Source organism: Paraburkholderia sp. MM6662-R1, from assembly GCF_050436245.1.
In the GTDB taxonomy this organism is placed as follows: Bacteria; Pseudomonadota; Gammaproteobacteria; order Burkholderiales; family Burkholderiaceae; genus Paraburkholderia; species Paraburkholderia tuberum.
Map to the genome: position 1 here is coordinate 1,143,543 of NZ_JBNDLV010000001.1, position 56,930 is coordinate 1,200,472.

48 protein-coding genes, 1 tRNA gene and 9 pseudogenes (2 of these 58 cut by a window edge) are annotated in these 56,930 nt (G+C 63.9%); 30 read left to right on the forward strand and 28 right to left on the reverse strand.

Annotated features, from left to right (window positions below; genetic code table 11):
- The 3 genes from OKW39_RS05380 to OKW39_RS05390 form a co-directional block, all read right to left on the reverse strand.
- Window positions 1-184: the 5' end (the start) of an AAA family ATPase gene (locus tag OKW39_RS05380; RefSeq protein ID WP_429562239.1), read on the reverse strand. It extends 1,088 nt beyond the left edge of the window; the window shows 184 of its 1,272 coding nt (coding positions 1-184); the start codon lies at window positions 182-184; its stop codon lies beyond the left edge, outside the window.
- A gap of 713 nt (window positions 185-897) precedes the next feature.
- Entirely contained in the window at window positions 898-2,412 is a 1,515-nt protein-coding gene (locus OKW39_RS05385) for an amino acid racemase (protein WP_429562240.1), read from the reverse strand.
- Window positions 2,413-2,549: 137 nt separating this feature from the next.
- Window positions 2,550-3,440: a LysR family transcriptional regulator gene (locus OKW39_RS05390; RefSeq protein WP_184032672.1), complete on the reverse strand. Its 891-nt coding sequence runs from the start codon at window positions 3,438-3,440 to the stop codon at window positions 2,550-2,552.
- A 118-nt stretch (window positions 3,441-3,558) separates the two neighbouring features.
- Here OKW39_RS05390 and OKW39_RS05395 point away from each other — a divergent pair, with 118 nt between their 5' ends.
- Complete coding sequence (locus OKW39_RS05395; RefSeq protein ID WP_429361773.1) at window positions 3,559-4,302, forward strand: SDR family oxidoreductase; 744 nt, start codon at window positions 3,559-3,561, stop codon at window positions 4,300-4,302.
- An 84-nt stretch (window positions 4,303-4,386) separates the two neighbouring features.
- Here OKW39_RS05395 and OKW39_RS05400 read toward each other — a convergent pair whose 3' ends face one another.
- The 3 genes from OKW39_RS05400 to OKW39_RS05410 all read right to left on the reverse strand — a co-directional run bounded on the left by OKW39_RS05400 (window position 4,387) and on the right by OKW39_RS05410 (window position 7,906).
- Window positions 4,387-5,412 (reverse strand): aldo/keto reductase, encoded by a 1,026-nt coding sequence (locus tag OKW39_RS05400; protein WP_090803887.1) that lies wholly within the window; start codon window positions 5,410-5,412, stop codon window positions 4,387-4,389.
- Window positions 5,413-5,480: 68 nt separating this feature from the next.
- Complete coding sequence (locus OKW39_RS05405; RefSeq protein ID WP_429562241.1) at window positions 5,481-7,220, reverse strand: tetratricopeptide repeat protein; 1,740 nt, start codon at window positions 7,218-7,220, stop codon at window positions 5,481-5,483.
- Between the two features lie 110 nt (window positions 7,221-7,330).
- The gene (locus OKW39_RS05410; protein ID WP_429562242.1) at window positions 7,331-7,906 is read right to left on the reverse strand and encodes a DUF4142 domain-containing protein; all 576 of its coding nucleotides are present in this window, start codon (window positions 7,904-7,906) and stop codon (window positions 7,331-7,333) included.
- 350 nt (window positions 7,907-8,256) lie between these two features.
- Between OKW39_RS05410 and OKW39_RS05415 the strand changes: the two genes are divergently transcribed.
- A complete protein-coding gene (locus OKW39_RS05415) occupies window positions 8,257-9,249 on the forward strand; it encodes a chemotaxis protein (protein ID WP_429361780.1) in 993 nt (330 codons plus the stop codon).
- Window positions 9,250-9,349: 100 nt separating this feature from the next.
- Here the strand turns inward: OKW39_RS05415 and OKW39_RS05420 are convergent.
- Window positions 9,350-9,466, reverse strand: a pseudogene (locus OKW39_RS05420) (asparaginase); the annotation flags it as partial.
- Between the two features lie 56 nt (window positions 9,467-9,522).
- Complete coding sequence (locus OKW39_RS05425) at window positions 9,523-10,785, reverse strand: MFS transporter (protein WP_429361782.1); 1,263 nt, start codon at window positions 10,783-10,785, stop codon at window positions 9,523-9,525.
- A 539-nt stretch (window positions 10,786-11,324) separates the two neighbouring features.
- Between OKW39_RS05425 and OKW39_RS05430 the strand changes: the two are divergent.
- The 8 genes and pseudogenes from OKW39_RS05430 (at window position 11,325) to OKW39_RS05465 (ending at window position 18,090) form a co-directional block, all read left to right on the forward strand.
- Window positions 11,325-14,127, forward strand: a pseudogene (locus OKW39_RS05430) (monovalent cation/H+ antiporter subunit A).
- The gene (locus tag OKW39_RS05435; RefSeq protein ID WP_429356923.1) at window positions 14,127-14,459 is read left to right on the forward strand and encodes a Na+/H+ antiporter subunit C; all 333 of its coding nucleotides are present in this window, start codon (window positions 14,127-14,129) and stop codon (window positions 14,457-14,459) included. The pseudogene OKW39_RS05430 and the gene OKW39_RS05435 overlap by 1 nt, the downstream one beginning before the upstream one ends.
- Window positions 14,456-16,237 carry a monovalent cation/H+ antiporter subunit D gene (locus OKW39_RS05440; protein WP_429562243.1) on the forward strand — a complete coding sequence of 594 codons (1,782 nt, stop codon included), beginning with the start codon at window positions 14,456-14,458 and terminating at the stop codon, window positions 16,235-16,237. The genes OKW39_RS05435 and OKW39_RS05440 overlap by 4 nt, the downstream gene beginning before the upstream one ends.
- Before the next feature lie 2 nt (window positions 16,238-16,239).
- Complete coding sequence (locus OKW39_RS05445; protein ID WP_429562244.1) at window positions 16,240-16,734, forward strand: Na+/H+ antiporter subunit E; 495 nt, start codon at window positions 16,240-16,242, stop codon at window positions 16,732-16,734.
- Window positions 16,728-17,003 (forward strand): K+/H+ antiporter subunit F, encoded by a 276-nt coding sequence (locus OKW39_RS05450; protein WP_018418609.1) that lies wholly within the window; start codon window positions 16,728-16,730, stop codon window positions 17,001-17,003. The genes OKW39_RS05445 and OKW39_RS05450 overlap by 7 nt, the downstream gene beginning before the upstream one ends.
- Window positions 17,004-17,011: 8 nt before the next feature.
- Window positions 17,012-17,404 (forward strand): Na+/H+ antiporter subunit G, encoded by a 393-nt coding sequence (locus OKW39_RS05455; protein WP_429361788.1) that lies wholly within the window; start codon window positions 17,012-17,014, stop codon window positions 17,402-17,404.
- 105 nt (window positions 17,405-17,509) lie between these two features.
- Window positions 17,510-17,686, forward strand: a complete 177-nt coding sequence (locus tag OKW39_RS05460; RefSeq protein WP_429562245.1) for a hypothetical protein — start codon at window positions 17,510-17,512, stop codon at window positions 17,684-17,686.
- Window positions 17,683-18,090, forward strand: a complete 408-nt coding sequence (locus OKW39_RS05465) for a type II toxin-antitoxin system death-on-curing family toxin (protein WP_429562246.1) — start codon at window positions 17,683-17,685, stop codon at window positions 18,088-18,090. Before OKW39_RS05460 ends, OKW39_RS05465 begins: the two co-directional genes overlap by 4 nt.
- 207 nt (window positions 18,091-18,297) lie before the next feature.
- On the opposite strand, the gene OKW39_RS05470 is transcribed toward OKW39_RS05465, so the two are convergent.
- The 4 genes from OKW39_RS05470 to acs form a co-directional block, all read right to left on the reverse strand.
- A tRNA-Ser gene (locus tag OKW39_RS05470) sits at window positions 18,298-18,388 on the reverse strand.
- Between the two features lie 70 nt (window positions 18,389-18,458).
- Window positions 18,459-20,477, reverse strand: a complete 2,019-nt coding sequence (locus OKW39_RS05475; RefSeq protein WP_429562247.1) for a sodium:solute symporter family protein — start codon at window positions 20,475-20,477, stop codon at window positions 18,459-18,461.
- A 4-nt stretch (window positions 20,478-20,481) separates the two neighbouring features.
- Window positions 20,482-20,910, reverse strand: a complete 429-nt coding sequence (locus OKW39_RS05480) for a DUF4212 domain-containing protein (RefSeq protein ID WP_429336066.1) — start codon at window positions 20,908-20,910, stop codon at window positions 20,482-20,484.
- A 157-nt stretch (window positions 20,911-21,067) separates the two neighbouring features.
- Window positions 21,068-23,050 (reverse strand): acetate--CoA ligase, encoded by a 1,983-nt coding sequence (acs, locus tag OKW39_RS05485; protein WP_429361792.1) that lies wholly within the window; start codon window positions 23,048-23,050, stop codon window positions 21,068-21,070.
- 695 nt (window positions 23,051-23,745) lie between these two features.
- Here acs and OKW39_RS05490 point away from each other — a divergent pair.
- The 8 genes and pseudogenes from OKW39_RS05490 to OKW39_RS05525 form a co-directional block, all read left to right on the forward strand.
- Window positions 23,746-23,898: pseudogene (locus OKW39_RS05490) on the forward strand (YqhA family protein); the annotation flags it as partial.
- Window positions 23,899-24,036: 138 nt separating this feature from the next.
- Window positions 24,037-25,560 (forward strand): fumarate hydratase, encoded by a 1,524-nt coding sequence (locus OKW39_RS05495; RefSeq protein ID WP_090803861.1) that lies wholly within the window; start codon window positions 24,037-24,039, stop codon window positions 25,558-25,560.
- 202 nt (window positions 25,561-25,762) lie between these two features.
- Window positions 25,763-26,242 carry a bacterioferritin gene (gene bfr / locus OKW39_RS05500; protein WP_018418627.1) on the forward strand — a complete coding sequence of 160 codons (480 nt, stop codon included), beginning with the start codon at window positions 25,763-25,765 and terminating at the stop codon, window positions 26,240-26,242.
- 164 nt (window positions 26,243-26,406) lie between these two features.
- Window positions 26,407-27,294 (forward strand): glutamate racemase, encoded by an 888-nt coding sequence (gene murI, locus OKW39_RS05505; protein ID WP_429562248.1) that lies wholly within the window; start codon window positions 26,407-26,409, stop codon window positions 27,292-27,294.
- Between the two features lie 149 nt (window positions 27,295-27,443).
- Entirely contained in the window at window positions 27,444-27,698 is a 255-nt protein-coding gene (locus OKW39_RS05510; RefSeq protein ID WP_090803857.1) for a (2Fe-2S)-binding protein, read from the forward strand.
- Window positions 27,699-28,027: 329 nt separating this feature from the next.
- On the forward strand, window positions 28,028-28,765 hold the full coding sequence (locus tag OKW39_RS05515) for an energy transducer TonB (RefSeq protein ID WP_429562249.1): 738 nt from the start codon (window positions 28,028-28,030) through the stop codon (window positions 28,763-28,765).
- 28 nt (window positions 28,766-28,793) lie between these two features.
- A complete protein-coding gene (locus tag OKW39_RS05520) occupies window positions 28,794-29,525 on the forward strand; it encodes a MotA/TolQ/ExbB proton channel family protein (protein WP_018418631.1) in 732 nt (243 codons plus the stop codon).
- Between the two features lie 16 nt (window positions 29,526-29,541).
- Window positions 29,542-29,961, forward strand: a complete 420-nt coding sequence (locus tag OKW39_RS05525) for an ExbD/TolR family protein (RefSeq protein WP_429562250.1) — start codon at window positions 29,542-29,544, stop codon at window positions 29,959-29,961.
- Between the two features lie 434 nt (window positions 29,962-30,395).
- On the opposite strand, the gene OKW39_RS05530 is transcribed toward OKW39_RS05525, so the two are convergent.
- A complete protein-coding gene (locus tag OKW39_RS05530; RefSeq protein ID WP_429361799.1) occupies window positions 30,396-31,406 on the reverse strand; it encodes a LysR family transcriptional regulator in 1,011 nt (336 codons plus the stop codon).
- A gap of 122 nt (window positions 31,407-31,528) precedes the next feature.
- Between OKW39_RS05530 and OKW39_RS05535 the strand changes: the two genes are divergently transcribed.
- The 4 genes from OKW39_RS05535 to hemP all read left to right on the forward strand — a co-directional run bounded on the left by OKW39_RS05535 (window position 31,529) and on the right by hemP (window position 34,023).
- Window positions 31,529-32,407 (forward strand): pirin family protein, encoded by an 879-nt coding sequence (locus OKW39_RS05535; protein WP_429562251.1) that lies wholly within the window; start codon window positions 31,529-31,531, stop codon window positions 32,405-32,407.
- A 204-nt stretch (window positions 32,408-32,611) separates the two neighbouring features.
- Window positions 32,612-33,010 carry an OsmC family protein gene (locus OKW39_RS05540; RefSeq protein WP_184044399.1) on the forward strand — a complete coding sequence of 133 codons (399 nt, stop codon included), beginning with the start codon at window positions 32,612-32,614 and terminating at the stop codon, window positions 33,008-33,010.
- 85 nt (window positions 33,011-33,095) lie between these two features.
- On the forward strand, window positions 33,096-33,578 hold the full coding sequence (locus tag OKW39_RS05545; protein ID WP_090803848.1) for an SRPBCC family protein: 483 nt from the start codon (window positions 33,096-33,098) through the stop codon (window positions 33,576-33,578).
- A gap of 184 nt (window positions 33,579-33,762) precedes the next feature.
- Window positions 33,763-34,023 carry a hemin uptake protein HemP gene (gene hemP / locus OKW39_RS05550; RefSeq protein ID WP_184062150.1) on the forward strand — a complete coding sequence of 87 codons (261 nt, stop codon included), beginning with the start codon at window positions 33,763-33,765 and terminating at the stop codon, window positions 34,021-34,023.
- A gap of 275 nt (window positions 34,024-34,298) precedes the next feature.
- Here hemP and OKW39_RS05555 read toward each other — a convergent pair whose 3' ends face one another.
- The 5 genes and pseudogenes from OKW39_RS05555 to uvrB form a co-directional block, all read right to left on the reverse strand.
- Window positions 34,299-35,708, reverse strand: coding sequence for a 4Fe-4S binding protein (locus OKW39_RS05555; RefSeq protein WP_429562252.1), 1,410 nt, complete (start codon window positions 35,706-35,708; stop codon window positions 34,299-34,301).
- A pseudogene (locus OKW39_RS05560) lies at window positions 35,705-36,551 on the reverse strand (FTR1 family iron permease). Before OKW39_RS05560 ends, OKW39_RS05555 begins: the two are co-directional and overlap by 4 nt.
- A gap of 114 nt (window positions 36,552-36,665) precedes the next feature.
- Complete coding sequence (locus OKW39_RS05565; RefSeq protein WP_429336059.1) at window positions 36,666-36,998, reverse strand: cupredoxin domain-containing protein; 333 nt, start codon at window positions 36,996-36,998, stop codon at window positions 36,666-36,668.
- A 111-nt stretch (window positions 36,999-37,109) separates the two neighbouring features.
- On the reverse strand, window positions 37,110-37,658 hold the full coding sequence (locus OKW39_RS05570) for an iron transporter (protein WP_090803840.1): 549 nt from the start codon (window positions 37,656-37,658) through the stop codon (window positions 37,110-37,112).
- 341 nt (window positions 37,659-37,999) lie between these two features.
- Window positions 38,000-40,093: an excinuclease ABC subunit UvrB gene (gene uvrB / locus OKW39_RS05575; protein WP_184062154.1), complete on the reverse strand. Its 2,094-nt coding sequence runs from the start codon at window positions 40,091-40,093 to the stop codon at window positions 38,000-38,002.
- A gap of 508 nt (window positions 40,094-40,601) precedes the next feature.
- Between uvrB and OKW39_RS05580 the strand changes: the two genes are divergently transcribed.
- Complete coding sequence (locus tag OKW39_RS05580; protein ID WP_090803836.1) at window positions 40,602-41,801, forward strand: amino acid aminotransferase; 1,200 nt, start codon at window positions 40,602-40,604, stop codon at window positions 41,799-41,801.
- A 155-nt stretch (window positions 41,802-41,956) separates the two neighbouring features.
- On the opposite strand, the gene OKW39_RS05585 is transcribed toward OKW39_RS05580, so the two are convergent.
- A complete protein-coding gene (locus OKW39_RS05585) occupies window positions 41,957-43,189 on the reverse strand; it encodes a DUF3734 domain-containing protein (RefSeq protein ID WP_090803834.1) in 1,233 nt (410 codons plus the stop codon).
- Between the two features lie 10 nt (window positions 43,190-43,199).
- The gene (locus OKW39_RS05590) at window positions 43,200-43,997 is read right to left on the reverse strand and encodes a 3-hydroxybutyrate dehydrogenase (protein WP_090803833.1); all 798 of its coding nucleotides are present in this window, start codon (window positions 43,995-43,997) and stop codon (window positions 43,200-43,202) included.
- A gap of 235 nt (window positions 43,998-44,232) precedes the next feature.
- Here OKW39_RS05590 and OKW39_RS05595 point away from each other — a divergent pair, with 235 nt between their 5' ends.
- Both OKW39_RS05595 and OKW39_RS05600 read left to right on the forward strand, forming a co-directional pair.
- A complete protein-coding gene (locus OKW39_RS05595) occupies window positions 44,233-45,204 on the forward strand; it encodes a potassium channel beta subunit family protein (protein ID WP_429361806.1) in 972 nt (323 codons plus the stop codon).
- Between the two features lie 119 nt (window positions 45,205-45,323).
- A complete protein-coding gene (locus OKW39_RS05600) occupies window positions 45,324-46,169 on the forward strand; it encodes a 23S rRNA (adenine(2030)-N(6))-methyltransferase RlmJ (protein ID WP_090803830.1) in 846 nt (281 codons plus the stop codon).
- Between the two features lie 77 nt (window positions 46,170-46,246).
- Here OKW39_RS05600 and OKW39_RS05605 read toward each other — a convergent pair whose 3' ends face one another.
- The 4 genes from OKW39_RS05605 to cueR form a co-directional block, all read right to left on the reverse strand.
- Window positions 46,247-47,287, reverse strand: coding sequence for an ABC transporter substrate-binding protein (locus OKW39_RS05605; RefSeq protein WP_429562253.1), 1,041 nt, complete (start codon window positions 47,285-47,287; stop codon window positions 46,247-46,249).
- 225 nt (window positions 47,288-47,512) lie between these two features.
- The gene (locus OKW39_RS05610) at window positions 47,513-47,863 is read right to left on the reverse strand and encodes a hypothetical protein (protein ID WP_429361809.1); all 351 of its coding nucleotides are present in this window, start codon (window positions 47,861-47,863) and stop codon (window positions 47,513-47,515) included.
- 248 nt (window positions 47,864-48,111) lie between these two features.
- Entirely contained in the window at window positions 48,112-48,258 is a 147-nt protein-coding gene (locus OKW39_RS05615) for a DUF3563 family protein (RefSeq protein ID WP_429363735.1), read from the reverse strand.
- A gap of 296 nt (window positions 48,259-48,554) precedes the next feature.
- Window positions 48,555-48,977 carry a Cu(I)-responsive transcriptional regulator gene (gene cueR, locus OKW39_RS05620; protein ID WP_018418651.1) on the reverse strand — a complete coding sequence of 141 codons (423 nt, stop codon included), beginning with the start codon at window positions 48,975-48,977 and terminating at the stop codon, window positions 48,555-48,557.
- A gap of 134 nt (window positions 48,978-49,111) precedes the next feature.
- On the opposite strand from cueR, the gene OKW39_RS05625 reads away from it, so the two are divergent.
- The gene (locus OKW39_RS05625) at window positions 49,112-49,315 is read left to right on the forward strand and encodes a heavy-metal-associated domain-containing protein (RefSeq protein ID WP_090803824.1); all 204 of its coding nucleotides are present in this window, start codon (window positions 49,112-49,114) and stop codon (window positions 49,313-49,315) included.
- Window positions 49,316-49,326: 11 nt separating this feature from the next.
- Window positions 49,327-50,250, forward strand: a complete 924-nt coding sequence (locus OKW39_RS05630; RefSeq protein WP_090803822.1) for a dTDP-4-dehydrorhamnose reductase family protein — start codon at window positions 49,327-49,329, stop codon at window positions 50,248-50,250.
- 59 nt (window positions 50,251-50,309) lie between these two features.
- Here OKW39_RS05630 and OKW39_RS05635 read toward each other — a convergent pair.
- Window positions 50,310-50,466, reverse strand: a pseudogene (locus OKW39_RS05635) (transposase domain-containing protein); the annotation flags it as partial.
- Window positions 50,467-50,471: 5 nt separating this feature from the next.
- Window positions 50,472-51,483 (reverse strand): annotated as a pseudogene (locus tag OKW39_RS05640) (IS110 family transposase); the annotation flags it as partial.
- A 61-nt stretch (window positions 51,484-51,544) separates the two neighbouring features.
- On the opposite strand from OKW39_RS05640, the gene OKW39_RS05645 reads away from it, so the two are divergent.
- Window positions 51,545-53,112, forward strand: a protein-coding gene (locus OKW39_RS05645; RefSeq protein WP_429562254.1) for an IS3 family transposase whose coding sequence is annotated in 2 segments (ribosomal slippage) — window positions 51,545-51,983 and window positions 51,983-53,112 — 1,569 coding nt in all. Because the reading frame shifts where the segments join, the coding sequence is not laid out codon by codon here.
- 30 nt (window positions 53,113-53,142) lie between these two features.
- On the opposite strand, the pseudogene OKW39_RS05650 reads toward OKW39_RS05645, so the two are convergent.
- Window positions 53,143-53,413: pseudogene (locus OKW39_RS05650) on the reverse strand (IS110 family transposase); the annotation flags it as partial.
- 693 nt (window positions 53,414-54,106) lie between these two features.
- On the opposite strand from OKW39_RS05650, the pseudogene OKW39_RS05655 reads away from it, so the two are divergent.
- A pseudogene (locus OKW39_RS05655) lies at window positions 54,107-54,241 on the forward strand (IS110 family transposase); the annotation flags it as partial.
- Window positions 54,242-54,432: 191 nt separating this feature from the next.
- Window positions 54,433-55,947, forward strand: a complete 1,515-nt coding sequence (istA, locus tag OKW39_RS05660) for an IS21 family transposase (protein ID WP_429361813.1) — start codon at window positions 54,433-54,435, stop codon at window positions 55,945-55,947.
- Between the two features lie 569 nt (window positions 55,948-56,516).
- Here the strand turns inward: istA and OKW39_RS05665 are convergent.
- A pseudogene (locus OKW39_RS05665) lies at window positions 56,517-56,930 on the reverse strand (IS110 family transposase); it runs 741 nt beyond the window's last position.

Here is a 56,930-nt window from a genome sequence, read left to right on the forward strand (position 1 = left end):
AAGCAGATTTTCCGCTTGCATTGGGGCCATAGATCGCTGCGCTGCGTAGCAAATCCGGCGCGCTGGCAGTCCCCGACGGCACCGTGTTCGCGTCCCTTTTTTCCTGATCCGCGCTCGCAGCCATGCTGAGACACAGATCGTCCCGAATCGACCGAAAATTTCGGACGCGAAATTCGACCAACATGATCGCCTCCGTAGTATGAAGGAGGATTTTGCACGAAATCCGCAAAAAAACAATCCATTTTTATCATGCAATGCCTTTCGGCGATCTTTTTGCGAGGAGGGCTGACTGGCGGACGCCGGGATGACTAAACGACACACCGAAGGACAGCAGCCAATGCAAGGAAAGGTCCGTCACAGCAACAAGCGTGGAGGCGTGTTTGAGCGATTGTTCGACCCGGCGCGAGAATTTCAGGCAGTGCAATCAATCGTGGACTCGACGGTCCGCAACCTCGGGGACCAGTCATCCAGCGCACCAATGCTAACGTCTCGTCTTGGCCGATGCTGTTGAAAAAGTCGGCCACGTCTAAATCGCGAGGTTTTAATGGGCCGCTTTACCCTTACCCAAGGGCTTCGGGCGGCTTGTAGGCCGATCTGAGAGGTCGATTTTTTTGCTGTTGCTCGACAAACCGTCAGTCGCGACTTTTTCAACGGCATCGGCCGCAGGCAGCCTTTCGCTTAGCGTGCGATTCGGGCTGATCTTACTTTCGGTTGGTCCAACCATGTCCGACGCAATTCCCGCAAATTCAACGTATTCCGCTCCGCGTCAGCGATGAGCGTGGCCGAATTCGTTAGCAACTCGTTGATTTCCAACGAGGCCCAGTCCAACGAATTCAGTTTCCTTTCACCCGAAACGGCGGAACGACGAAATCGCCGCGCCGCGATCACGGCGCCTGGCTAGCCGACCGCGCTTTCCATCTGCGAGCACCCCGCCGCAGCCGGCGTCGCGCAACCCGCCGGTGTGCCACGCGCGACACCGTCGCCATGCGCATACGCAACGCAGCGCCTCGCCAGCACGTCGGTCGGATCGACCAGCCGCACCACGCGCCCGCCCGGAAACGCGAGCACCGGTTCGCGCAACAGCAACGGCAACTCCGTGCACGCGAGCACGATCACCTGCACGCCCTGCGCGAGCAGATCGTCGACAGCCGCCGCGAGGTCGTCGCAACAGTCGCCCGCCGTGTGCCCCGCCTTCACGCCGCGCGGGCCGTAGATCGCGTTCATCAGACGCGCTTGCGCAGTGGCGGACGGCGCGATCTGCACCAGACCGCGCGCGTCGAGCGCCTGATCGTAGACGCGGCTCGCGAGCGTACCCGAGGTGGCCAGCACGCCCACTTCGCGCAGACCCGGAAAGGTCTCGCGCAGATAATCGGCGGTACAGGTCAGCATATTGACGATCGGCACGCGCAGCGCCGGCTGGAGCCGCTCGACGAACGCATGCGCGGTATTGCACGGAATCGCGATCAGATCCGCGCCGCCGTCCTCGAGCGTCTTGCAGGCCGCGTACAGCGCGAGGGTGGGATCGTCGCCGCGCTCGAGCAGCGCCGCGGTGCGGTCGGGGATCTGCGGATTCTGCTCGACCATGATCCGGATATGGTCCTGGTCGCGCGCGGCCGGCGTGTTGCGCACGACCTTGGCCATGAAATCGACGGTCGCGGCCGGCCCGATGCCGCCGACCACGCCCAGGCGGAACGCCCGCTCCGGCTGCGTGTACTGCGCCGCCGCGACATAGCGCGCATACACCTGGTTCGTATCGACGAGCGGCACCTCGATGCGCCCGAGCGCGCGCAGCACGAGGCCGATCTCCGCGAGCCCCGGCGCGATCACGTCGACGCCCTGCGCGACCAGATCCGCGCACGCCGCGCGCAACAGCTCGACGGACCGCCCGTGCAGGCGCCCATCGCGGATGCCCCCGACACCAAAGACGGCGCTCGTCACGCCGTCGAAACCGGTGTCGTTGCGCGGATAGCACACGTCGAACCGCCCGGCTTCGAAGTAGCGCTCGAACAGGCCGTTCGCGCGAATCGCCGCCGACGTCAGCACGCCGATTCGGCGCGCCGACGGATAGGTGCGCCGCACGTGCGCGGACAGCGCGGTCATGATATTGGCGACCGGCACGGTGACGTTGGCCGCGAGTTCGTCGATGAAGGTGTGGCTCAGAAAGCAAGGCAGCACGATCGCGTCGACGCCGCGTTTTTCGAACGCGCGCATCGTGTCGAACACGTGGATCTTGAACTGCGGGTCCGTCGCCTCGGGCGCGGCGGGCCCCTGCCACGCGCGCGGTTCGACAATCAGATCGAAGGGGCGCGCGGCGCCTGGCCGGCGCGACGCCATGCTCATCCGGCTGAGGATGTCGGCACTGGCGAACTGCGCCGCGCCCGTCGCCACACCCAGCGAACGAAAACGATTCATGATCAGATCCCCCGGTCGTTCTGTGCGTCCACCCTCGATCACGGGCGGCTTTCTGCGCTCTTGAGAATGACATTATGCGAGGCGCACATGTCCAGGCGTTAACCACGAAAACGCATTTCTTTGCGTTTTTCGCTCCCTCAGCTCACCGGCTCGAAAATCTCCCGCAGCCACTGCGCGAACACCCGCACGCGCGACGACAACTGCCGGTTCTGCGGATACAGCACCGACACCGGCATCGGTGGCGGCGGATAGTCCGCCAGAATGACCCGCAGCCGCCCCGCCGCCAACTCGCCATCCACGCGGTAACGCGGTACCTGCACGATGCCGAGCCCGGCGAGGGCCGCGCCCGTGTACAGTTCGGCGCCGCTGACCGACACCGCCGACGGCAGCACGAGCGCGGTATCCCGCCCGTCGACACGGAATTCGAGCGGCACCGGCTTGCCGGTCGCGCTCGACACGTAGTTGACCGCGCGATGCGTCGACAGCGCGTCAGGATCGGCCGGCTCGCCATACGCGGCCAGATAGGCAGGACTCGCGACCGTCACCTGCTGCAGTTGCGCGACACGCCGCCCGACCATCGACGAATCCTGCAGCACGCCCGCGCGCAGCACGCAATCGATGCCCTCGCGCACGAGGTCGACGAGCCGGTCGTCCTCGCCGATCATCAGCTCGATGTCGGGAAAGCGCGCGAGAAACGCGGGCAGCGCCGGCACCACGAAGTGCCGCGCGAGCGTGCCCTGCACGTTCACGCGCAACAGCCCCTTCGGCGCGAGATTGGAAAACGCCCCCTCGGCCTCCTCCATATCGGCGATCAGGCGTACGCAGCGCTGGTAGTGCGCTTCACCGTCGGGCGTGAGCCGTACCGTGCGGGTCGTGCGTTCGAGCAACCGCGCGCCCAGCCGCTGCTCGAGGCGCTTCATCAGGTTGGTGACGGTCGCGCGCGGAATTTGCAGATCGTCGGCGGCGCGCGTGAAGCTCTGGCGCTCGGCGATCCGCACGAATACGCGCATTTCCTCGAAACGGTCCATAGCGGCGGATTATTAAAGCAAATGGAATGATGATGGCGAGTGTAATCTGATTATCTCAGCGCGCAAAGCGTTCATGATTCACCTCACCGATCCACCACCTTCTATGACGAAACCAATCATGAGCACGAACCCACAACCGAAAATCGCCATCGTCACGGGCGCATCGCGCGGCATCGGCACGGCGATCGCACAGCGGCTCGCGAAGGACGGCTACGCGGTCGCCGTCAACTACGCAGCGAGCGCGGGCGAAGCCGACGCGCTCGTCAGTGCGATCCGCGAAGCTGGCGGCAAGGCGGTCGCGGTGCAAGCCGACGTGTCGAAGCCCGGCGACGTACGTCGCATGTTCGAGATCACCGAACGCGAACTCGGCAAGGTGGATGTGCTCGTCAACAACGCGGGCGTGATGAAGCCCACGCCGCTCGCCGACACGCCCGACGCACTCTACGACCAAACCTTCGACATCAACGTGCGCGGCACCTTCAACACGCTGCGCGAAGCGGCCGCGCGCCTGAACGACGGCGGGCGCATCGTCAATTTCTCGACCAGCGTGCTCGCGCTGAACCTGCCCGGCTATGGCATCTACACGGCGACCAAGGCAGCCGTCGAAGCGTTCACGCGTGTGTTCGCGAAGGAACTGCGCGGGCGCAACATCACAGTGAATGCGGTCGCGCCGGGACCGATCGCGACCGCGCTGTTCCTCGAAGGCAAGACCGACGAGCAGATCGAGACGTTCGCGAAGATGCCGCCGCTGCAACGCCTCGGCGAGCCGGAAGACGTGGCGGGCGTGGTCGCGTTTCTGGTCGGCCCGGATGCGGGTTGGGTCAATGGGCAGGTATTGCGGGCCAATGGCGGTTTGGCTTGATGGGATGCGCTGGTCCAGCGTGCGGCCGCGCTGGACCAGCGCATTGCGCCGGCTGCGGCGCCTGGAACGTGGTCGACCCGCCGCTCAAACCGCCTTTGGATTGCGTTCCGCGAAGCCTTCCTGATGCCAGTACGGATACGCGGGGCGCACCGTGCTGGCCGCATCGAGCTTCGCGACCTGCTCCGGCGTCAGATTCCAGCCGACCGCGCCGAGGTTTTGCCGCAGTTGCTCCTCGTTGCGCGCGCCGATCAGCAGCGTCGCGACGGTCGGCCGTTGCAGCAGCCAGTTCAGCGCGATCTGCGGCACGGTCTTGCCGGTTTCGGCGGCAATTTCGTCGAGCGCGTCGAGCACGCGGAACAGATAGTCTTCCGGCACCGGCGGCCCCATGTCAGCGGTCTTGTGCAGACGGCTCGTCTCCGGCAGCGGTTGGCCGCGCTTGAGCTTGCCGGTCAAGCGACCCCAGCCGAGCGGGCTCCACACCACGGCACCGACGCCCTGGTCGACGCCGAGCGGCATCAGCTCCCACTCGTAGTCGCGCCCGACCAGCGAGTAGTAGGTCTGATTCGCGACATAGCGCGGATAGCCGTAACGGTCGGCGATATCGAGCGACTTCATCAGATGCCAGCCGGAGAAATTCGACACGCCGATATAGCGGATCTTGCCCGCGCGCACGAGGTCGTCGAGCGTGGACAGCACTTCGGGGATCGGCGTTTTCGCGTCGAAGCCGTGCAGCTGGAACAGGTCGATGTAATCGGTTTGCAGACGCTTGAGCGCTGAATCGACCGCCTGGATCAGATGGAAGCGCGACGAGCCGACGCCGTTCGGATCGTCGTCGAAACGAAAGGTCGCCTTGGTCGACAGGATCGCCTTGTCGCGCTTGCCCTTCAGCGCCTCGCCGAGCACCGACTCGGACGCGCCCTTCGAATAGATGTCGGCGGTGTCGAACATCGTGACGCCCGCATCGAAACAGATGTCGATCAGACGCCGCGCTTCGGCGACGTCGGTCGCGCCCCACGCCTGGAAAAATTCACCCTTGCCGCCGAATGTACCGGTGCCGAGACTCAGCACCGGCACCTTGAAACCCGATGCACCCAGATGTCTGTATTCCATTGAAGAACTCTCCGTGGCATTGCCATCGATGAACGGAGGTTCAGTCTACGCGTGTGCGCCCAAAGGCGTCACGAAGGCGGGGCGCTCAGATCCCCCAATGCATCGCGCACGGCATCGATCACGCCGCCCCAATCGCCGAGCGCCGGTTGACGGAACAGACGTGCGCACGGATACCACGGCGTGTCGCTGCGTTCGAGCAACCAGCGCCAGCAGGTGTCGAAGCGGTTCAGGATCCAGACGGGTTTGTCGAGCGCGCCGGCCAGATGCGCGGTGGACGTGTCGACCGAAATCACCAGATCGAGACTGGCGACGAGCGCGGCGGTATCGGCGAAATCGTGCAGCAGCCCGGTGTAATCGGCGACGCGTTCACCGTAGGCGCTTTCGGCTAATTGCGGTGCGGCCGCGCCCTTCTGCACGCTGAAGAAGCGAACGTTCGGCACCTCGAGGAGCGGCGCGAGTTGCTCGAACGTGAGCGACCGACGCGCGTCGATCTTGCGCAGCTCGGCGATATGCGCGCGGTTCTCGCCGGCCCAGACGAGGCCGACTTTCAGCGGCCTGATTGCATCGGCATCCGCGTTGATGTTGCCGTCGTGTTCGATCCGCTCACGCCATTCGCTGACAGCCGCCGGCTGCGCAAAAAGATACGGCGTCGCCGCCGGAATGCTCGCTTCGTTCGTGCCGAACGCAAGCGGCAAGCTCAGCAGCGGGCAATGACAATCGAACGGCGGCAACGGCTGCCCCGCTTCGATCAACTGATCGACACCATCGAGCGTCGACAGCAATCGCAACAACGCGCCCGGCACTTCGAGCACGACCTTCGCGCCGAGCTTCGCAACGAGCGGCGCATAGCGGCAGAACTGCAACGTGTCGCCCAGGCCCTGCTCCGCATGCAGCAGGATCGTTTTGCCGTCGAGCGGAACATCGCCGAGCCACAACGGCTGCGCGAACGCGCGCCTGCCGGCCTTGATGCGGCTGCGCTCCCAACGCCATTCGTATTCGCGCCAGCCGGTATCGAAGCGGCCCATTTGCAGCAGGCACAGCGCCTGGTTCCAGTGCGTTTCGACCGACACCGGATTCAATGCAAGCGCGCGCTGATAGCTCGACAACGCCTGTTCGCGCTGATTCAGATCGATCTGCGCGAGACCGAGGTTGTTCCATGCATCGACGAAAGCAGGCGCAAGTTCCAGCGCGCGTTGGTAGCAGTGTTGTGCTTCGTGCGGCTGGTTCAGATCGCCGAGCACGTTGCCGCGATTGCTCCACGCATCCGGATAGTTCGGCTGCAACGCGAGCGCCTGGTCGCAGCTATCGAGCGCATCGGCATAGCGGCCGAGATCGCGCAGCACGCATGCGCGATTGTTCCACGCCGGCGCAAACTCCGGCACGAGCGAAAGCGCGCGTTCGTAGCTCGCGAGCGCATCGAGCGGACGGTTCAGCGCCGCCAATGCGTTGCCGCGATGGTTCAACGCATCGGCGAATTTCGGCTGCATCGCGAGCGCCCGCTCGGCACACGCGAGCGCTTCGTCATGGCGCTGCAACGCGTTCAGCGCATAGGCGAGATTCGAATGCACGGCCGGCTGTCTCGCGTTGACCACGAGCGCCTTCTTCAGCAGATCGATGCCTTCCTGCAAGCGGCCCGTTTGCAGCGCGAGTTCGCCGAGCCAGCGCAACGCGTCGCCATGCTTCGGCTTCAGTTCGAGTATCTCGCGATACATCTCCTCGGCTTCGACGAGCGCGCCGTTCTGCTGGAGCGCGACGGCTTGTCGAAGCAGATGGTCCAACTGTTGCGGCAGACTGGCGTGCTTGCTCATGCGGTACCTGGAATCGGAGGCGCGAAGAATCGTCGGAAGAAGCGCACGATTATCGCCGAAAAGCCCGGGTTCGAAGTACCGCCGCCTGCCGCGTAGCGACGTGACGCCGCTTATTGCGCGGCCACGGACAGATGCTTGCGCTTCGCGAGATCCTGCGCCATCGCATAGTGCTGCTGGATCGTCGGCAGCGCCTGTTTCGCGGCGGCCGTCAACTGCTCGTCGCGGCCCGCTGCGATTTCCGCCTGGAAAGCGGACAGTGCCTTCTGTTCACCCGCGAGCGCGACCTGCTCGATGTACACCTTGTCGAAGTCCGCGCCGCGCAGATGGTTGATGCTTGCGAGCACGGCCGCATCGGGATCGTTCTTCGGCACGTCGACACCGCGCGGACTCGCCGCGCGCAACGCGTCGGTGATCTTCGCGTCGTCGCTCGACACGCGCTCGGCGAAGGCCTTTACGTCGCGGTCGGCCGAACGCGCGGTGGCGATACGCGCGGCATCGCGCTGCGTCGCGACGGCTTGCGTGCCGTCCGCGATGAAGGTCTGGTCGGCGGCATGCAGGCGGCCCGCGTCCGTGGACGCGGCGCTCTGCGCGCTGGCCACCGAGGCGGCCGTCAGAAGACCACCGAAGCAGGCAACGGCGGCGATGCGGGCCAAAGCGACGGAAGGGACGGAAGGCAGGCGGATCATACGTTCTCCTTGAGGTGAAAGCATCTGAAAGCAAAACGACGGACACGTGTGCGCCGCGAACGAAGCGTGCGATGCAAAACGCTGCGGACTGCTTGCGAGCCCAGCGCGGCGCCACGCTTTTATCGCTGCCGATTCTAGAAGCCACACCGTCGGGCAGGTGAAACCCTGCTGTCGCTTCTGTAACCTTAGGTAACCCTCATATGAATGCGCACACGTTTGCCGTATTCGCGTGAATCGCGCGCGCCGCTCGACGCTGCCACGCAGTGCTGAATTTTTCGCCATCGGCGCCGATAACCAGATACAGGCACGCTCAGCACCGCTCAGCACCGCAATTCTGGAGAACGATTCCGATGGCAGACGACCACCGTGCCAATCACGAGCGCCACACCGAACGCAGCAACCTGACGAGCTCCAACAAGTTCGAGCTGCTGCTATACCGCCTCGGCCACGTGCCGGGCAGCGACGCGCACGAGTTGTATGGGATCAACGTGTTCAAGGTGCGCGAAATCTCGACGATGCCGACCGTCACGCCGATCGCCGGATCGTCGCCTTACGTGATGGGCGCGGTCGACATTCGCGGGCAGATCATCCCCGTGATCGATCTGCCGCGGCTGATGGGTTGTGAGCCGACGCGCGGCCTGAACATCCTGCTGGTCACCGAGTTCGCGCGTTCGACGCAGGCCTTCGCGGTCGAGGAAGTCGACGACATCGTCCGGCTCGAATGGAACCAGGTGCTGTCGGCCGATGGCTCGGCGGGCGGCAAGCTCGTCACGAGCATCGCGCGCATCGACGGCAATACCGGCGACTCGCGCCTCGCCCAGGTGATCGACGTCGAGCAGGTGTTGCGCGACGTGTTCCCGTCGCAGCATCCGAGCGTCGATCCGGCCTCGGTCGGCCAGGCGCTCGGCATCCGCCGCGGCGCGAAGATCCTCGCCGCCGACGACTCCGGCTTCGCGCGCAAGCTGATCGAACAGGCGCTCGCCGCGATCGGCGCTGACTACATCATGACGAAGACCGGCGAGGAAGCGTGGCAGACGCTGCAGCAGGTCGCGCGCGAAGCGCAGAAAAACGGCGCGCGCGCGAAAGACACCATCGCGCTCGTATTGACCGATCTGGAGATGCCGGAGATGGACGGCTTCATGCTGACGCGCCAGATCAAGGCCGATGAACGCACGCGCGATATTCCGGTGATCATTCACTCGTCGCTGACGGGCGCGGCCAACGAGGCGCATGTGAAGAACGCGGGCGCCAACGGCTATGTCGCGAAGTTCGCGGCGAGCGAGCTCGCCGACGCGATCCGTGATGCGCTGGGCGCCGCGCCGGCGAAGGCGGCGGCGGCTTGACGTCTGGAGTGTCGAGCAGTGAATCGGATCGCCGCGCTCAACGATGCGCGGCAAGCTCGATCGAGAAGTCCATCCGGCCGATCTCGACGCCCATCGTGTTGAGGCGCTGCGGCGCATCGACGACCGCGACGTGCGCGAGATGCGTGTTCTCGACGGATTCACCACGATAGATCGTCGCCGCGACCGGCGCGGCGGGGTGCAGTTCGGACTGGCTCATGCGGTTCGTCTCCTCGTCGTGTCATGGATCGGGCGATGGCGCCCAGGCCCTGGCAATCAGGCGCTCGCCGCGAGCGCCTCTTCGCGCTCGAGCGTGCGCGTGTGCCGCAGTTCGGGAAAGAACCGCATCCACAACAGCGCGATCGCGATCGTCGCGATACCGCCGACCAGCACCGCCGGCTGCGCGCCCCACCATCCCGCGGTCAGGCCCGATTCGAACTCGCCCAATTGATTCGACGTCCCGATGAACAACGAATTGACCGCGCTGACGCGGCCGAGCATTTCATCGGGCGTGCGCAATTGCACGAGCGACAGCCGCACCACCACGCTGATCGTGTCCGACGCGCCGAGCACCATCAGCGCGAACAACGACACCAGGAACTGATGCGACAGCCCGAACACGATCGTCGCGATGCCGAACACGATCACGCCGCCGAACATCGCCGCGCCGGGCCGGTTGCGCAATGGAAAATGCGCGAGCCAGATCGTGCCCGCGAGCGCGCCGATCGCCGTGCCCGAGCGCAACAGGCCGAGACCGAGCGGGCCCGCGTGCAGCACGTCGCGCGCGAAGATCGGCAGCAACGCGGTCGCGCCGCCGAACAGTACCGCGAACAGATCGAGCGACAGCGCGCCGAGAATCACCGGCTCGCGACGAATGAACGCGATGCCCGAAAAGATCGATTCGAGCGTGACGGGCGCGCGACTCGCCGGCTTCATCTGCAACGGAATGCTCCACACCGACGCGGCCGCCGCCGCGAACGTCAGCGTGCACGCGAGATACGCGGCACCGGGACCGATGCCGTACAGCAGACCACCGAGCGCGGGCCCGGCGATCTGCGCGGTCTGATTGGCGGAGGTCGCCCACGCGGTCGCCTTCGGCAGATAGCCGCGCGGCACCACGGCCGGCAGCAGCGACGCCACGGCCGGCGATTCGAACGCGCGCGACGCGCCGACGCAGGCAGCCAGCACGTAGATGACCGGCGCGCTGATCCAGCCGCCGAAGGTGCCGATCGCGAACAGCAATGCAGCGACACTTTCGAGGCTCTGGCAGACGGCGGCGATGCGGCGGCGATCGTAACGATCGGCGACATGGCCGACGACGAGCGTCAGCAGGAACATCGGCAGAAACTGCGCGAGACCGACGAGGCCAAGTGCGAACGCGCTATGCGTGAGCGCGTAGACATGCCAGCCCATCGCGACCGCGAGCATCTGGAACGACAGCGACGACAGGATGCGGGTGCACCAGAAACGCTGGAACGGCGGGTGTTTCGGCAGGCTGAAATGCGGGGAATCGGCGGGATCGATGGAGGCTGGGGGCATCGGTTGTTGCTCGTGACGGGGCGCATCGGGGCGTGGGTTGGGCGGGCGCTAGTTTAGAGCAAGACCGGAGGGCATGCACAAAGGAGGCTGATCTCGAACCAGTGGAGACGCCCATCGTCGAAATGGGACGCCATACCTAAACCGTAGCCCGGCACATCGGACACCCATGTGCCATCGAAAAGATTGAAAGCCAATTGTGGCCTGGCTCTTCAGTTGTATACAGATCCAGTTCGGTTCCTTTCAATTTGGCGCCTCGATTGATCGTCAAGTTTGCCGATTACAGTGCATCAGCGCGCCGCATGTCACGCGACGGGTGTTAAATCGAACGCGCGTCCGCATCAATGGGCATGATTGGGCATCAGTCGGGCTCGCCGCGCGCTTCGCGGTGCGTATATTTATGCTTGATGTATCGATGTGAACTGCCGGGCTGTTTGCGGCTATGATTGTGCCCCGTGGGCAGCCGCCCGGCTGGCGGCACGCCGGCCCAGTCCCACCGGCCAGCCACACCGTCTAACACTCGAACTCCCGGAGGGCATCGAATGGTACTGGGGTGGCTCGTCCTACTTCCGTTCATGGCCGCGGCGCTCATTGCGCTCACGAGGCCGCGCGCCGCCGCGCTCTGCACCTGGATCGCGTTCGCGACGGCGCTGTTCGGCTGCGCGCTGCTGCTGAGCGAGCGCGTGGGCATGGGCGACCACGACGTGCTGCAATGGCGCCATGAGTGGATGCCCGACATCGGCCTCGCGCTGTCGCTGCGCCTCGATGGCCTCTCGTTCATGTTCGCGTTGCTCGTACTCGCGATCGGCCTGCTCGTCTTCATCTACGCACGCTACTACCTCGCCGGCAGCGATTCGTTGCCGCGTCTGTACCTGCTGCTACTGCTCTTCATGGGCGCGATGCTCGGCATCGTGCTGTCGAACAACCTGCTGCTGCTCGTCATCTTCTGGGAACTGACGAGCCTCGTCTCGTTCCTGCTGATCGGCTTCTGGCCATCGCGGCCCGACGCAAGGCGCGGCGCACGCATGGCGCTCACCATCACCGGCGCGGGCGGTCTCGCGCTGCTTGCGGCCGTGCTGTTGCTCGGCCACGTATGCGGCAGCTACGAGCTGAACGACGTGCTCGCCCAGCTTGACAAGGTGCAGCACGATCCGCTCTACCCGGCCATTCTGCTGCTCACGCTGTTCGGCGGCGTTCACGAAGTCGGCGCAGTTTCCTTTTCACTTCTGGCTACCGCACGCGATGTCGGCGCCTACACCCGTGTCGGCCTATCTGCATTCGGCGACGATGGTGAAGGCCGGCGTGTTCCTGCTCGCGCGTCTCTATCCGGTTTTCGAAGGTACCCACCTATGGGCGTACACGGCGACAGTGGCCGGGCTCGTCACGCTGGTGGGCGGCGCGGGGATGGCGTTGTTGCAGCGCGATCTGAAGGGCCTGCTCGCCTATTCGACCATCAGCCATCTCGGCCTGATCGTGCTGCTGTTCGGCCTCGACACGCAGCTCTCGACTGTCGCCGCGCTCTTTCACACGGTCAACCACGCGGTGTTCAAGGCGTCGCTCTTCATGGCCGCGGGCATCGTCGATCACGAAACCGGCACGCGCGATCTGGGCCGTCTGCGCGGCCTGCGCAGGTACATGCCGCATACGGCCGTGCTCGCGAGCGTCGCGTCGCTGTCGATGGCCGGCGTGCCGCTGCTCAACGGTTTTCTCTCGAAGGAAATGTTCTTCGGCGAAACACTCGCGCAAAGCATGTTCGGGCCGCTGAACCTCGCCGTGCCGGTCATCGCGATCGTGGCGGCGGCGCTCTCCGTGGCGTACTCGCTACGTTTCGTCTGGGGCGTGTTTTTCGACGGCGAGACGCCGCGCGATCTGCCGCACTATCCGCCGCACGAGGCGCCGCGCTTCATGCGGCTGCCGGTCGAGATTCTCGTGGCGCTGTGCCTGCTGATCGGCCTGTTCCCGCAGCAAAGCATCGGCAGGCTGCTCGAGTCGGCCGCGTGGGTCACGCTCGGCGGCAAGTTGCCCGACTACAGCCTGAGCCTGTGGCACGGCGTCAATACGCCGCTCGTGATGAGCGCGGTGTCGTTCGCGGCGGGTGCGGCGCTCTTTTTCCTGCGCCGCAATGCGTTCCGCCACCGTCGCACGGCGCTCACCGAGTTGAACGCCAGCGAAATCTTCGACCGCTTCGTGCAGCGTCTCGAACAGTGCGCCGGCGTGATCGTGCGCTTGTTCGAGACGCGCTCGCTGCCGGCCTACCTCGCATGGATGATCGCGGCGATGCTGATCGTGCCGGGCGTGCCGCTCGTCGCGCTCGACACCTGGAGCGGCAGCCACACGCGCCTGCCGCCCGATCCGTTCACGCTGGGCGGCCTCGTGCTGATGGCGTTGCTCGCCGTCGGCGTGGTGTGCGTGCGTGCGCGCACCCTTTACGCGCTCGTGATGCTGAGCACCTGCGGCCTGCTCGTGTCGCTCGCCTTCGTGCGCTTCTCCGCGCCCGATCTCGCGCTCACGCAGATCTCCGTCGAACTGGTCACGATCCTGCTGCTCGTGCTGGCCGTCTATTTCCTGCCCGCGCTGCAACGCGCCGTCGAGCCGCTCCCCGTCCGGCTGCGCAACGGCGTGCTCGCGCTCGCGGGCGGCGCGCTGCTCGGCGCCGTGTCGTACAGGATCATGACGAGCGCGCCGCTGCCAGGCATCGCTCCGTACTTCCTCGCCAATGCGCTGCCCGGCAGCGGCGGCCACAACGTCGTCAACGTGATCCTCGTGGATTTCCGCGGCTTCGACACGATGGTCGAAATCAGCGTGCTCGTGGTCGCGGGGCTCGCCGTCAAGGCGCTGCTGCGCGGGCTGCGCCTGAAGTCGCCCGATGCGGGGCCGGATGGCCGGCCATGGTCGTCGCAATCGCATCCGCTGATGCTCGCGATCCTCGCCCGGCTGATGCTGCCGCTCACCGTGCTCGTCGCCGTGTTCGTGTTCCTGCGCGGCCACAACCTGCCGGGCGGCGGCTTCATCGCGTCGCTGATCCTCTCGATCGCGTTGTTGCTGCAGTACGTCGCGAGCGGGGTGCTGTGGACCGAGTCGCGCATCCACCTCAACTACCGCGCGCTTGCGGGCTTCGGCATTCTGATCGCCGCGGCCACGGGGCTCGGCAGTCTCGCGTTCGGCCAGCCGTTTTTGACCAGTGCGTTCGGGCACCTGCACGTGCCGCTGATCGGAGAGATCGAACTGTCCACGGCGATGCTGTTCGATCTCGGCGTAACGGGCGCGGTGGTCGGCACGACGCTCACGATCGTCTCGCACCTCGGCGTACGCGACAAGGACATGCAGTCCGTGGAGAAAAGCTGATGGAAGCCGCCTTTGCCATCGCGATCGGCGTGCTTTGCGCGTGCGGCATCTACCTGCTGCTGTGCGCACGCGTGTTGCCGGTGATTCTCGGCATCACGCTGTTCTCGTATGCGATCAACCTGTTCCTGCTCGGCATGGGCCGGCTTGCGATCGGCAAGCCAGCGGTCATCGCGGCGGGGGCGCAATACGTCGATCCGGTGCCGCAAGCGCTCGTGCTGACGGCCATCGTGATCGGCTTTGCAATGACGGCCTTCACCGTGGTGCTCGCGCTGCGCTCGTTTTCGATCACGGGCAACGATCACGTCAATGACGAGGAGACGCGCGTCGAATGAACCACGTTCTCCTGCTCCCGATCCTGATTCCGCTCTTTTCCGCGGGCGTCATCGTCGTGCTGCCGCTGCGCGCGAAACGCCTGCAACGCGCGCTGAACGCGCTCGCCATCATCGCGCTGCTGCCCGTCGCGTGCCTGCTGATGGCGCGCGCCGCGCAAGGCGAGATCGCCAGCTACGCGCTCGGCGCATGGCCGGCGCCGTTCGGCATCGTGCTGGAACTCGACCGGCTCGGTGCGCTGATGCTGGTGCTCACCGCCGTGCTGGCGGTCTGCTGCCTGCTCGGCACCTCGAGCGAGGACGCGAGGCGCGGCCGCTATTTCCGTGCGCTGTTCCAGTTCGAGCTGATGGGCCTGAACGGCGCCTTCCTCGCGGGCGATCTCTTCAACCTGTTCGTGTTCTTCGAGCTGCTGCTGATCGCGTCGTACGCGCTGCTGCTGCATGGTGGCGGCGCGCGACGGGTGCGCAACGGGCTGCACTATCTGTTGATGAACCTCGTCGGTTCGTCGTTCTTTCTGGTCGCGATCGGCGTGCTCTACGGCGTCACGGGCACGCTCAACATGGCCGACATGGGCGAACGTCTGGCGCGTCTCGGGCCGGAGTCGCTGCCGCTCGCGCAGTTCGCGGGCGCGACGCTGATGCTCGTGTTCGGCCTCAAGGCCGCCGTGTTTCCGATGTCGTTCTGGTTGCCGCAGGCCTACCGCAGCGCCATCGGCCCGGTGGCCGCGCTGTTCGCGATCATGACCAAGGTCGGCATCTATGCGATGCTGCGCTGCGACGCGCTCGTGTTCGGCGCGGCGGGCGGCGTGCTCGATACGTTCATGCATCAGTGGGCGTGGTGGCTCGCGATCGCGACGATCGTGTTCGGCGCGCTGGGCGCGTTGGCGGTGTCGAGTCTCAAGACCACGACGGGCTATCTCGTGCTGGTTTCGGTGGGTCTGCTGATCGCGGCGATCGCACTACAGACGCCGCTCGCATGGAGCGCGCTGCTCTACTACCTGATCAGCACGACGCTCTGCACTGGCGCGCTGTTCCTGCTCGCCGACACGCTCGAACCCGAGCAAGCCCCGACCCCGCACGCCGCCCATGCCGCCGTTTCCGCCGATGCCAATTCGATCGAGCCCGGTTCGCTCGAAGCGCTCGACGACGCGGCCGCGGCGGCCATCTCGCCCGCCCCGGACGGCGAAGCGGTGGCGACGCTGGCGCGGATGCAGCCGCTGCAGGTCGAGACGGCCGGCGCGCTCGCCGTGCTGGTCGGGGAACCGGCTCACACCGAAGCCGAAGCTACGGTCGAAGCGGTGCCGCGCACGCATGCACCGTGGCCGTCGAACCTCGCCGCGCTGCTCTATCTGATCGCCGCGGTGGGCGCCGCGGGCCTGCCGCCGCTGTCCGGGTTCCTCGGCAAGGCGATGGTGCTGGCCGCCACGCCGCTCGGCGCGGCAGTCGTGCTATGGCCGGCCGTACTGCTGTCGAGCCTGCTCTCGATCGTCGCGCTGAGCCGCACGGGCACGCGCCTGATGTGGGCCGCGCCGGCCGCGCGCGCCGCCGCCGGCAAAGAGGAGCGCGCACCGCGTGGCAGTAATGCGAAGCTCGCCGCCTGCGCGGTCCTGCTCGGCTGTGTCGTGGCCATCACGCTCGGCGCCGGCGCGGTGCGGCACTATCTCACCGATACGGCGACACAGCTATTCGATCGCGCCGCCTACGTGCACGCGATCCTGCCCGCGGCGCGCTCCTCGCCACCAGCGGCCGCCGCGACCACGGCCGACGCACAGGGGAACTGACGATGTTGAAAAGGCTCTTCCCCCACCCGTGGCTCGCGGTCTTGCTGATCATCTGCTGGGTGCTGCTGATGAACGACGTCTCGCTAGGCAATCTGCTGCTCGGCGCCGCGCTCGGCTACGTGATCTCTTTTCGCGTCGCCGAAGGCTTGTGGCTGCGACCGGTGCGCTTCGGCCGACCGTGGCTGCTCGTGCTCCTCGCCTGGCATGTGTTGGTCGATATCATCGTGGCCAACGTCGAGGTCGCGCTGCTCGTGCTCGGCCCGACGCAGCGGATGCGCCCGGCGTTCATCGAAGTGCCGCTCGACAGCACCCACGAGATCGCGCTCACGGTGCTCATCAGCGTGATCTCGCTGAGCCCGGGCACGCTGTGCGCCGAACTCAGCGACGACCGCACGCGCCTCTCCGTGCACGTGCTCGATCTCGGCGACGAAGCGGCACTCATCGCGCTCATCAAGTCCCGTTATGAAGCCCCATTGATGGAGATCTTCGCATGCTAGCCATCGTGATTCCGATCTCGCTCGCGATCCTCGGCATCGCGTTCCTGCTCGCGCTGTGGCGCCTCGTGCGCGGGCCGTCGCTGCCCGATCGCATCGTCGCGCTCGACACGCTCAACATCAATGCGATCGCGTTGATCGTCGTGTACGGCATCAGCTTGCGCTCGACGGTGCTCTTCGAGGTTGCGCTTCTGATTGCCGTGATGGGTTTCGTGGGTACCGTCGCGCTCACCAAGTATCTGCAGCGCGGCGACATCATCGAACTCAACTAGCGTGGGGTATGCCGATGGAAACTTTTGTCGAAGCGATCGTTTGTTTGCTGCTGCTGGCCGGCAGCCTGTTCACGCTGGTCGGGGCGGTCGGGCTCGCTCGGCTGCCCGACTTCTTCATGCGGCTGCACGGTCCGACCAAGTCGACCACGCTCGGTGTGGGCGGCATCGTGCTCGCGTCGGTGGTGTATTTCAGCGCGCATAACAACTTCGCGAGCCTGCATGAGTTGCTGATTCCGGCGTTTCTGTTTCTCACCGCGCCGATTAGCGCACATATGCTGGCGAAGGCTGGGATTCAGCAGGGAGTGACGTTGTCAGAGGCGACGCGGGGGCGGCCGCCTGTTACGGGCGCTTGCGCGGAACGGGGGAATACGGGGGAGTTGCGGGAGAGGGATGAGGGGTGATGTGGTAAACAGCACCGTTCAGGAAACTAAACTTGTGTGTAGAATCGACGTTAACAACGATGTGACAGCCCCTTAAAACCCAACCCCGAAGGAGATTCTATGGTCATGAAAGGAAAGACCGGGAACATCCACGGAGTCGAAGTCAAGGCCCGGGCAGGCGTACAGCTCCCGACAACAAAGGTCAATGCAACCTCCGCGGATGGTCGTAAGCAGATCCTCAATGCAGCCAAACGCGTGTACGAACAGCATCATGCTGTCATTCAAGCGCTGGCAAAGAGATGATTCTTGATGCGGGTATGGTCGTGATCGTGCACGACTTTATTCTCTCCCGCGAACCAGGACTCGTTGGCACGACGAACAGGGGCACCTTGGAGGGTGCCCTTGGTCGTATTGAGAACCGCATTCACTATGGCGGACTGGAGGATGTCTTTGAGATCGCCGGGCTTTACGCAGAAGCGATCGCGCGCGGACACGCTTTTTCGGATGCCAACAAGAGGACGGCGCTGGTTTCGGCGTTAACCTATTTGCTTATTGAAGGGTACGCAGTCCGTCGTACTCAGGCGCTCGAAGAGATCATGGTTGACGTGGCTGAAGGCAGGCTTGACTACCAGGATCTCGCAAACATATTTTCTTCTCTTGCCTCGCCGATCGAACTGCCAGAAAGCCTTAGGCATAGGCCTCAATGAGCCCCGCCCCGAGCGGGGCTTTTCATTTGTTCCCCGGTAAGTCTCTTTGTCGAGCCGAGCCCCGGAAAACCCCGACCTGTGTTGTTCGTAGACGACGCATCGAAATGGCCGCCGGCGGGTGGGAAATTGCACCGCGTGCACGCGTGTGGGTACTGGTGCGGGTAGAAACGAAAAACGGGCCGAAAGGCCCGTATTCATTGGATGTCCTGGCGGAGAGAGGGGGATTCGAACCCCCGATAGGCTATTAACCTATACACGCTTTCCAGGCGTGCGACTTAAACCGCTCATCCATCTCTCCGGCGGGGAGCCGAATTATAGCAAACTTCGCGCCCTGCGCCACACCCTGGCCAAAGCTCCGCGCAAACCGCCTACGGATGCCGGATATAGTCGACCAGCGCGATCGTATAAGCGTCCGCCTTTCGATCGAGCAAACTCACCCCGATCGCCACGAGAAAACCCGCCGGCACACCGAACACGCCCGAACTGATCGGCTCGATGCCAAACCAGCGCGCACCCGTGAATCCCGTCAACTGCGTGAAGAACGGATACGTCGACACAATGTAGTAAATGCACACGACAAGCCCCGCGACCATCCCCGCCACCGCGCCGAGCCGCGTCGTGCGTTTCCAGAACACGCCGAGCACGAGCGCCGGAAACAGACTCGACGCCGCCAGCGAAAACGCCGCCCCGACCAGAAACAGAATATTCCCCGTATTCAGCGACGCCACGTACGACGCGAACAATGCGACACCCAGCAGCAGAATCTTCGAGATCGTCACGCGCCGCTGGCTCGACGCGTTCGGATCGACCATGTGGTAGTACACGTCGTGCGATAGCGCGTTCGCGATCGTCAGCAGCAGACCATCCGCGGTCGATAGCGCCGCCGCGAGCGCCCCCGCCGCGATCAAGCCCGACATCACATACGGCAGCCCCGCGATCTCGGGCGCCGCGAGCACGACCATATCAGGCTGCATCTGGATCTCGCTCCAGCGCACGATACCGTCGCCGTTCGTATCGGCGAGGCTGATCAGGCTCGGTTCGACCTTGCGCCATTGCATCAGCCACTGCGGCAGATCGGCGAAATGATGGCCGACCAGATTCGACAGGATCTCGTACTTGATCAGCACCGCCAGCACCGGCACGGTCAGATAGAACAGCGCGACGAAAAAGAGCGTCCAGCCGACCGAGCGCCGCGCCGACGCCACCGAAGTCGTCGTGTTATAGCGCGTCAGGATATGCGGCAGGCTCGCCGTGCCAAGCGACAGACACAGCAGCAGCGATAGAAAGTTACGCGCGTGCGTGCTCCGGTCTTCCTCACCGACAGCAGGAAACGGTTCCTGCATCGGCACCGGCGCGCTCGCCCGCATCAGCATGTCGTCTCGCTTCTGACTCCAGACGATCTGCGCGGCGGCGGCATCGCGCGGAAACTGTTCGAGCGCGCGCTCGCGCTCCTTGATCTCGCGCAACGGACCGTTATGGCGGCGCAGATCGCCGACCTCCTGCGTGAGCCGCTGCTTTTCCTCGATGAACGATTGCGGCAGCGTATCGAGCCGCAGTTGCATCAGCGCGGCGCGGCGTCGATAGTCGTCGCGCACGCGCTCCTCGAGCGGCGCGTCGCGCACCTGTTTCTCGAGCCCTTCCATGCGCTGCATCAGGCGCCCATAGCTGAATTGCGGCACCCAGCCGAGGCCGTCCTTGTGCGCGATCATCGATACCGGTATCAGCATCGCGAGGATCAGGATGACGTACTGCGCGACCTGGGTCCACGTAACGGCACGCATGCCGCCCAGAAACGAGCACACCAGAATGCCCGCGAGCCCGCAGAAAATGCCGACCGTGAAATCGACGCCGATAAAGCGCGTCGCGATCAGGCCGACGCCCTGGATCTGCGCGACCAGATAAACGAACGAGCAGAGGATCGCGGCGAGCGCCGCAAGGCCGCGCACCGCGTTGCTCGAATAGCGCGTGCCGAGAAAATCGGGAATCGTGTAGCGCGCGAGCTTGCGCACATACGGCGCGAGCAGGAACGCGACGAGGCAATAGCCGCCGGTCCAGCCCATCAGGTACGCGAGGCCGTCGTAGCCGGTCGCGTAGATCGAGCCGGCCAGACCGATGAACGACGCGGCCGACAACCAGTCGGCCGCGGTCGCCATGCCGTTGAACGCCGACGGCACGCGCCGCCCCGCTACATAGTATTCGACCAGGTCGGACGTGCGCGACAGCACGCCGATCACCGCATACACCGCGATCGGCACGAACAGGAACACATAGCCGATCCACACCCCGGGACCGGTGCTGCGCTCGATGCGCCACATCACGTAGACGAACAGCAGAAAGCCGAGCGTATAGAGCGCGTACGAGCGGATCAGCCGATGCGTGAGCTTCATCGGCTCAGCGCCCGCGCGCGGCCGGCGCGGCCTTGCCGATCGCGACGTCATCGTTCGCGCCGGTGGTGGAATCCGCGGCGGGACCACTTGCCGCATCGCGCTGCGAATCCGCTTCGAACGCGTGCTGCAACTGACGATCGGCGCGCTGCATCAGCACGATATAGACGACGATCAGCGCGAGGTAGATCAGGATCGCGCCTTGTGCGCCAAAGTAGAACGGCAGCCTGAAGCCGCCTGCGTGCACCTGCGCGAGCGCGGGCGCCAGCAATGGCACGACGAAGGAGACGAAGAAGCCAAGCGTCATCAGCACCGCGATCAGCGCGAGGTTGAAACGCCAGTACTTGCGATGCGCGAGCGCCATCGCCGCCGAGACCGGTGGCGGTTCGGGCGGGGGGTTCAACCTGGCGTGGGAGGATAGGTGCGGCGCGGCCATGCGCCTATGTATCAAAAAGGCATCGGCGAGGCAATCGGGATTGTCCGCGCAACGCCGTGACGTAAGCCGTCCACTCGAATAACGGTTCTGCGCGGCGTGCCCACAAGCGTGTCGATCGACACGCCGCCGCCGTCCGCGCAGACCCGCTTACAACGCTTTAAATCGACTCGCCGAGCTGATCGAGAATCGCCGGGTTTTCCAGCGTCGACACGTCCTGGGTGATTTCCTCGCCTTTCGCGAGCGAACGCAACAGACGACGCATGATCTTGCCCGAACGCGTTTTCGGCAGGTTCTCGCCGAAACGGATGTCCTTCGGCTTCGCGATCGGACCGATCTCCTTGCCGACCCAGTTGCGCAGGTCGTTCGCGAGCTTCACGGCCTCTTCGCCTTGCGGACGTGCACGCTTGAGCACCACGAACGCGCACACCGCCTCGCCGGTCGTCGCATCGGGGCGGCCCACCACGGCGGCTTCCGCGACGAGCGGATTGGCCACCAGTGCCGACTCGATCTCCATGGTGCCGAGACGATGGCCCGACACGTTCAGCACGTCGTCGATGCGGCCCATGATCGTGAAGTAGCCGGTCTCCTTGTCGCGCACCGCGCCGTCGCCGGCGAGGTAGAGCCTGCCGCCGAGCTCGTCGGGGAAGTAGCTCTTCTTGTAGCGTTCCGGATCGCCCCACACGTTGCGCAGCATCGCCGGCCACGGGCGCTTGATCACCAGAATGCCGCCCTGCCCGTTCGGCACGTCCTGCCCGGTTTCGTCGACGACCGCGGCCATGATGCCCGGCAGCGGCAGCGTGCACGAACCCGGCACGAGCGGCGTCGCGCCCGGCATCGGCGCGATCATGTGGCCGCCGGTCTCGGTCTGCCACCACGTATCGACGATCGGACAGCGGCCGCCGCCGACGTTCTCGTAGTACCACACCCACGCTTCCGGATTGATCGGTTCGCCGACCGTGCCGATGATGCGCAACGTCGACAGGTCGTAGCTCTTCGGATGCACTTTAGCGTCGGCCTCGGAGGCCTTGATCAGCGAGCGGATCGCAGTAGGAGCCGTATAGAACAGCGTGACCCTGTGCTTCGCGATCATCTGCCAGAAGCGCCCGGCGTCCGGATAGGTCGGCACGCCCTCGAACACGACCTGGGTGCCGCCAAGCGTGAGCGGCCCGTACGTAATGTAGCTGTGGCCGGTGATCCAGCCGATGTCGGCGGTACACCAGAACACGTCGGAGGGGCGCCAGTCGAAGGTCCATTTCAGCGTTTGCGCGGCCCACAGCAGATAGCCGCCGGTGCTGTGCTGCACGCCCTTCGGCTTGCCGGTCGAGCCCGACGTATAGAGGATGAAGAGCGGATGCTCGGCGCCGACCCATTCGGGCGCGCACTGGTCCGACTCGGCCTGTGCGAGTTCGTGCATCCACAGGTCGCGCCCTGCGTCCCACGCGACCTTGCCGCCGGTGCGCTGGTACACGATCACGCTCCTGACCTTCTCGCAGCCGCCGAGCGCGAGCGCTTCGTCGGCGATGTTCTTCAGCGGCAAAGCCTTGCCGCCGCGCATCTGTTCGTCGGACGTGATCAGCGCGACCGCGCCGACGTCGACGAGCCGCTCGTTGAGCGACTTCGACGAGAAGCCGCCGAACACGACCGAGTGCGTCGCGCCGATCCGCGCGCACGCCTGCATCGCGACGATGCCCTCGATCGACATCGGCATATAGATGACGACCGGGTCGCCTTTCTTCACGCCGCGTTTTTTCAGCGCATTCGCGAAGCGCGATACGCGTTGCAGCAGATCCTGATAGGTGACGTTGGTGACGCTACCGTCGTCGGCTTCGAACACGATCGCGACGCGCTCGCCGTTGCCGGCCTCGACGTGACGGTCGATGCTGTTATACGACGCGTTCAGCTGGCCGTCTCCGAACCACGTGTAGAACGGCGCCTTCGATTCGTCGAGCACCTTCGTAAACGGCTTGTGCCAACTCAGCGTCTCCTTCGCGAGACGCCCCCAGAAGCCTTCATAGTCGCGCTCCGCTTCGGCGGCGAGCGCCCGGTACGCGTCCATGCCGGAGATCGTGGCACCCTTCGCAGTGTCAGCGGAGGGCGGAAAAACGCGGCGTTCCTGAAGAACCGATTCAATCGCAGACATCGACAACCCCTTGGTGAAGATGAAACGTAAAACCTGTACCGGCGCGCGGCGCGCGCGGGCCTTATCCTGTTCGAGCCGCCACGAGCGGCGCTGTCTCCCACCTCGCGATACCGTCGAACGCGCGTGCGTGCGGCATCGCAACATCCGTGCATGCGGGCGCCCTGCGCGATCCTATTCCGCGTCAAGGCTTAACCATAAGCGCTGCAACTTACCGGCCACTTACGCGCATCGTGTTGATCTGCAAGCGAAAACCCTTAGATCCCGCCAGCCATCGATGCAGTTACGTGTTGATCAGACGAGATGCGCGCGAAAAAGATCGCCCGTTCTACAGAACCTTCTACGCTCACTCGCAGCACATTGCATACCGGTGATGCGAACTCGACGCACCGCCAGCACGCCCGCTTTCGCACCCTTATGCTCTCTCGTACGGCCTTTTACAATGCTAACTGAACTAGCCGTCCGCGCAGCGTGCCGCCGATCGCATCGTAATTCCGGTGTGGCGGGCGCTGCCCGCCGCAAAGCAGCAGATTCGACCGACGCTGTACAATGGCGCGCCTGACGCGAGTCTCGCGCCCCTTCGGTGGCCGCGCCCCGCACCGCCGTCGGCGCCTGGCCCCCTGTTCCGTCACCCGCGCTTCATCTGACCGTTGCCTATGTCCGCTTCGCGACCCGCCTGCGCCCGTCCGCGCCGCCCCATGCGCGCGCTGCCCCGCCTCGTTTTCGTGAGCCGCTGGCTGCAGGTGCCGCTGTACCTCGGGCTGATCGTCGCGCAGGCGGTCTACGTCGTGCTATTCCTGAAGGAAGTCTGGCATCTGGTCACCGACTCGTTGAAGCTCGACGAAACGCACACGCACCCCAAACATTTCGAAGGGCCCGCGGCATTGCACGCCGTGGGCGGCATCAAGGTTTCCACTCCCATGAAGGCGCAAGACTGACCGCACCGTGCTGCGATCCGACAACAAGCGCCACTCCCCACTGAGCTAGCCATGACCGTCATCAAACAGGAAGACCTGATTCAGAGCATCGCTGATTCGCTGCAGTACATCAGCTACTACCATCCGCTCGACTACATCGAAGCGCTCGGCCGCGCGTACGAGCTCGAACAGAGCCCCGCAGCGAAGGACGCGATCGCGCAGATCCTGACCAACAGCCGCATGTGCGCCGAAGGCAAGCGCCCGATCTGCCAGGACACCGGCATCGTCACGGTGTTCGTGAAGGTCGGTATGGACGTGCGCTGGGACGGCGCGACGATGAGCGTCACCGACATGATCAACGAAGGCGTGCGCCGCGGTTATCTGAATCCGGACAACGTGCTGCGCGCATCGATCGTGAGCCCGCCCGAAGGCGCGCGCAAGAACACCAAGGACAACACGCCGGCCGTGATCCACTACGAGATCGTGCCGGGTAACACCGTCGACGTGCAGGTCGCGGCCAAGGGCGGCGGCTCGGAGAACAAGTCGAAGTTCGCGATGCTGAACCCGTCGGACTCGATCGTCGACTGGATCCTGAAGACCGTGCCGACGATGGGCGCGGGCTGGTGCCCGCCGGGCATGCTCGGCATCGGCATCGGCGGCACCGCTGAGAAAGCGATGGTGATGGCGAAGGAATCGCTGATGGACCCGATCGACATTCAGGACGTGATCGCGCGCGGCCCGAAGGACTGGATCGAAGAGCTGCGCGTCGAGCTGCACGAGAAGGTCAACGCACTCGGTATCGGCGCGCAGGGCCTCGGCGGTCTGTCCACTGTTCTCGACGTGAAGATCATGGCCGCGCCGACGCACGCCGCATCCAAGCCGATCGCGATCATCCCGAACTGCGCGGCGACCCGCCACGCGCACTTCACGCTCGACGGTTCGGGCGTCGCCAAGCTCGAAGCGCCGTCGCTCGACGCATGGCCGAAGGTGCACTGGGAACCGAACACGGAAACCAGCAAGCGCGTCGACCTCAACACGCTGACGCCGGAAGAAGTGGCGGGCTGGAAGCCGGGCCAGACGCTGCTGCTGTCGGGCAAGATGTTGACGGGCCGCGACGCCGCGCACAAGCGCATCGCCGACATGCTCGCGAAGGGCGAGAAGCTGCCGGTCGATTTCACGAACCGCGTGATCTACTACGTCGGCCCGGTCGATCCGGTGCGCGACGAAGCGGTCGGCCCGGCGGGCCCTACCACTGCGACGCGGATGGACAAGTTCACCGAGACGATGCTCGCGCAAACGGGCCTCATTTCGATGATCGGCAAGGCCGAGCGCGGCCCGGTCGCGATCGAGGCGATCAAGAAGCACCAGGCAGCGTATCTGATGGCCGTCGGCGGTGCGGCGTACCTCGTGTCGAAGGCGATCCGCAGCGCGAAGGTGCTCGCGTTCGAAGACCTCGGCATGGAAGCGATCTACGAGTTCGACGTGCAGGACATGCCGGTCACGGTCGCCGTCGATTCGAACGGCACCTCCGTGCACCAGACCGGCCCGAAGGAATGGCAAGCCAAGATCGGCAAGATTCCGGTCGCCACGGCTTGATGAGTCGCGATTAACGCTACTCAGGTCAGTCGAAAAGCCGGGGCCGCGATCCCGGCTTTTTCTTTCCGTGCGTCATGCACGCGCAAGGCGCCGCACGCACGAGGCCGCCAACGCCGCCAACAGTTGTATCGGATCTCTTGGCTTTTTTGGACATGGCGTTTATTGTTGTTGGAAATTCAAGGTTCCCGAAAAAGGAAATAACATGCAAGGCGACAAGAAGGTCATCGAATATCTGAACGCGCAGTTGAAAAACGAACTGACCGCGATCAATCAATATTTCCTGCATGCCCGAATGTACGGCCACTGGGGCCTCGACAAGCTCGGCAAGCACGAGTACGACGAGTCGATCGGCGAAATGAAGCATGCCGACATGCTCATCGAACGGATCTTCATGCTCGACGGTCTGCCGAATCTGCAGGACCTGCACAAGCTGCTGATCGGTGAGGAAACCAAAGAGATCCTCGAATGCGATCTGAAGCTCGAACAGATTTCGCAAGGCACCTGCAAGGAGGCGATTGCCTACTGCGAATCGGTGCGCGATTTCATCTCGCGCGAAATCTTCACGAAGATTCTCGACGACACCGAAGAGCACATCGACTGGCTCGAAACCCAGCTCGATCTGATCGACAAGGTCGGTATCCAGAACTACCAGCAAAGCGCGATGGGCTCGGTCGAGTCCTGATCGAAGCACGCTGAAGCATCCCGCGCGGTAGCGGCACGACGCCTGCCCAGCAGGCATTCGCGCCGGACCGTACCGCACGGGCGATATACTTGCGCGCTTGTTCGCGCCTCACCGTGGTTTCACCCTTTTCGCCGACCGCCACTTCCCGCTCGTTTTTTTCGCCTATGCCCGCCCCTTCGCCGTCCCCGACTGTCCGCAGTGTTGCCGCTGGCGCCGCGTCGCAGGCGCCGATCGGCATTTTCGATTCGGGGCTCGGCGGCCTGTCCGTGCTGCGCGCGGTGCGCGCGCAACTGCCTGACGAGGCGTTGCTGTATGTCGCCGATTCGCTGTACGCGCCCTACGGCGAGCGCGACGACGACTTCATCACCGACCGCACGCTGGCCATCGGCGAATGGCTCGCCGCACAAGGCGCGAAGGCGCTCGTGGTCGCATGCAATACGGCGACCGCGCAGTCGATCGCGCTGGTGCGCGAAAAGCTGCCGATTCCGCTCGTCGGCGTCGAGCCGGGTGTCAAGCCCGCCGCGCTGCAATCGAAAAGCCGCGTCGCCGGGGTGCTGGCGACCCAGGCGACACTGCGCAGCGCCCGCTTTCAGGGGCTGCTCGAACGCTACGCCGCCGACTGCCGCTTTCTGTGCCAGCCCGGCCACGGGCTCGTGCAGGCGGTCGAGCGTTGCGACGTCGGCTCGGCCGAGCTGCAGGCACTGCTGCGCAGCTACCTGGAACCGATGCTCGACGCGGGCGCCGACACGCTGGTGCTTGGCTGCACCCATTACCCCTTTCTCGACGCGGCGATCCGCGACATCGTCGGCGAGCGGCTCGCGCTGATCGACACGAGCGTGGCGATCGCGCGTCAGCTCGAACGCGTGCTCGAGCAGCACGGCCTGTGCGCCGCGGCGTCGGCCGGGGGCACGCCGCTGCCGCGCTTCTATTCCACCGACGACGGCATCCATCAGCAGCAACTCGCCGCCACGCTGCTGCGGATCGAGGCCGCGGTCGAGCAGGTATCGATACCGTCGGGCCGCACGGCCGCATCGGATTCTCGCGCCGCCTAGCGCCGGCAATCGGCGCGCGCCCCGCCCTTCCTGCCGACGAAATCCATTCTAAGAGTCTGGTTTTGTTACAAAAAATCGCACGGGACGCTTGCCAAACGAACCAAACAAAATGATAATAATTCGCATTAACGTTAGCTATCACGCCTGCCATGATCGTCTGTGTCTGCAAATCCGTATCCGACCGCACAATCCGCTCCTCAATTGCGGACGGCATCGACTCGTTCGACGAGTTGCAGTTTGAACTCGGCGTCGCCTCGTGCTGCGGCAAATGCGAGGAATCCGTGCGTGACGTGATGCTGCAAAGCGGCGTGTGCGCGAGCCGTTGCGGCGTGGTCGAGCATCGGCAGGTGCAGAGCGTCGCCGAGGTCGTGCAAGTCGCGTTCTACGAGCGCAAGGCAGCCTGAGCTCAGCTAGCAGGGCCGGTGCAGGCCGTGTCGGTGCGTCTAAAAGCCCCTCTGCTTCACGCACGCTTTATGTAGCGCTCCGATGCGACGTTGAATGTGCCGCACGTCTGCAACACAACCGCAGTACTGTCCGCCGTACTGCGTTATCCCACTGCCGTCAGCAAGCCAGTACTCGTACCAGCCAGCTACCCCGCTCCCCCTTCGAAAGGAGTTCGAGATGGAATTGCTGATTGGTTTCGTGACTACTTTGTTCATTTCGCTGCTGATTTTCCGAACATGACGATGCCCTGTTTGACGCGCCGCCCGCACGGTGCGCTGCCACACTGACCATGCAGGCTCCGCGTCCCGTTTCCGCCCGCGCCACGCTGGCGTCGTCCACCCGACCGAATTCCCGCGCGCTGACAGCCACTGCCATAGTCGCCGCGGTTCACGTCGCTCTGCTCGCCGTGATCATGACGCTGCGTCACGAGCCTGTGCCGGTCGCGCTCGAATCGCACATGATGACCGCCGAACTGCTGCCGCCCGCGCCGCTCGCCGCGCCGGTCGCGCTGCAATCGATCGCTCCGCCGCCGCCCCGGCCAACGCCGCCCGTCCATACAAGACCGAAAGCCCAGCCGAAGCCGACTCCGACGCCCAAGCCGACGCCAACTCCGTTGCCACAGGCCGCTGCGCCATCGCCGACGCCGGTCGCGGCGCCCGATCCGACGCCGGCCGCGCCCGCTGCGCCCGCGACACCGCCCACCGCGGCAGCGCCCGCGATCGGCAAGCCCACGATGGAAATCAGCGCGCCGAAAAACGTGTCGCACCTCGATTGCAATATCAGCCAGCCCGAATACCCGGCTCTATCGCGGCGCCGCGGCGAATCCGGCACCGCGTACGTGCACTTCGTCGTCGGTCTGACCGGCAAGCTCGAGAACATCGAGTTGAAGAAAAGCAGCGGCTTTAGCCGTCTCGACGACGCGGCCTTGGCCGCCGTACGCGCGAGCGCCTGCAAACCGTATCTCGAGAACGGCGAGCCCGTCAGGGCCGCGTACACCCAGCCTTTCAACTTCAATCTGACCGACTGAAGCAAGATTTCAAAAACAAGGGATTGCAATGCAAAACTACGGATTGGCACACGTGTGGGCGCAAGGGGATTTCGTGACGCGCGGTATCGCGCTCGCGCTATTGATCATGTCGGTGATGTCGTGGAGCGTGATCGTCGTCAAAGGCTGGAACGTGATGCGCCTGAAGCGCCTGACGAAGAACGCCGAGCAGGCGTTCTGGCATTCGGACGACCTCGCCGACGGCGTGAAGAAGCTCGGCGGCGGCGCCTCGACGCCGCATGACAACCCGTTCCTCGCGCTCGCGCTGTCGGGCCAGGAAGCGGCCGACCATCATCACCAGACGCAGCCGCATCTGCACGACCGCATGGACGTGTCGGACTGGATCACGCGCTGCCTGAAAGACACGATGGACGAAAGCGTCGCGCGCATGCAGAGCGGTCTCGCAATTCTTGCGTCGATCGGCAGCACCGCGCCGTTCGTCGGCCTGTTCGGCACGGTCTGGGGCATCTATCACGCGCTGCTCGCGATCGGCGCGAGCGGCCAGTCGTCGATCGACCAGGTCGCCGGCCCGGTCGGCGAAGCGCTGATCATGACCGCGTTTGGTCTGTTCGTCGCGATTCCGGCCGTGCTCGGCTATAACGCCCTGACGCGCGCCAACAAGGCGATCGTCGCGAAGCTGAGCCGCTTCGCTCACGGCCTGCATGCGTTCTTCGTGACCGGTGCCCGTCTGTCGTCGACCAGGCGCGGCGACGGCCTGCGTCTCGCAACCCGCGCCAACTGATCGACGAGGCATTCCAATGGCAATGAGCCCTTTCGCCGGAGACGATGACGACGGCCTGTTGAACGAGATCAACATGACGCCGCTCGTCGACGTGATGCTGGTTCTGCTGATCGTCTTTATGGTGACGATTCCGGTGATCCGTCACGCGGTCAAGATCGATCTGCCGCACGCGAGCAGTCAGAGGGAAGACACGAAGCCCGCGCAGGTGACGGTGTCGATCGACGCGGACGGCAACGTGCTGTGGGACAGCACCAAGGTCGACGATGCGGCGCTCGCCGCGAAGATCGCCGCGGCCGCGCAGGCGAGCCCGCAGCCGGAGTTGCATCTCGATGCGGACCGCAAGGTGCCGTACGAGAAGGTCGCTCAGGTGATGTCCGCCGCGCAGGCTGGCGGACTGACGAAGATCGGTTTCGTCACGCAGCCCAAAGCGAAGTAAACGGTAACGTGGCACGCGGAGCGGCAAGCGGAGCAGCGCGCTCGTCCACGGGAACACCCCTTTAAACAGGGCCAAAAAGTAAAAGGCCCTCATCGTCGGATGAAGGCCTTTTTTTGTGCGCACTTGGCGCCTTCGGGCGGCGGGATCATTTGCCATCGGCCGAAGACTGATAGCTTTTATCACCGCATGCGAGGGCCGTGGTCGACACGGACAACGCGGTCAGCCCTATCAGGCCCGCTATGATAGCGGCCATGAGTTTTCGCATAGGACACTCCTTAGCGAAAGGGATTTCACTATATGCCTGTGTGCGCGCGCATTCAAGCAAACGACCATTGAAAGTAATCATGACAGGCCGCGCTTAAATGCTAAAAACGATTTCCGAAGCGCGCTAGCGGCCCGCGGCGCACCGTGCCCCCTTAAGTTGCCACAGAGCCTTATGAAACCGCCGCCGACGCAGCGGAGGACGCCCTCGCCACCGATCCCTGCGCCACCGCTTTTTCGGCGCGCTCAGGACACTCGCCGATGATGTGCTTGCCCTCATCCGGATCGAGCATCTCGACCAGATAATCGACGAACGCGCGCACGGCCGGCACCATCCCCTGACGCGACACGAACACCGCGTACAACTGCGGCGTCGGAAAACTCCAGCCCGGCATCACGGGCGACAGTTGCCCCGCTCTCAACGCGGCTCCATACATCATCTCCGGCAATGCGGCGATGCCGACGCCGGCGAGCACCGCCTCGCGAATCGTCATCAGATCGGCGGTCACGAGGCGCGGCTCGTGTTCGTGAGCATGGCGCGTGCCGTCGGGCGAGATCAGGTTGTACACGTGGCGGCCGTCGCTCGTCGGCACGTCGAGTGTTTCGAAGCGGTTCAGGTCGCCCGGCGTCAGCGGCGGCGCATTCTGTTGCAGCAGGCTCGGCGCGCCGACCAGCATCTGCTCGGTGCGCCACAGCGGCCGCACGACGATGTTCGCGTTTTCCGGCGGATCCGAACGCACGCGCAGTGCGACGTCGATCGAATCCTCGAACAGATCGACCACGCGATTCGTCACGCGCATCACGACACGCACCTCCGGAAAGCGGTGCATGAATTCCGGCAGGATCGTCGACAGAATCGTCTGCGAGATCGTAACCGGCACGCTGACACGCACCGTGCCGCGCGGCGACGAGCGCAGTTGCTGCACGACATTGACCGCCGCCTGCGCTTCGCTGAGCATCGCCTGACAGTGCTGGTAGAACAGCTGCCCCGCTTCGGTCAGTGCGAGCTTGCGAGTGGAACGCTGCAACAGGCGCACGCCGAGCGACGCCTCCAGCTCCGTGAGCCGGCGCGACAGGCGCGACTTCGAGATGCCCAGCACCCGCTCGGCGGCCGAAAATCCGCCATGTTCGACGACCTGCGAAAAGTACATGAGGTCGTTCAGATTGTGTGAATCGATCTTCATCTCATCGTTCCATGAATAGAACAATCCATTGCTGAGGGACGGCTGGCACCGCCAAAAACGGTCCCTATAATAGCCCCATGTTTCAGAAATCGCGCTATTCCCCATTTTTCGAGGTGATATTGATGACTACGTCACGCACGATCGAACGCACGTTCCCGTCGGTTCGCACAGTGGAGGGCGGCGGATTCATCGTTCATCGACCGTTTCCGACGCGTCTGCTGATGGACTTCGATCCGTTCCTGCTGCTCGACGAAATGGGGCCGGTCGACTATGCGCCAGGCGAGGCCATCGGCGCGCCCGATCATCCGCATCGCGGCTTCGAGACGGTCACCTATGTGCTCGAGGGCCAGTTCGGCCACAAGGATTCGGCGGGCCATTCCGGCACGCTGCACGCCGGTGACGTGCAATGGATGACCGCGGGCGCGGGCGTCGTGCATAGCGAAATGCCGGACCCGGAATTCACGCGCACCGGCGGTCGCGTGCACGGCCTGCAGCTATGGGTGAACCTGCCGCGTCGCGACAAGATGATCGCTCCGCACTATCAGGAAATCCCGTCGACACGCATTCCGGCCGCGACGTCCGAAGACGGTCAGGTGCGCGTGAAGGTCATCGCGGGCGAAGCGCTCGGCGTCAAGGCCGCGATCGAAACGCGCACGCCGATCCTGTATCAGCATTTCTCGTTGCAGCCGGGCGCGACGATCCGCCAGCCGGTACCGGCCGACTATCGCGTGTTCGCGTATGGGCTGTCCGGCAAGGGCGTGTATGGCGAAGGCGACGCGCGCGCGGACATCGACGCGCGCACGATGGTGGTGTTCGCCCACGACGGCGACGCGGTGACCATCACGGCCGGCGACGAACCGCTCGAAGTGCTGCTGGTCGGCGGCGTGCCGCTGAAGGAACCGGTGGTGCGCTATGGCCCGTTCGTGATGAATACCGAAGACGAGATCCGTCAGGCGGTGATCGACTATCAGGCCGGGCGAATGGGCGCGATCACGCACTGACAGGCGAGCGCCTGCCGCGCGTTTGTCACGCCTGTCGGCGCGAGGCGAAGCTTGCCACCAGCCACGCGCGCAGCCAAATCATCCACCACGGGCCGCGAACGCCGGTAAATTCGTTCACAATAACGGCTCATGTCGCGCGGCCCGCGTTGATTTCGACAGTCCGCGGCGCGCGACGCTATCAGATCCCTAGCAGAGGAGCCGCGCATGGCAGAGCCCACCGTCACCGCCCACATCGGTTCGACGAATTTCCAGGTCGTGTTCGACGACGGCAAGCATACCTGGCTTGCCGACGAACCCGAATCGCTAGGCGGCGGCGACCGCGGCCCGACGCCGGTCTCGCTGCTGCTGTCGAGCCTCGGCGCTTGTACGTCGATCACGCTAAAGATGTACGCGCAGCGCAAAGGCTGGCCGCTCGCGGGCGTACGCGTCAAGCTGTCGATGGAAACCGGCGACGCAGGCTCGACGATCGACCGTCAGATCATGCTCGATGGCGAACTCTCCGGCGAGCAGCGGGAACGGCTTTTGCAAATTGCCAATGCGTGCCCGGTCCACAAGATCCTCACGCACACGATCTCGATCCGCTCCGCGCTCGCGGTCGCTTAACAGTCGCAGCAAACGCGCATAGGACGGTCGGACGCCGTCCGTTCGGGTCACGGGTATTGCAATATTTTCATAGGACGCAGTCGTCTTGAATTTCGAACACCTTATTCAGATCAACGATCCGTTGAATCCCTTCGTCGAATCGATGACCCGCGAGCAGCTGTGGGAAGGGCTCGTGCTGCGCGCCGAGCAGCCGCAACTGTTCGTGATTGGTCTCGACAGCTGCACGATCCTGTCGCGCGACGGCAATGTGCTCGAGCGTGAGTTGCACTACGGCCAGGCCACCGTGCGCGATCGCGTCACGCTGCAGGAAAGCGAAAGCGTGCGCTACGACATCCTGCCGACCGCCGAGCACGTCGGCGGCTCACTGACGATGACGATCGAGCAGCCCGATGAGCTGCAGTTGTTCCTACGCTTCGAGTACGCGACCACGCTGCCCGTCTCGACCGACCAGGACGCCGTGCAGACGCAGGAGATCGTCAAGTCCGCGTATCGCGAGAACGATATCGATACGGTGCGGCTGATCCGCCAGTACGTCGCGGCCGGGCAGGAACCGGGACCGTTGCACTGACATACCGCGCGGGCGCCCTGCCCGCGCTTTCGCGGGGCCATGTCAGAATGGCTTCCAGAATCGCCATCTAGACGCACTTTCATTCAGCTATCAAAAGTCGGATCCGATCAATTTCTCGATCTTGTAAATAGGAATGGTTATCATTTAGAATGATCACATCGAATCGACGAACAAGCTAAAACGAATGACCGATATGACTCGCTCCTCCACGCTCAGCCTGCGCCGCTCGGCGGCCGCGCTAACCAGCCGCCCGAAATCGTCGACGACGGCCGTGCCCGCGGCGAAACCCGGCGCGCAACGCACCGCCGGCCAGAGCGAGACGTCGGAACGGGTCGTGCGCAGCGACGCGCTGCTGCAAGGCCATAGTCACATCAGCATCGTGCACAACGGCGACACGTATCAACTGCGTGCGACGCGCCTCGGCAAGCTGATCCTGACGAAGTAGCAAGGCAACACGAGGTAAGTACCGGGTATTGTGGGGACCACCTCCCAGAGAGGTGTTAGGCATTAGCCAGCCACGACGGTTTGCACGCGAGAACTAGACCCCTTCGTGCAGACACCAAGCCAGCCGTCGCAGCAAGCCAGGCCGCTTTTTTGGTTCTCGCTCGAAAGCCGATGCGCGCAACGGCGTACATCGCTGAAAATGATAAAGCCGTGGGATGTCACCATCCCACGGCTTTTCGTTTGCGCCTGCGTTCGCACCGGACACAGGCTGAAGACTTACTTCGAGGCCCAGCCCCAGAACATCAGCCACCACGCGCTATTGACGACCGCCAGCGCCGCGACGAACCACAGCATCGCCAGCGCGCGTTGCACGAAGCGCTCGCTGTAGCGGCGCGTGACGAGCCACGCGAGCCATGCGCTCCACGCGCTCGCAATCACGAGAATTGCGATGCGCAGATCCGACGCCCACCACAGCGACACGTGCTCGGCGCGCAGCAGCGACAGCGTCGTCGCCGACAAACCAAGGAATACGCCCGCGCCCGCGATCGGAATCAGCCCCTGCGTCAAGTGATGCAGACGCGTTGCGTCGAAGCGCCCGAGCATGCGCGTCGCGCCCGTCAGCAACAGCAGCAGCACGGTGCCGTAGACAAGCGCCGTCAACAGGATGTAGCCGATCAGCAGCGAGCCGTCGAGCCACGAGAACACGTCGTTCTGGTCGGGGTAATGCGTGAACAGGAACCACGGCGCGTTGGTGTCGAGCGGCCACGTGATGTCGCGATCGACGAGCCACGTCGCGGCGAACATCTTCAGGTCGATGAACCAGCGCGACGCGGTCCAGTGGAACGCGCCGATCGCGATGCCGAGCAGGCCATACAGGATCAGCGCGGTGTCCCACGGGTTCGCGTTCTTGTCGCCCAACTGCACGACTTCGGTCGACGGCTTGCGCCACGTCAGCGCGATCGCATCGCGGTGTCCGCTGCAGCGGCCGCACATATGGCAGTCCGCCGCGCCCTTCATGTTGCGCAACGGCACGAGCGGCGCGCAGTTGATCGGAATCACGCGATGCCCATGCTCGCCGTTCGTGTACGAGCGGCGCCACGCGTCTTCGTCGACCTTGTAGTGAAACGGCGCGAGCCGTGACAGAAGCGAAAAAACGCCGTTGACCGGGCACAGGTATTTGCACCAGACGCGCTTCTCGCGTCCGTATAGCAGACCGATCACGATTGCCGCGAAGGTCGAGCCGCCGAGCACCAGCAACACCGCTTTCGGATACTGGTAGACGCTCACCATCTGCCCGTAGATCGTCGTGATGCCGAACGCGACGAACGGCCAGCCGCCCCAGCGCATCCAATGCGGAATCGCGCGGCCGCGGCCGAATTTGCTCGCGAATTCGGCGAGCGCGCCCTCCGGACACAGCACGCCGCACCAGACGCGGCCGAGCATCACCATCGACAGCAACACGAACGGCCACCAGATGCCCCAGAACACGAACTGCGCGGCGAGCGTCAGGTTGTTCCACAGATGCGCGGTGTCGTCCGGCAGCGGCATCAGCGCGGGCACGACGATCAGGAACACATACACCGCGACCACGATCCACTGGATGCCGCGAATCACCGCGCCGTGGCGCTGCATCCACTGGCCGGCCGCCGCGAGGCGGCCCGGCCGGGAAGCCATCACGGCGCTCATGCCGCGCGCCCTACCGTCTGCTGCGCGGGCTTGCGACTGGCGCGGCGCACGAGCAGATAAACGACCGCCCAATACACGGCATAGGCGAGCAGATTCATCAGCGCCGGATGCGCGCGGTAGCCGGTCAGCGTCGCGACGAGCGAACCGAAGGTGCTCGAGTCATCGAGAATCGCCGACGAATTCCACAGCTGGTCGACGAGCGTCGGCAGGATTTCCTTGTCGATCAGCTTGTCGACGCCGGTCTGGAACAGCCCCGCGCCGAGAGAACAGCAGCATGATTTCGGTGACGCGAAAAAAGAGTCGCCACGAGATGATCTTGCCGCCGAGCTGCAACACGTAGAAGGTCAGGAACGCAAGCGCGAGACCGATCACGACAGCGAGCATCTGACTGCCGTCGACATGACCCGACTGGCCAAAGCCGAGGCCGTACAGGAAGATCACGGTTTCGCTGCCTTCGCGCGCGATCGCCAGTGTGACCAGCAGCGCCACGCCCCACCAGTTCGAATCGCGCTGGCTCTTTTGCAGCGACTGTTCCATGTCGCGCTTCAGCGTGCGGCCGTGCTGCTTCATCCACAGCACCATCTGCACGATCAGCACGCAGGCGATGAGCACCATCGCGGTCTGGAAGTAATCCTGCGCGTCACCGGAGAGCACCTCGGTGAAGCCGACCAGCGCCGCGCCGAGCGCCACCGCCGCGATCACGCCGGCCGCCACGCCGCCCCACAGGTACGGCAAGCCGCGGCGGGCGTCGTCGTCGCCATTTTTCAACCACGCGTACAGGATGCCGACGACCAGCAGCGCCTCGACGCTCTCCCGCCACACGATGAACAGAATCTGACCCATTCAAGCTCTCCCTTCGATCCTTCTACTGCCCGCTTCCGTTGCCTCGCGCGACCGACAGCGCCCGCTTGCCGTGGCGAGTTCGCGTTCGCGTTCGCATTCGATCGAGACCACTGCTTACTTCGCGACGATCACGCCCTGCGCCTGGTGGTGAAAGTCGTCGAAAAACTTGTATTCGCCCGGCTCCAGCGGAGCGATCACGACGAACGAATCGGCGCCCGGCGCCAGAACCTTCTCTTTACGCAACTGCACGCTTTCGAATTCGGCCGCGCCCTTGCCGGTGTTGCGTACTTCGATCTTGATACGCTGGCCTGCCGGCACTTCGATGCGGGCCGGCTTCAGTTTGCCGTCGTTCATTTCGAGCTTGAAGGTCGGCAGGTCGGCTGCATGAGCCGTGGCCGCCAGGCAAAACGTGGCGGCAAGCATCGCGATCTTTCGGTTGATTCTCATTGCCCTTTCCGGAAAACGCGACGCGCCAATGCCAGATATGACTCCGACTGTCCGCGCGCCGTCTGCTGCATTCACTGATACGTCGAGCGACGCATTGGCACCGCGCGCCGATCAGTAACCGCCCTTCTTGCCGATGCCAGCGAAGGTGAAGTCGTATTCGAGCGTGATTGGCTTGAACCACGGACCCACGCCGGTTTCCTTGTCGACGTGACGGCCGAACGCCATGTGGCCCATTTGCATCGGCGGTTCGACGATCAGCTTCAGGTGATACTTGCCCGGGCCTTGCAGCTTGACGTTGTCGCCGTAGTGCGGACCATCGTTCGCGACCATCGGCATCAGGTCGCCCTTCAACGGCTGGTTCGAGCCGGCCTTCGTCAGTTCGTAGTGCACCTGCAGATACGGCATCCAGTCGCCTTCGGCGAAACCGGTCGGATTGTTCTTGACCGCGTGGATGTCGGACTCGAGGTGAATGTCCGAATCCGACGCCTTGCGCATCATGCCTTCAGGTTCCATCGTGACCGGCTGCAGGTAGACCGCGCCGATTTCCATGCCGCCCTGGATCTGCTGCTTGCCAATCGGATATTCGGCGGCCGAGACCGACAGCGCCGCGACAGCAGCTACCGCTGCCGCGCCACCGCGCACAAACGAAGAAATCCGCATTGAAGCTCCTTGTTTTGATCAGACTGGGAATCGATTTCGTTGAAACACTGCGCTCGCAAGTCAGATGTAAATTTAAATGCGAACCATTCTCAATATTGGCGCGAGTTTATCATCGATCGTTGACGAGAACAAACCTGTCAGCACGCTCTGCCTGAGGTCAGCAGGGTCTTAAGGCTCGCTTAAGAAACCTTCGTGCGGCGAGGAAACAGGGACGGAATTCGTCACGGCCAAGTTGGCCGCGCCGACGGCTGCAGCGGGAGCTAAAGCGCCGGCCGATGTGAACAGGCGCGGCGAATGGCCGCGCCCTTTCGTGGTGGACAAAAGCGGTGGAGGGACGCTAGCTATTCGACGCCCGACACGTGGTCGCCGACGTTCGCGCCGAACACGCGCTGACGCAGCAGCGCTAGCTGGTCGCGGGTCTGCGCGGCCTTCTCGAATTCGAGATTCTTCGCGTGCTCCATCATCTGCTTTTCGAGGCGCTTGAGCTCCTTGGCGAGCTGCTTCTCGGACATGTCCTCGAACTTCGCGCGAGTCTGCTGCTCCTTCAACTCGGCACGCGCTTCGTCGATGTTGTACACGCCATCGATGATGTCGCGAATCCGTTTCACGACGCCGCGCGGCGTAATGCCGTGCGCGGCGTTGAACGCGATCTGCTTCGTACGCCGCCGCTCGGTTTCGTCGATCGCGCGACGCATCGAGTCCGTGATGTTGTCTCCGTACAGAATCGCCTTGCCGTTCACGTTACGCGCCGCCCGGCCGATGGTCTGGATCAGCGACCGCTCGGCGCGCAGGAAGCCTTCCTTGTCCGCGTCGAGAATCGCGACGAGCGACACCTCGGGAATATCGAGCCCCTCGCGCAGCAGGTTGATCCCGACCAGCACGTCGAACGCGCCGAGACGCAGATCGCGGATGATCTCGACGCGCTCGACCGTGTCGATGTCGCTGTGCAGATAGCGCACCTTGATGCCATGGTCGGCCAGGAACTCGGTGAGCTGCTCGGCCATCCGCTTGGTCAGCGTCGTGACCAGCACGCGGTCGCCGGCCTTGATGCGCTCGTTGATCTCGCCAAGCACGTCGTCGACCTGGCTGCGCGCCGGCCGCACCTCGATTTCAGGGTCGACGAGGCCGGTCGGACGCACAAGCTGTTCGGCGACCTGCCCCGCGGTCCTCTTCTCGTAATCGGCGGGCGTCGCCGACACGAACACGACCTGGCGCATCTTGCGCTCGAACTCGTTGAACTTGAGCGGCCGGTTGTCGAGCGCCGACGGCAGCCGGAAGCCGTAGTCGACGAGGTTTTCCTTGCGCGCGCGGTCGCCGTTGTACATGCCGTTCAGCTGGCCAATCAGCACGTGCGATTCGTCGAGCATCATGATCGCGTCGGGCGGCAGGTAATCGACGAGCGTCGGCGGCGGCTCGCCCGGCGCCGCGCCCGAGAAGTGCCGCGAATAATTCTCGATGCCCTTGCAGAAACCGAGCTCCTGCAGCATTTCGAGGTCAAAGCGGGTGCGCTGCTCGAGGCGCTGCGCCTCGACGAGCTTGCCTTGGCTATAGAAGAATTCGAGGCGCTCGCGCAGCTCGGCCTTGATCGTTTCGACGGCGCGCAGCACGGTATCGCGCGGCGTCACGTAGTGCGACGACGGATACACGGTAAAGCGCGGAATTTTCTGTCGCACGCGGCCGGTGAGAGGATCGAATAGCTGCAGTGTTTCGATTTCGTCGTCGAACAGCTCGACGCGCACCGCCATCTCGGCGTGCTCGGCCGGGAAGATATCGATCGTGTCGCCGCGCACGCGGAACGAGCCGCGCTGGAAGTCGGCTTCGTTGCGGCTGTACTGCATCGCGATCAGCCGCGCGATGACGTCGCGCTGGCCGAGCCGATCGCCGGTGCGCAGCGTCAGGATCATCTTGTGGTATTCGGACGGATTGCCGATACCGTAAATCGCCGACACCGTCGCGACGATCACCACGTCGCGACGCTCCATCAGGCTCTTGGTCGCCGACAGCCGCATCTGCTCGATATGCTCGTTGATCGACGAGTCTTTCTCGATGAACAGATCGCGCTGCGGCACATACGCTTCCGGCTGGTAGTAGTCGTAGTACGAAACGAAGTACTCGACCGCGTTGCGCGGAAAGAACTCGCGGAACTCCGAATACAGCTGCGCGGCGAGCGTCTTGTTCGGCGCGAACACGATCGCCGGGCGGCCGAGCCGCGCGATCGTGTTGGCCATCGTGAAAGTCTTGCCGGAGCCGGTCACGCCGAGCAGCGTCTGGAACGCGAGACCGTCGCCGACGCCTTCGACGAGCGTGTCGATGGCCGTGGGCTGGTCGCCGGCGGGCGGATACGGCTGGTAGAGCTTGAACGGTGAACCTTCGAACGCGATGAATTTTGATTCGTCGAGCGTATCGTCGGCTTCAGTCAGATGGTGTTCGGACATGAGGGGCGGCACCGGGCCTTGGGCAAAGAATCATTCTAACGGGTTGCGGAAAGCGAAGATCGAGCGGGCTTACGTAGGGCGCCCTAGGCGCCGGTGTGTATGGCCCTTTGCGGACTTGCGCGCCCTGACGGGGTTTACCGCGAACTCCCATGCCGGGCTCTGTCCTCCACGCCACGCGTCATCGTGGCGCAGTCAGCGCCAAGGGGCAACGCACCTCGGCCTGGTCGCGCGGTCGACATCGCCACGCCCGCTCGAATTCCTTACTGCCACATGGCTCTCCAGTGCCTGTTTTTCAAGCAAATAATCGCCTTTTGCCCGTCTGGTCGTCCGAAAAAAGCGCCCGGATTCGTTACAATGCGAAGTTGCGCTCGCTCGCCGCGTGCCCATAGGCCGTCCCCGATTTTCGCGTTTCGTCGAACTCACGCCCACCCGCGAAACGCCGCCGACGCCCAGATGGAGCCGCTCGCGCGCGAAGCCGCCCTCTTTTCACTACTGCTGCCCACCCATCATGTCTCTGTTCTCCGCCGTCGAACTTGCTCCCCGCGACCCGATTCTGGGCCTGAACGAAGCTTTCAACGCCGATACGCGCGCCACCAAGGTCAACCTCGGCGTTGGCGTGTACTTCAATGAAGAAGGCAAGATTCCGCTGCTGCGCGCCGTGCGCGAGGCGGAAAAGGCTCGCGTCGAAGCCGCGCTGCCGCGTGGCTATCTGCCGATCGAAGGTATCGCCGCTTACGATGCCGCCGTGCAAAAGCTGCTGCTCGGCAACGACTCGCCGCTGATCGCGGCCGGCCGCGTCGTCACGGCGCAGGCGCTGGGCGGCACGGGCGCGCTGAAGATCGGCGCGGACTTCCTGAAGCGCGTGAATCCGAATAGCAAGGTCGCGATCAGCGATCCGAGCTGGGAAAATCACCGCGCGCTGTTCGAAGGCGCGGGCTTCGTCGTCGAATCGTATCCGTACTATGACGCGCAGACGCACGGCGTGAACTTCGACGGCATGTTGAGCGCGCTGAACAGCTATGAGGCGGGCACGATCGTCGTGCTGCACGCGTGCTGCCATAACCCGACCGGCGTCGACCTGAGCGTCGAGCAGTGGAAGCAGGTCGTCGAGGTCGTCAAGGCGCGCAACCTCGTGCCGTTCCTCGATATCGCCTACCAGGGCTTCGGCGACAACATCGAAGCGGACGCGGCAGCCGTGCGTCTGTTCGCGGCGCAGGAACTGAACGTGTTCGTGTCTTCGTCGTTCTCGAAGTCGTTCTCGCTGTACGGCGAGCGCGTCGGCGCACTGTCGATCATCACCGCGAGCAAGGAAGAAGCGGCGCGCGTGCTGTCGCAACTGAAACGCGTGATCCGCACCAACTACTCGAACCCGCCGACGCACGGCGGCTCGGTAGTCGCGGCCGTGCTCGCATCGCCGGAACTGCGCGCGACGTGGGAAAGCGAACTGGGCGAAATGCGCGAGCGCATCCGCGCGATGCGCAATGGTCTCGTCGAGCGTCTGAAGGCAAGCGGCGTTGATCGTGACTTCAGCTTCGTGAACGCCCAGCGCGGCATGTTCTCGTACTCGGGTCTGACGGCACCGCAAGTGGACCGTCTGCGCGAAGAGTTCGGTATCTATGCGGTCAGCACGGGCCGCATCTGCGTGGCTGCGCTCAATACGCGCAACCTCGACGTCGTCGCCACCGCGATTGCTCACGTGCTGAAGTAAGGCGATTCACAGCGCGGAGGTTTGCCGTGCAAGTGCAGCAGGTTCGCCGCTGCCACCGCCTGTAAAAACGGCGCCCTTTTCTGAAAGGGCGCCGTTTTTTTATTTTCTGACGGTTCGGCCTTGGTTGGCGCAGCGTCGGGGCTCTCCGCGAGGAATCAGCGCGAATCCCGATGAATATCGTGCGTGACGAACCCGGCATCGTTTTCCGGCATATCGAGCCAGTCGGGCTGCTCGAGAGAACGGAGAATATCTTCGAGACCGCTTCGCCAATGCTCGCGCATCGTCGACAGACCGAATTGAAAGTCCTTGTAGTGTCCTTCGTATTCCTTGTGCCGGTAGATCAGGTGAATCACGTTGTAGCGCTTTGAACACGACAGATCTTCGGCCAGCTTGCACCACGGATCGTCGCGTTGGTCTTCTGGCACACGGTCCAGCACCTCGCGCAGTACGTGGCGGAAACGCTGCGAGCGCTGCAGCATGTCGGTCACGAGACGCGTACGGCTCGAATACTGGATGTCTTTCATCCGGCCCTGCACGTCGGTGAGGTTGTCCGGCACCGGCCCGATCGCACTCCATAGGTCGACCTGAAACGCGAGCGTGTCGCGACGCGGCGTGGACTGGAGCATCTCGTAGAGCGGCGTATTCGACATCAGGCCGCCGTCCCAGTAGAACTGACCGTCGATCTCGACGGCCGCGAAGCCCGGCGGCAACGCGCCAGACGCTATGAAATGCTCGGGCCTGAGCGTGGTGTGGGTATTGTCGAAGTACGCGAAATTGCCCGTGCCGCAATTCACCGCGCCCACCGACACGCGTATTTCGCCGGAATTAATCCGGTCGAAATCACACAGCGACTCGAGCGTGGCCTTCAGCGGCGTGGTGTCGTAGTAGCTCGCCAATTGCGGCGGACCGGACACCGTGGGCAACGGCGGTGGGAAACGCGGCACGAAAAAGCCCTTTTGCCCTTCGACGATCGCGCTCATTGCCTGCGCTGCCGTAAATGCCTTGCGCACCGCTTCGCTCGAATTGAACAGAAGGTGCTCGATCGGAGCCGGCAAGGGCGCCCCGAACGCCGGCTGGCAGATCGTCTCCCAGAATTGCAGCAGACGCTCGACGCGTCGTTCCGGTGGATTGCCCGCAATGATCGCCGTATTCAGTGCACCGATCGAGATGCCCGCGATCCAGTTCGGTTCGATGCCGGCTTCGTAAAGTCCCTGAAAGACGCCGGCCTGATAGGCGCCGAGCGCGCCGCCGCCTTGCAGCATCAGCGCGACGGTTTCGTAGTTGGGCAACCGGAGATGCCGGCGCGGGCGGGCGGCGACCGACGGACCCGCGCCCTCCCCGTCGCCCGACACGCCCACCCGCGCCCGCTTCAGATTGCGTTGCGCCATGGGCCGCCCCTTAGTGCATGTACCAGCCGTGGCTCACGACGAACGACTGGCCGGTCAGCGCCGCGCTCGGGAATGTCGACAGGAACAGCACGGTCTGCGCGACGTCTTCGACCGTCGTGAAGATACCGTCGACGGTACCGCCCAGCATCACGCGCTTGATCACTTCCTCTTCGCTGATGCCGAATTCTTTCGCCTGCTCGGGAATCTGCTTGTCGACGAGCGGCGTGCGCACGAAGCCCGGACACACGACGTGCGAACGCACGTTATGCGCAGCGCCCTCCTTGGCAAGCACGCGCGACAGGCCCAGCAGAGCGTGCTTCGCGGTCACGTACGCCGACTTCAGCGGCGAGGCGAGATGCGAGTGGACCGAGCCCATGTAAATCACGACGCCGCCGCGATTGTCCTTGTACATGTGCTTGAGCGCGGCCTTGGTGGTCAGGAACGCGCCATCCACGTGAATGGCCTGCATCTTCTTCCAGTCCGAGAACGAATAGTTTTCGATCGGATTGACGATCTGGATGCCGGCGTTGGAAACGAGAATGTCGATCGAACCGAATTCCTCGGCGACCTTGTCGATCCCCTGGTTGACGGCATCTTCGTTCGTCACGTCCATTGCCACGCCGATTGCCTTACCGCCGCCCTTTCTGATTTCTTCAGCCACGGCGTTCGCACCGTCCTGGTTCAGGTCGGCGATCGCGACCGCAGCACCCGCGGCCGACAGAGTCAACGCGATCTGTTTGCCGATGCCGCTCGCGGCACCAGTGACGACGGCAACTTTGCCGTTCAGATTCGAGTTCAGAGACGACATCCAGAACCTCCATGCAGTTGATGAGCAATGAGACCACGAGACCGCGCGCGGCGAGAAGTCGGCCAAACGGTATAGACCGTTCGGCGGATGCAGCGCGGCGGCCGACTTCGCTATTGTGCATGAACCCTGTGAACGACATAGGTAAAACGCACATCGAACCGTATCTCTTTAAACTGGACGCTTTCGGGCTGAATCCGGGCTCCGTTCCCGTGGCATCACCAACCAGGAGACATGCATGAATTATCGACGTCTGGGCCGCTCGGGCCTGCAAGTGAGCGAGTTGTCCATCGGCTCATGGGTCACGTACGGCAACCAGGTGGATCACCGCGCCGCGCGCGAATCGCTTGCCGCGGCGCGCGACGCGGGCGTCAATTTCTTCGACAACGCCGAAGTCTACGCGGGCGGCAAATCCGAGGAGATCATGGGCCATGCGTTGAAGGAGCTCGCGTGGCCGCGCGTGAGCTACATCGTGTCGACGAAATTCTTCTGGGGACTCAACGAAGCGCCGAACCAGTACCACACGCTGAACCGCAAGTACCTGATGAACGCGATCGACGCGTCGTTGAAGCGCCTGCAGCTCGACTATGTGGATCTCGTGTTCTGTCATCGTCCGGACCCGAACACGCCGGTCGAGGAAACGGTGTGGGCAATGAGCGACATGATCGCGCGCGGCAAGGCGCTGTACTGGGGCACCTCGGAATGGAGCGCCGACGAGATTCGCGCCGCCTATGAAATCGCCGAGCGGCATCATCTGCACAAGCCGGTCATGGAGCAGCCGCAATACAACCTGTTTCACCGCAAACGCGTCGAGCAGGAATACAAACGGCTCTACGAGGACATCGGCCTCGGCCTGACCACGTGGAGCCCACTCGCATCGGGTCTGCTCACAGGCAAATATCGTGACGGCGTGCCAGCCGACAGTCGCGCGCAGTTGCAGGGCTATGACTGGCTGCGCCAGCAGCTCACGGACCCGACCCGGAACAACGTGGTAGGCCAGCTCGGCGCGGTCGCCGACGAGCTCGGCTGCACGGTCGGTCAGCTCGCGATCGCGTGGATTCTGAAGAATCCGAATGTCAGCACGGTGATCACGGGCGCCTCGCGGGTCGAACAGATCGGCGAAAACATGCAGTCCGCCGAGGTGGCCGAGCGCATCACACCGGAGATAAAGCAGCGGATCGAGGAGATCATCGGCGACGCGCACGAGTAATCGCGCGCGCAGCGCCACGCACCGGGTGGCTAACCGGTCACGCGCGGTCGCGTACAATACGCGACCGCGCGTCGCCGGCTCCTTCGGGCCAGCCTGCGCTCTCTCAGCGTCCTCTCATCATGCTCAGCTACCGCCACGCCTTTCATGCCGGCAATCACGCCGACGTTCTGAAACACGCCGTCGTGTTGCAGCTCCTGCGCTACCTTGGCCAGAAGGACAAGGCCTACTGGTATATCGACACCCACGCGGGCGCCGGCGTTTACTCGCTGAAGGAAGGCTACGCGACGAAGTCCGGCGAGTTCGAGACGGGTATTGCGAAACTGTGGGGCCGCAACGATCTGCCGCCGCTGTTCGCCGAATACGTCGATGAAGTCAGCGCGCTCAATGGCGATGGCCAGTTGCATTTTTATCCGGGCTCGCCGTATCTTGCGTGGCGACAACTGCGCGCGCAGGATCGTATGCGGCTCTTCGAATTGCACAGCACCGAAATCGACGTGCTGCGCCACAATTTTCGCGACGCGGGCCGACGCGCAATGCTGTATGCGGGCGACGGCTTCGACGGAATTCTCACGCTGTTGCCGCCCGCGCCGCGCCGCGCGCTGATCCTGCTCGACCCGTCGTATGAAGACAAGCGCGATTACGGGCGCACGCTGCGCTGTGTCGAGGAGAGTCTGAAGCGGTTTCCGACCGGCACGTACGCGGTCTGGTATCCGCAGGTCAAGCGCCCTGAGTCGCAGCGCTTTCCCGATCAACTGAAGCAGTTGCAGAAGGACAACTGGCTGCACGTCAGCCTGACCGTCAGCAATCCGCCGGAAGACGGCTATGGGCTGTTCGGTAGCGGTATGTTCATCCTGAATCCGCCGTATACGCTCGCCAAGACGCTGAAGGATCAGATGCCATGGCTCGTCAAAACGCTCGGCGAGGACAAGGCTGCGACGTTCAAGGTCGAATATCGCGGCAATTGAACGCGATGTGCGGCGCGTGAGCGTGCCGCGCGCGGTTCCCCGTCACCTGTCTTGCGCAACCCGATCTCCGCATACGCTCACTTGAACTGCGCGGCCGCCTTGCTCGCGAACTGGTTCGTATAGGTAGCACTCAGATCGATCTTCTTCGGATCGAGCCGGCTATCGAACGACGACAACGCGCGCAGCGACGTCGCCGGGCCATCAGCGGGCATCAGTCCGTCCGGCGAATACGCGTCGCGCACGTTGTGAAAGGCGTCGAGATAGAGCGTCGGGTCGCCCAACAGATAGGCTTGCGGCACCATCTTCAGCAGATCCGCGTCGCTCGCACTCTGCAGCCAATGATTCGCACGCACGATCGCGTTGGTCAGCGCCTGCGTTGTCTTCGGATTTTTCTGGATGAAGCTTTCGGCCGCGTAAAGCGTCGCCGCGGGCATCATGCCGCCGAACACCTCCTGCGTACCTTTCACCGTACGCGTATCGACAAGCACCTTGATGGCGCCGCTACGCGTGAGCTTGGTCATCATTGGATCGACATTGGACAGCGCGTCGATCTGGCCACTGCCCACCGCGGCCAGCACCGTCGCGCCGCTGCCGACGCCGATCGCCGAAATGTCGCTGCGCTGCACGCCGGCCTTGTGCAACGCAACGGTGAGCACGAGATCCGTCGACGAACCCGGTGCGCTCACGCCGACCTTCGCGCCTTTGAAGTCCGCGAGCGACTTGATCTGATCGGCCTTCGACTTCACCACGCCGATCACGATCTGCGGTGCGCGGCCCATCAACACGAACGCGCGATAGTGCTGACCCTTCGCCTGCATGAACAACGTGTGCTCGAACGCGCCCGCGCCGACTTCGGCGCTGCCGCCCACCACCGCTTCGAGCGCTTTCGAGCCGCCCGCGAAATCTTCGAGCGTGACGTTCAGGCCTTCGTCCTTGAAGTAGCCGAGCTGCTGTGCGGCGAGGACCGGCAGATAGTACAGGCCAGGTAAGCCGCCGACGGCCATCGTCAGTGTCGGCATTTCCGGCGTGTCCTTCGCGAACCCAGCGCCGGGCAACGCGGCCAGTGCGAGCAGCATCACGCAGGCGCGCGTCGCACGCTGCATCCATTGATTGAGCATGGTGACGTCTCCTTGTTGTGTTTTCCGTTCGAAGCAGTGACGCAGGCGCACTTGCCGAGATCCAAGCTCACGGCGGCGAGGCGCGCAACGATTGTCGTCGGACGGTTTCACGGACGCCATGCGCCCAAACCCGAATGAGATTGTCGGGTGCGAGGCAAGCTGGCGTATGGGGGAGAAACGGGACCGCGCAGAAGCACCGCCGACGATCTTTCGCGCCGTCGGTACCTATTGCGGAAGGGGCACCGCTCGAGGCACCGGCCGCGGCGGCACGCCACCACCCGCCGGCAATTGGATATACGGCGCGACCACGAACGGCGGCGACGATTCCGTAGGCAGCTCGACCGGTGCCGCGATCGGCGGCGCGGCGACGATCGGCTCCTGCGCAGGCGGCGAGCTGAGCAGTACGGTACCGCTCTGGCCATTATTGACGCCGCCAAGCGTATCGAGGATCACGGGGGGACGCCCGTTATCGGACACCGCGAATGCGTCTGACGCGGCGCAGAGGGCGGCGAGCGTCGCCATGGCGGCCGCGGCCATCACGGCTCGGAAAGTTTGCAGCGAACGGACGGAGGACATGGACAGCCCGATTGGTTATGAATGCCGTCTTGCGCGAAAAACGCCATACATTACCGCGGGCCGCGTTACGAAGCTAGTCGATATTCGCCATCAGCAGCTTTCTTGCGCCGTTCACTCGGAAAAACGTCGAAGGCACACGCGGATTTCGATGTCCAGATATGACAAAGCCCCGCTTTGACGGGGCTCGACATTGGTACTGCAATGGCCGCGCAAAAGCAGCGCCGCCAGGTCAAACTCGAAGCGGAAACTTACAGCGAATAGCCGTTGGTTTCGAGCGAACGGATGCGCTGTTCGAGCTGAACGATATCCGACGACGAGGCGAGATATGCCTCACGACGGCTACGTTCCGCGGTTTCGAACCAGGTGCTGAGCTTCTCAAGAATGAATGCCAAGATGATGTTCTCCAAGGATCAGATCGAATCCCCGGTGATTTGACATCAGGGATTTCCCGTGAAAGGGTTAACCCGCATTATAGCCTTAAGGTGCAACCTGAATAGTGAAATGCCCGCATGGTGTGCATTCCGTTTTGGAATAGTGCACTGGAAAGGTGCAACGCATTTCCTGATTTTATTGGGATTCATCGAGGCGTTCTTTAAGTGGACGTCATTTTCGCAATTTTTATGCGCACTTTCGGTGCATGAATCGCTCGACCTTAAGAATCGGCAGGCCCGGTTGCACTTCGATTAGCCGCTTAAAGCGGACGGCAACCTTGTCCCGATACAAGATCGGTGTCCGCCAGTCGCTCGATAATCGGACAATCTGGCCGGTCATCACCATGGCAATGATCGGCCAGATGCGCGAGAGTGTCGCGCATGTCCGTGAGTTCGGCGATGCGGCGATCGAGTTCGGCGACATGTTCGAGCGCGATCCGCTTTACTTCGGCACTTGCACGCGAGCGGTCGTGCCATAGAGCAAGCAGCCGCCGGATATCCTCGACCAGAAATCCGAGCCGGCGAGCCTGGCGAATAAAGCGCAAGGAATGCACTTCCTGCGGGCCATACACGCGATAACCGGCACTCGTGCGCGCCTTCGCAGTCAATAGGCCGACACTTTCGTAGTAGCGGATCATTTTTGCCGTAACGCCCGACACGCGGGCCGCTTCGCCTATGTTCATGACTGTTTCCTCAAGGTTGCGGCTGAACTCCAATCGATCCTACACCTTCCCATGGTGGGAAGGTCAGCTACCCAAACAAGGTACGGCAGGCATAATTCGACTATCCGCAATCTGATTCCGCCGAGGTCTTTGCAATGACAATCGAACTCCATGTAGAAGGCATGAGCTGCCAGCACTGCGTTGCCGCTGTCACGAGCGCGATTCGCGAGCACGACGCCGCCGCGCAGGTTCAGGTGGATCTCGCGACCGGCCGCGTGCTCGTGGAGTCGGCGCAACCCGTCGATGCGCTGAAGGCCGCGATTGACGAGGCCGGATACACGGTCACGTCTGTGCGCTGAGGGTGCGGCGCATGTTCAAGGTTGCCGTAATAGGTGGTTCCGGATTGCTCGGCCGCGCGCTCAACGACGAACTCGCGCGCCAGACCGGCTGGCAGACCGTCTCCACCGCATATAGCCGAACGTCTCCGCGAATGGTCGCGTTGGATGTTCGCGATAGCGTCGCGGTCGAGCGTTTCATCGACCGCGTAGCGCCGGATGCCGTCGTGATTGCCGCGGCGGAGCGCCATCCCGATGTATGCGAGCGCGATCCGGCGCTTGCTCGCGCGCTGAACGTCGATGCCGTGCGAATGATCGCCGGGGCGGCGAACCGACACGGCGCGTGGACACTGTCGATCTCGACCGACTACGTGTTCGACGGCACGCACCCGCCCTATCGTCACGACAGCACACCTGCGCCACTGAACGCGTACGGACAGAGCAAGCTCGAAGGCGAGCGAGCGCTGACCGACACGGCCGAGGGCGGATGCGTGCTGCGTCTGCCGCTGCTATATGGTCCGATCGTCAGTTGGTCGGAATCGGCCGTGACTAGCCTCGTGCCGGCGATTGCAGCGGCGGCGGCGCCGGGGGCCCAGGCTGCCAGGATGGACGCTTGGGCGATCCGCTATCCTACGTTCACGCCCGATGTCGCTTTCGTGATCCGACAGATGCTCGAGCGGCACGCGCGCGGCGAAACGGTCTCTGGCATCGTGCAATGGTCGGGCGACGAACCGATGAACAAGTACGAGATCGCCGTGCGTCTGGCAGAAGCGTTGCAACTCGACGCGCGTCTGACGCCCCAGCGCACACCCACCGACGCGACGCCGCGCCCGCACAACTGTCATCTGGCATCGAGCCGTTTAGAGGTACTCGGAATCGGTCGACGCACGCCTTTCGATATGGCGATCCGGGAGGTGCTGGCCGCGTTTCCGTGGCAGGGACAGGCAACTTCCGTATGATCCGGCGCCTTGCGTGCGTGCGGTAAGCGGCTGGCAAACCCCCGTTGACGAACGGTGAATCAGGCGACAGCGGTAAGAGGTTGCCAGTTATGTGGCAGCAATGCGGCGATGTCGCTTGCCCTGTGGGTGGGAGGCCGTGTCCCGATGTCTTTCAGATATGCGTGGGGTTCGTGACCGTTGAGTTCGTTGGCCAGCGCGCAGCGACCCGGCGAACAATCCGCGTTTGGCCGGAGCTGGAATCCGAGGGCGGAAGCACGTCGCCTGAGGGCTGCGATGCTGCGCTGGCGCTGCTGTTCCTCATAGCGCTGCTGCCCCTGGTCGACGAAGGCTTCGCCGCGCGTGAGCATGAAGTACACCATGCGGGCAAGCTTGTGGGCGACCGCGGTATTGGCGCGCGGCTTGTCCATGCGTGAGCACAGCCGGCGGTAGAACGCGCCGAGCGCCGAGTCGCTGCGCGACAGGCTCATGGCTGCCATTTTCAGCGCCTGCCGGGCGCGGTTGGCGGAGGGTCGTTTGCCGGAAGCCAGCGTCAAGCACTTCTGTTCGTGGCGGGGCACAGGCGCAGCCACGAACAGAAGTGCTTGACGCTGGCAAAGCGGCTCAGATCCGGGCCGATCTCGGAGAGGATCGTCATCACGGTGGCCACGGACAGGCCGTTGATGCGCGTCAGGCCCACGCCCGCCCAGCGCGCGAGCGCGGTACGCGCGTCGAACCGGGGGCGTTCTTCTGGCGTTTCTTGTCCGGCCCGGCCAGCTGGACGTCGTGACGCCCCAGGGGGACCAACAGCGCCCCGGTCTTCGCATCGCACTCGAGGATGCGCTCGGCGAGACTGTCGAACATTGCGAGCGCCTGCGCGAGCACGAACAGGTGCTCCTCGCGCCAGTTGCCGGTCAGCGCCCTGATGATGTCTTCGGTACTGGCCTTGACGAGACTGTGGCGGAAACGCGCGAGCACCTTCGGGTCGCGTTCGCCGGCCACGATCGCGCGGATGATCCCCTGTCCGGTCGTACCCATCACGTCCGTGAGTACGTCGGTGAGCTGGAGGTTCATCTGCAGCAGTGCCTTCTGCATGCGCTGCACCCAGCTACCTTGTTCGGTGAGCAGCAGCTCGCGCTGCCGCACCACCGCGCGCACCACGCAGACCTCGCCAGCGGGGCGCCAGGCCGCACGCAGCAGTCCGAGACTCATGAGCTTCTGCAGCCACTGGCAGTCTTGTACGTCGCTCCTGCCCCCGCGTCACAATGGTTGTCGCCTGGATAAAATTGGAATCTGGGGGCGATAAAGAGAGAACAAGTTGACGCGTTACGGAAAGACATTCAAGGACAGAGCGGTGGCGCGGTTGTTGCCGCCGGAGAGCGCATCAGTGGAAGAGGTTGCGCGAGAGATCGGTGTGGGCGCGCAGACGCTGGAGCGCTGGCGCAGTGATGCGCTGTCCAGGCCCGCTCGCGAGCGGGCATGGACAGCGGCCGCGCGTTTCGAAGCGGTGTTGAGCACGGCAGCGATGGACGAGACGGCCCGCAATGCGTGGTGCCGCGAGCATGGCGTGTATCCGCAGGAACTGGCGCAGTGGCGGCAAGCGGCCACGCAGGCGCTGGCCGAGCCCGAAGAGGCCCGTGCGAGTCCACAGCAAACGAAGCAGGACCAGCGTCGCATCAAGGAACTGGAACGCGAACTGCGGCGCAAGGAGAAAGCACTGGCCGAGGCAGCCGCATTGCTGGTTCTTTCAAAAAAACTCGGGGCGATCTTCAACACGGACAAGGGCGAGGACGAATGATCGGCCTCGAAGATCGCCAGTTCCTGGCCCGGGAAATCGATTCGGCAAGACTGGCTGGCGCACGGTTGCGCCTGGCCTGCGAGGTGGCCGGGATCGACGTGCGTACCCTGCAGCGCTGGAAGGCCCATGAGGGGCTCGTCAAGGGTGACGCCAGGCCCGGCGCGACGCGCCCGCTGCCCGCGCACGCCCTGAGCCCGCAGGAGCGGGCGAACGTGCTGCGCGTAGCCAGCGAGCCGCGCTTTGCCGACATGCCACCGGCGCGCATCGTGCCGATGCTGGCCGACGAAGGCGTGTACATCGCCAGCGAATCGACCTTTGCGCGCGTGCTGCGCGAGCATGGGCAGATGACGCGCCGTGGTCGTGCCAGAACGCCTTCGAGCGCCCGGCCGCCGACCACGCACGTCGCAACGGCGCCGCGCCAGGTGTGGTGCTGGGACATGACCTATCTGCCGGCAACGGTAACAGGGCGATGGTTCCACCTGTACATGATCCTGGACCTGTACAGCCGCAAGATTGTCGGCTGGGAGGTGCACGACAGCGACGCGGCCGAACACGCTGCTCATCTCGTGCGTCGTACGGCGCTCTCCGAAGGCATTGCCGTCCCTGAGACCCGGCCGGTGCTGCACGGCGATAACGGTGCGACGCTCAAGGCCACGACCGTGCTGGCGATGCTCCACTGGCTGGGTGTCAAGCCGTCGTACTCGCGCCCCCGGGTCAGCGACGACAACGCCTACGCCGAGGCGCTGTTCCGAACCGCGAAGTACCGGCCGGAGTTTCCGGTCACAGGCTTCGAGGACCTGAACGCTGCTCGCACCTGGGCTGCCGGCTTCGTGCAGTGGTACAACTTCGAGCATCGTCATAGCGGCATCCGCTACGTGACGCCTGCGCAGCGTCATGCCGGTGACGATCGTGCGCTTCTCGTGGCACGTCACGCACTGTACGCGAAGGCGCGCGCGTGCAATCCGGCCCGCTGGTCGCTTCACACGCGCAACTGGACACCGGTTGGTGCCGTGACGCTTAACCCCGAACGCGACTCAGTCGTCGAGATGGCGTCGATCAGCGCAAATAAACAGCCTCTGGCTGCATGAGTGAGGCGACAACTTGCTTGACGCGCGCCGCCTGCGCCCCGGCACGTACTTCATCTGCCGCGCATCGACAAGCCAGACTGTCAGCCCGCGCCGCTCGAGCACCTCATACACCGGGATCCAGTAGACGCCGGTGGATTCCAGTGCCACGGTATCGACGCCGCACGTGAGCAGCCAGTCGGCCATCGCGTGCAGGTCACCGGTCATCGTGCCGAACTCGCGCACCGGCTGGTCGTCGGCCGTCCGGGGGACTGGCCACCCAGTGGCTGGACGGGCCCACATCGATCCCGGCGGCGTTCGGATACACCTCATCGTCTTCCCGCTTGCGCATGGCCATGGCCTGCTTCTGGCTGGTTGGTTCAGGGCAGCACCAGGGGGAAGCGTCTGAATCGACTCGATCTCTCAAACGGGATGCAGCTCGCGCCGCTCACCAATGTCACCGACGATTCCCGGACCATGCTATGTACCGGACTCGCCACACGGCGTCCGGGGACGTCGCATGCGCGCACCAGTGATCTTCCGGTCATCACGCGCTGCCGCCTGTGTTATAGCCCATCATCGTTTCTTCCGGAACACCGGGGACGATTGGCGGCCTTCGGAAGCTATGTAGCGTGAGAGTCGTCAAGGCCCGAGTCGTAAGATTGACCGTGCCAAGGTTTGCTCAACGGAGGTCATCACGGACGCAAATCACGTTACCGGACCACATGCTGAGAGCGTCATCCTGGCAGTGTCGCTTGAACTGTCTGCCGCCCAGTGGAAGGTCGCGCTTCACGACGGATTCAGGGAGAAGCCGGCGGTCCACACGGTCAGCGCGCCACAGGCGAACTTGCGACTGCAGGCCGTTCTCGAACTCATCGCGCAGCACAAGCAGAAGTGGTCGCTGCCGTCGAACGAGCTAGCGTCAAGACTAATGGGATGGACGCCCCCACCCGAAGCGGCATCAATGTGCCAAAGTGGATGTGTCGAAGCAACCACCTGACCGAGGGGAGCGCCCATCATGAAGATTACGACAGTTGGCATCGATCTGGCGAAGAACGTTTTTGCCGTCCATGGTGTAAATGAGCATGGTCGAACGGTGCTGAAGAAAGTGCTCAAGCGAAATCACGTTGCGGGCTTCTTCGCCAACCTGCCGCGCGTCAAACAAGATGAGAGCAGCGCGTCAATCAGGATGAGAGTACTGGCGTTGCGGCAGTGGTGGGGGGCGTAGCCCGGAACCGCTGCCGCAACGCCGCGCCGAGGAGCTCCCCGTCGTCGGGGTGCCTTGTCGGTGGTCGCGGTAAATCGGGTATGAACAGCACTTCCATGTAGCGAAGGGAGGCTGAGTTGCCCGGCCGACACGTCAACGACCATCAGATGAGGCTCTACATGAAGTACAGACTCAAGGAGAGGCCGCCCCAGGCGGCGGCACGCGCTGGTTTCAGCGCCGCCACGGGCTATCGCATCGAAGAGGATCCGCGATTGCCATCGCAGAAGAAGGCCCCGCGCGGGCGTCGCCGTGCCGATCCCCTGGCCGCGATCTTTGACGCCGAGATTGTGCCACTGCTCCAGTCCGCTCGCGGTATCCGTCCAATAGCCGTACTGGACGAGATGCTTCGGCGCCATCCCGAGCTCCCGGGCAACGTGCGTCGCACACTCGAGCGACGTATTCGCGACTGGCGCGCACTCCATGGCGAGGAACGTGACGTCATGTTCCGTCAGGTACACGAACCCGGTCGTCTCGGGTTATCCGACTTCACCGAGATGGACAGTCTGGGCGTCACCGTGGCGGGCGTCGTGCTGGACCATCGCCTGTATCACTTTCGGCTGGCCTGCTCGGGCTTTGAACACGCTCACGTCATTCTCGGCGGCGAGAGCTATGTCGCGCTGGCTGAGGGGCTGCAGAACGCCATCTGGGCACTCGGAGGCGTGCCGCGCGAGCACCGCAGCGACAGCCTGTCGGCGGCGTTCCGCAATCTCGAAGCCGAGGCGCGCGAGGATCTGACCACGCGTTACGAGGCGCTGTGTGCTCACTACGGCATGCACCCTACGCGCAACAACCGTGGCGTTGCCCACGAGAACGGCTCCATCGAGAGCCCTCACGGCCACCTCAAGAACGCAGTGCGTGATGCGTTGCTTCTGCGCGGCAGTCACGACTTCGACGATCTCGATTCCTATCGCCGCTTTATCGACGAGATCGTCGGTCGTATCAACGCACGTAATGGCAAACGCATTGAGGCCGAGCGGGCACTGCTTCAGCCGCTTCCGGCCCAGCGTACGTGCGACTACGAGGAAACGCGCGTGTACGTCACGACCAGCTGCGGCTTCGTCCTGCGCAAGGTGTTCTATACCGTCCCGTCACGGCTGATCGGTCATCACCTCCGCGTGCGCCTGTACGACGACCGGCTGGAGCTGTTTCTGGGCAGTACGGCCCTGATGACACTGCAGCGCGGCCGTGCGGGTCCCAATGGCAAGCACGGCCACGTCATCAACTACCGGCACGTCATCCATGCGTTGCGCCGCAAGCCCATGGCGCTGCTCAACCTTGTCTACCGCGATCAGATCTTTCCGCGCGAGGCCTATCGCCTGACCTTCGATCGCCTGCTCGAGCAACTGCCGGAGCGCCAGGCATGCAGGACCATGGCTGAATTGCTCAGCCTGGCCCACGAGCACAACTGCGAAGCGCAACTGGCCCAGGCGCTGCAGCAGTGCCTGGACGATGGGCAGTTACCCGATCTGGACGCACTGTGTTCGCGTTTCGAAGCGAAGCCCGCGAGCGCCATGCCGGAGGTGAACGTCCAGCTCGCACCGCTGAGCGACTATGAAGCTCTGCTTGACATGGCAACGGAGGTGGCAGCATGAGTCACGACATCGATGCCACCCGCCTTCTATGAGCAGGAAGTTGTCAACGTCTTTCGCGAACAGTCTTCTATGAGCAGGAAGTTGTCAACGTCTTTCGCGAACAGTCTTCTATGAGCAGGAAGTTGTCAACGTCTTTCGCGAACAGTCTCATGAATCATCGGTCAGGTCCTTCTGCGCCTCCACGTGCGTGCGGAGGCGCGTAATCGGGTCAAGGGCGGGCTTCAGCCTGGCGCCAGCGGACCCTTGACGCGGCGAAGGGTTCGGAATGCTGGCGAAGGCTGGTGAGCGCGGGTTATTGCGCTCGTCAGCATGCAAGCCGGTCTGCGTCCTTGGTCTGAAGCCGCTCGTCGCGCGCGTCGGACCTGACGTCCGACTACCTTCTATCCGCTGGCACTTTGCCAGCCTCATCCTGCATGCGCATTACGCCGGAACCTTGTCCCGGGGAGCATGCCCCATCTGTCAAAGCGGCTACGTCGGTAACCCGGCGGGTGGGCGGGCATGTCCACTTCAAACCGTCATACATTGGCTTCGCGGGGTTGCATGATTGCCTTATTACGATATCTCGCTGGTCACACTGACTTCAGCTGCGCGCCTTCAGGGATGATGCCGTCCTTCAGGTAGCGCCATAGCGCAATCGCCAGACGTCGCGCCACCGCGACGATCGCGATGCGGCGCGCGCGGCGGTTGGCGCCGGTGCCTTGGGTGCGCTGGTCGAACCACTGCGTCAGTGCACTGCCGGGCTGATAGCGCAGCCAGGTTCACGCCATCTCAACCAGTAACGCGCGTACCCTCCGGTTACCCTGTCTGCTGATGCCCTGATCGGTATGGCTCTGGCCGCTGTCGTAGGGCTGCGGCACCAGTCCGACGCAGGCGCCCACCTGGCGGCGGTTGCTGAACTCCCGCCAGAACAGCTCGAGGGCGAGGCGCGACGCACCCACTTCGCCAATCCCCTTCAGGCGCGCGAGGGCATCGCTTCGTTCGCG

Excerpts from the sequence above, each read along its gene's own strand:
- OKW39_RS05510 (WP_090803857.1), top strand. The coding sequence starts at position 27,444 with ATGATCGTCTGTGTCTGCAAATCCGTATCCGACCGCACAATCCGCTCC.
- OKW39_RS05480 (WP_429336066.1), bottom strand. The coding sequence starts at position 20,910 with ATGGCCGCGCCGCACCTATCCTCCCACGCCAGGTTGAACCCCCCGCCC.
- OKW39_RS05605 (WP_429562253.1), bottom strand. The coding sequence starts at position 47,287 with ATGCTCAATCAATGGATGCAGCGTGCGACGCGCGCCTGCGTGATGCTG.
- OKW39_RS05410 (WP_429562242.1), bottom strand. The coding sequence starts at position 7,906 with ATGATCCGCCTGCCTTCCGTCCCTTCCGTCGCTTTGGCCCGCATCGCC.
- OKW39_RS05590 (WP_090803833.1), bottom strand. The coding sequence starts at position 43,997 with ATGTCGTCTCTGAACTCGAATCTGAACGGCAAAGTTGCCGTCGTCACT.
- OKW39_RS05395 (WP_429361773.1), top strand. The coding sequence starts at position 3,559 with ATGAGCACGAACCCACAACCGAAAATCGCCATCGTCACGGGCGCATCG.
- OKW39_RS05600 (WP_090803830.1), top strand. The coding sequence starts at position 45,324 with ATGCTCAGCTACCGCCACGCCTTTCATGCCGGCAATCACGCCGACGTT.
- uvrB (WP_184062154.1), bottom strand. The coding sequence starts at position 40,093 with ATGTCCGAACACCATCTGACTGAAGCCGACGATACGCTCGACGAATCA.
- OKW39_RS05535 (WP_429562251.1), top strand. The coding sequence starts at position 31,529 with ATGACTACGTCACGCACGATCGAACGCACGTTCCCGTCGGTTCGCACA.
- OKW39_RS05385 (WP_429562240.1), bottom strand. The coding sequence starts at position 2,412 with ATGAATCGTTTTCGTTCGCTGGGTGTGGCGACGGGCGCGGCGCAGTTC.
- OKW39_RS05525 (WP_429562250.1), top strand. The coding sequence starts at position 29,542 with ATGGCAATGAGCCCTTTCGCCGGAGACGATGACGACGGCCTGTTGAAC.
- OKW39_RS05625 (WP_090803824.1), top strand. The coding sequence starts at position 49,112 with ATGACAATCGAACTCCATGTAGAAGGCATGAGCTGCCAGCACTGCGTT.
- OKW39_RS05610 (WP_429361809.1), bottom strand. The coding sequence starts at position 47,863 with ATGTCCTCCGTCCGTTCGCTGCAAACTTTCCGAGCCGTGATGGCCGCG.
- OKW39_RS05455 (WP_429361788.1), top strand. The coding sequence starts at position 17,012 with ATGCCGATGGAAACTTTTGTCGAAGCGATCGTTTGTTTGCTGCTGCTG.
- OKW39_RS05460 (WP_429562245.1), top strand. The coding sequence starts at position 17,510 with ATGAAAGGAAAGACCGGGAACATCCACGGAGTCGAAGTCAAGGCCCGG.
- OKW39_RS05595 (WP_429361806.1), top strand. The coding sequence starts at position 44,233 with ATGAATTATCGACGTCTGGGCCGCTCGGGCCTGCAAGTGAGCGAGTTG.
- OKW39_RS05465 (WP_429562246.1), top strand. The coding sequence starts at position 17,683 with ATGATTCTTGATGCGGGTATGGTCGTGATCGTGCACGACTTTATTCTC.
- OKW39_RS05400 (WP_090803887.1), bottom strand. The coding sequence starts at position 5,412 with ATGGAATACAGACATCTGGGTGCATCGGGTTTCAAGGTGCCGGTGCTG.
- OKW39_RS05440 (WP_429562243.1), top strand. The coding sequence starts at position 14,456 with ATGAACCACGTTCTCCTGCTCCCGATCCTGATTCCGCTCTTTTCCGCG.
- hemP (WP_184062150.1), top strand. The coding sequence starts at position 33,763 with ATGACCGATATGACTCGCTCCTCCACGCTCAGCCTGCGCCGCTCGGCG.
- acs (WP_429361792.1), bottom strand. The coding sequence starts at position 23,050 with ATGTCTGCGATTGAATCGGTTCTTCAGGAACGCCGCGTTTTTCCGCCC.
- murI (WP_429562248.1), top strand. The coding sequence starts at position 26,407 with ATGCCCGCCCCTTCGCCGTCCCCGACTGTCCGCAGTGTTGCCGCTGGC.
- OKW39_RS05415 (WP_429361780.1), top strand. The coding sequence starts at position 8,257 with ATGGCAGACGACCACCGTGCCAATCACGAGCGCCACACCGAACGCAGC.
- OKW39_RS05390 (WP_184032672.1), bottom strand. The coding sequence starts at position 3,440 with ATGGACCGTTTCGAGGAAATGCGCGTATTCGTGCGGATCGCCGAGCGC.
- OKW39_RS05580 (WP_090803836.1), top strand. The coding sequence starts at position 40,602 with ATGTCTCTGTTCTCCGCCGTCGAACTTGCTCCCCGCGACCCGATTCTG.
- OKW39_RS05570 (WP_090803840.1), bottom strand. The coding sequence starts at position 37,658 with ATGCGGATTTCTTCGTTTGTGCGCGGTGGCGCGGCAGCGGTAGCTGCT.
- OKW39_RS05540 (WP_184044399.1), top strand. The coding sequence starts at position 32,612 with ATGGCAGAGCCCACCGTCACCGCCCACATCGGTTCGACGAATTTCCAG.
- OKW39_RS05630 (WP_090803822.1), top strand. The coding sequence starts at position 49,327 with ATGTTCAAGGTTGCCGTAATAGGTGGTTCCGGATTGCTCGGCCGCGCG.
- OKW39_RS05475 (WP_429562247.1), bottom strand. The coding sequence starts at position 20,477 with ATGAAGCTCACGCATCGGCTGATCCGCTCGTACGCGCTCTATACGCTC.
- OKW39_RS05405 (WP_429562241.1), bottom strand. The coding sequence starts at position 7,220 with ATGAGCAAGCACGCCAGTCTGCCGCAACAGTTGGACCATCTGCTTCGA.
- OKW39_RS05555 (WP_429562252.1), bottom strand. The coding sequence starts at position 35,708 with ATGAGCGCCGTGATGGCTTCCCGGCCGGGCCGCCTCGCGGCGGCCGGC.
- OKW39_RS05445 (WP_429562244.1), top strand. The coding sequence starts at position 16,240 with ATGTTGAAAAGGCTCTTCCCCCACCCGTGGCTCGCGGTCTTGCTGATC.
- OKW39_RS05495 (WP_090803861.1), top strand. The coding sequence starts at position 24,037 with ATGACCGTCATCAAACAGGAAGACCTGATTCAGAGCATCGCTGATTCG.
- OKW39_RS05425 (WP_429361782.1), bottom strand. The coding sequence starts at position 10,785 with ATGCCCCCAGCCTCCATCGATCCCGCCGATTCCCCGCATTTCAGCCTG.
- OKW39_RS05520 (WP_018418631.1), top strand. The coding sequence starts at position 28,794 with ATGCAAAACTACGGATTGGCACACGTGTGGGCGCAAGGGGATTTCGTG.
- OKW39_RS05435 (WP_429356923.1), top strand. The coding sequence starts at position 14,127 with ATGGAAGCCGCCTTTGCCATCGCGATCGGCGTGCTTTGCGCGTGCGGC.
- OKW39_RS05450 (WP_018418609.1), top strand. The coding sequence starts at position 16,728 with ATGCTAGCCATCGTGATTCCGATCTCGCTCGCGATCCTCGGCATCGCG.
- OKW39_RS05585 (WP_090803834.1), bottom strand. The coding sequence starts at position 43,189 with ATGGCGCAACGCAATCTGAAGCGGGCGCGGGTGGGCGTGTCGGGCGAC.
- OKW39_RS05565 (WP_429336059.1), bottom strand. The coding sequence starts at position 36,998 with ATGAGAATCAACCGAAAGATCGCGATGCTTGCCGCCACGTTTTGCCTG.
- bfr (WP_018418627.1), top strand. The coding sequence starts at position 25,763 with ATGCAAGGCGACAAGAAGGTCATCGAATATCTGAACGCGCAGTTGAAA.
- cueR (WP_018418651.1), bottom strand. The coding sequence starts at position 48,977 with ATGAACATAGGCGAAGCGGCCCGCGTGTCGGGCGTTACGGCAAAAATG.
- OKW39_RS05530 (WP_429361799.1), bottom strand. The coding sequence starts at position 31,406 with ATGAAGATCGATTCACACAATCTGAACGACCTCATGTACTTTTCGCAG.
- OKW39_RS05515 (WP_429562249.1), top strand. The coding sequence starts at position 28,028 with ATGCAGGCTCCGCGTCCCGTTTCCGCCCGCGCCACGCTGGCGTCGTCC.